Below are 57,671 nucleotides of genomic sequence, written 5' to 3' on the forward strand. Positions count from 1 at the left end.
ATGGCGCTCATGCCGGAGGCGCAGAGGCGGTTGACGGTGACGCCGGGGACGGTGTCGGGGAAGCCGGCGAGGAGCCAGGCCATGCGGGCGACGTTGCGGTTCTCCTCACCCGCACCGTTGGCGTTGCCGAAGATCACCTCGTCAACGACGGACGGGTCGATGCCGGCCCGCTCGACGGCGGCCCTGACCGTGAGCGCGGCCAGGTCATCCGGCCGGACGGAGCTCAGCGCTCCGCCGTAGCGCCCGACGGGGGTGCGTGCGCCACCGATGAGAAATGCTTCGGGCATGGAAAATCTCCTTTATCGTCAAAAAACTGTCTTGTTGGGCGGGATGGCTGGAGAGCCGCGTGCAACGGTTGTTGTGCGTTCCCGGTAGCTGTCAGCGGAAGGCCGATATGCCGGTGATATCGCGGCCGACGAGCAGTGCCTGGATCGAGTCCGTCCCCTCGTAGGTGGAAACGACCTCCATGTCCGTCAGGTGGCGGGCGACGTGGTTTTCGAGCAGCAGGCCGTTGCCGGCGAGCAGTTCGCGTGCCTCGTTGCAGATCCACTTGCCCTTCTGCGAGGTGGACATCTTGACCATGGAGGCCATGGCGTTGGTCAGCGTGCCCTTCTCGGCCAGTTCGGCCATGCGGTTGCACATCAGCTGCATAGTGGTCAGTTCGCTGAGCATGTTCGCGAGGCGCGACTGGACCAGCTGGTAGCCGGCGATCGGGTTGCCGAACTGCACCCGCTTGGCGGCGTAGTCGGCGGCGATCTCGAAGCAGGCCATGGCGTGGCCGACGGCCTCCCACGCCGCGCCGCCGCGGGTCGCCTGCAGGACTCGGGAGACATCGGCGAAGGACCGGCAGTTCTGGAGTCGGTTGGCCTCAGGGATCCGCATGCCTTGGATGACGATGTCGGCCTGCAAGATGGCGCGTTTGCCGATCTTGCCCTTGATGACCGTGGGGTCATAGCCGGCCGGGTGGTTGCCCTCAGCGTCCTTCTCGACGACGAAGGCATTGACCTTGCCGTCCTCCGTGTTGCGGGCAAACAGGACCACGACGTCGGCCGCGTGGCCGTTGCCGATCCAGCGCTTGTGGCCGTCGATGATCCAGGAGTCTCCCTCGCGGCGGGCGTTGGTTTCGAGCGCCACCGAGTCGGACCCGTGGTCCGGCTCGGTCAGGGCAAACGCGCCCGTCTTCTCCAGCCGGGCCATGGCGGGCAGCCAGCGCTGCCGCTGCTCGTCATTGCCCAGCATGTACAAGGCGCCCATGCAGAGGTTCGAGTGGACGCCCAGGAAGGTGTTGATGCTTCCATCGGCCCGGGCCATCTCGCGCGCGACCATTCCCGCGCCCTTGCGGCTCATCCCCGGGCATCCGTAGCCCTGGATGTAGGTTCCGATGATGCCGAGCTCGGCGAGTCCGGGCAGCAGTTCGTCCGGGAACTCGGCCCGCTCCCAGTAGTCGTTGATGATGGGAAGGACGCGCTGTTCGGCGAACTCGCGGACCTTGTCGCGGATCGCCAGCTCCTCCGGGGCCAGATCGTCGTCGAGATGGAAGTAATCGGACATCGCGGCGGCGCGGGTCGGTGTGGTGGTCATGATGCGTCCTATGGTCTCTCGGTATAGGGTTTTACTGGTCCAGGGGCGTTGGCTAGGTTCGTCGCGCCGCGGAGTGCACCCATTGAAGGATGTCGTCCCGGTCGGCGTCGATGCCGGGCGGCACGAGGTCGTAGCTGGCCGGCGTCGCCGAGAAGGTGATCGGGTTGCGGACCCCGCGCAGGGTGTCCTCGCCTTCTCCCACTTCCACGATCGGTTCCAGTCCAAGGCGCTGTGCGAATTCCATTCCGCCGCGGACATCATTGATCGGGGCACACGGCAACCGTGCCTCGGTGAAGATGTCGAACCATTCGGAAGCGGTACGGGCCGCCAGCTTGTCCTGCAGGATAGGGCGCAGCGCCGAGCGGTTGAGGCTGCGGTCCGGCGCTGCCGCAAACCTGGGGTCTGTAACCAGCTCAGGCACGCCAAGCACGCCGCACAGAGTCCGGAACTGGCGGTCGTTGCCGATGCCAAGGATGATCTCTCCCTTTGCGGTAGGGAACGGTTCATAAGGATAGATGCTGGGGTGCTCGTTGCCCATGCGGGTGGGCACGTTCCCGCTGAGCAGGAACCCGGCGGTCTGGTTCACCATTCCTGACAGCGCCGAGGACATGAGGTTCACCTCGATGCGCTGGCCCCGGCCACTCTTGCCGCGCTCATGCAGCGCGGACAGGACGCCGATGGCGGCATGGAGCCCGGTGATGACGTCGAAGACCGCGATTCCGGAGCGGTAGCCGGGGGTATGCGAATCTCCGGTAAGGCTCATCAGTCCGGACATCGCCTGGACCAGCAGGTCATAGCCCGGCAGTTCGGCTCCTCCGGCCGTGCCGAATCCGGTAATGGAGGCGTACACGACAGCGGGGTTGCGCTCGGCGATGGACGTGTAGTCCAGGCCGAAACGGTCCAATCCACCAGGCTTAAAATTCTCAATAACGACGTCGGCGCTCCCGGCAATGCAGCGAGCCGTCTCCAGATCATCGAGGTCGCCGAAGTCCAACGCGATAGACCTCTTGTTCCGGTTAATCGAGAGGTAGTACGTGGACTGGCCTTCGAAGACCGGGGGTTTCCACGCCCGTGTTTCATCACCCGACGGGCTTTCGACCTTAATGACAGTGGCGCCCAAGTCCGCCAGCAGCATCGTGCAGTAGGGTCCGGCCAAGACCCGGCCGAAGTCGGCCACAACTATCCCGGCCAAAGGCCCGCTTGCACTGCGGCCGAAGGCGTCCCGGTACGCGCCGCCTGGTTGCCTGTCACCGTCGTCAGTCTCCTGTGCAGAGGGGGCGGCGTTGGTCTGCAGAATCATGAGTCCTCTTCCAAGTGGGAATTCCTTCCCACCATCCCACCCGCCATTACCGCGCGTCCAATACTTATTAATGTTCTCAGTATTTCGGTTTATGAAAGAATGCCAACATGGAGATACAACAACTGCGGGTGTTCCTCGCCGTGGCCGAGGAGCTGCATTTCGGCCGGGCCGCCGAGCGGCTCCACCTGGCGCAGCCGCCGGTCAGCCGGATTGTTCGGCAGCTGGAGCGCGATCTCGGTACCGACCTTTTCATCCGGAGCACCCGGAGCGTGCGGTTGACCGCCGCCGGAGCAGCGCTGGTGTCGCCGGCACGGGAGGTCCTGACCGCTGCCCAGCGTGCCCGGACCACTGCGTTGGCCGCCGGGCGCGGGGATGCGGGGGTAGTAAGGCTGGCCTACGCCGGCGCGTCGACCCATGTGCTTGTGGGAGTGCTCGCCCGGGAGGTGCGGAAGGCCTACCCGGGGATCGAATTTCGCCTTAACAGCCAGGACTTCGCGCTCCCGGCCCTCGCCCGGGTGCTCCGGGGCGAGGTCGATATTAGCCTCGGCCGCTGGGATTTCGTGCCCGCCGGTGTCCAGTCCCGCATCATTGTCGAGGAACACCTCGTCATGGCCGTCCCGGCATCCCACCGGCTCGCCGCCAAAGACGAAGTACATCTGGCGGAGCTTGCCGGTGAACCGTTCGTGGCCCTGCCACCGCATGAAGGTTCTGTGCTAGGTGACCGGCTGCGCAGACTAGGTCTGTTAGCGGGATTTGATCCCGACGTAATTCAGAGGGTGCCAGATTCGTGGACTGCCATGTCTCTAGTGGGAGCCGAAGTCGGATGCTTCCTGACTGTTTCCTCCGTAGCAGAGAACGTGACCGACCCGCACGTACATTTCCTACGGGTGCTCGACGAAACTCTGCCGGTCCATCTCCGCATGGCATGGCGGGGCGCCTCAGACAACCCGGCACTTTCCCCGGTTCTTTCGCTCGCGGAACGTGTATGGCCCCGCCATCATTCCCTTGAAGGGGTCCCGGAAGCGTAAACGGCAGTCGGACGCCACATACATGATTCATGGTGGCAGGGCCGGGCTGTCAGACATCCATCATTGTGTTGAGGAATTTCGTCCCTTCCTTTGCTCATGAACAGGCGCACGCCGTAATGAGAGGACGGAATTACCTGTGGTCTGTGGCGGAGTGGAGGCCTCGGGGCGGGGCGTCGCCAGCGACATCGTCGAACTTGGAGCAGTTGGGCCAGCTAGCCGACCGAGGGTGGCTTCGTGCCGTGTCAGGTTGGCGGCGTAAAATTCGAACTACTTTTTGATGGGGACCAGCATGCCTGCAGGGTGGCCGCCCCCCCCTATGCCAGCACGGTCGAAGACAGCATTCAGCCCTATTCGCCGTTACTGGCGAGACGGAAAGGGGCTGGGTGGACCGTTGTTTTGAAGTTCGCGCCGGTTCCGGACGCCTTATAACAGTGCTGACGACCGCATAATTTCTGATTACGCATCAATTCAACCGCCAATAGGTATTGGACCGGTCATAGATTCAGTGGGAATCTGGGGAGATCGGACATTCGTCATGAGAGAACAGGCCTACTGTGAGCAATTACGCCAGCATCAATCCCGCGACCGGAGAACGTGTCGCCGAGTTCCCTGCCCTGACTGACCCCGAGGTTCAGGATGTCCTGGCACGATCCTCGGCTGCCTATTCGTCCTGGAGGCGGACGACTGTTCAAGAGAGGGCTTCCGTGCTTCAACGGGCAGCTGATCTCCACCGGGAGCGGGCGGAGGAACTGGCGGCGATCCTGACTTTGGAGATGGGTAAGCCAATTTCGGAAGCCAGGGGAGAGGTGGCCCTCGTCGCTGCGATCTACGAGTATTACGCCCACAACGGCGAGCTGTTCCTTGAGGACGAGACGCTTGACATCAAAGGCGAGGGAGAAGCGATCGTGCGGACCGAGCCGATCGGCCCGGTCGTGGGCATCATGCCGTGGAACTTCCCCTACTATCAGGTTGCCCGTTTCGCTGCACCGAACCTCGTGTTGGGGAACACCGTCATCGTTAAGCACGCCCGGAACTGCCCACAGTCGGCGCTGGCCATCCAGTCGGTGCTTCGCGATGCAGGGGTGCCGCGCGACGCGTACATCAACGCCTTCGCTTCCACCAGCCAGGTTGCGGACATGATTGCCGACCGCCGCACCCAGGGTGTATCACTGACCGGCTCCGAGAAAGCCGGGGCTGCCGTTGCCGAGGTGGCCGGGCGAAACCTGAAAAAATATGTTCTGGAGCTCGGTGGCGCCGATCCCTTTATCGTCCTGTCCGACGCTGATCTGGACAAGGCCGTGGCGGACGGGGTGCGGGGGCGGATGTTCAACGGCGGCCAGGCCTGCACCGCTTCCAAGCGCTTCATCGTTGTCGACGACGTATACGAGGAATTTACGCAGCGCTTTCTGCAGGCGATGTCCGAGCAGAAGCCCGGGGATCCCACCGACCCGAACACGACCTTCGGCCCCCTGTCCTCCCGTGCATCAGTCGAGGAGCTGCAGGAACTCGTCGATGACGCAGTCTCACAAGGAGCGATAGCGACGGCTGGCAGTGTCCCGTCCGGCAACACGGGCGCTTTCTTCCCCGCGACTGTGCTCACCGGCGTCAAGCCTGGGATGCGCGCCTATTCGGAGGAGCTCTTCGGTCCTGTTGCCGTCGTCTTCCAAGCGGCGTCGACGGACGAAGCCCTTGAGCTAGCGAATGACTCGCCCTTCGGGCTGGCGAGCTCGATTTACACCGCGGACGTTGCCCGGGCACGCGAGCTTGCCAAGCTGATTGAGGCGGGCATGGTCTGGATCAACAGCGTCAGCCGCAGCGCACCTGATCTGCCGTTCGGCGGGGTCAAGCGCTCCGGCGTTGGCCGGGAACTGGCACGGTACGGGCTGGGCGAGTTCGCAAACAAAAAACTCGTCCGCGTCCCCACCATCTAGCTGACCCCAGAAATGCAGTTGCCGTGCTGCCGGGGACAGGAGATGCATGCCCAATAGGAAAATAGGGTAAGTCCAGGCTGCTCCTGGCCGGGACCAAGATGACCTGGCAACTGCGTTCGTTAAGTCGTTTGATGGCATTCTTTCTGGCATGGTCCGGGGTGCTGGCGTTTGCAGTTGCCAGGAACCAGGGTCCTGGCAACCCTCTCCGAGGGTTTATACGAAAGGCGTGGTCGAAGGCCGCCATGGCCATGGGCTTGCCATGCCGGGCCAGAAGCCGTTTGGAGCGGGGGCCATATACGTACCCTTGCTCTGGGAAATGAACAGCCCAGCCATGCCTGGGTCAACTTTGAGATTCTTGTTCCCGGGCCTGGTCCCGGAGAACTTGACCCGGCCGGCGGATTCGTTGGGTCCGCGAGAGCCTCCAGCCCAGGAAGCGAGCAGGCCAGAGCGTTCCGCCCGACATGCCACCGACGGTTTCGGCGGCGACCACCATCCACGCCGGTGTAGGAGACGGGCGTGGATGGTGGTCAGAAGTCGCTTGCGGTACGAAAGGGCGCCATCGCTTCCTTGATCCGCGGTCAGCTCCGCCTTTGACTTGTGTCGATTTCCTCGGATAGAGCCGGACCATGAAGGCATGGGGGGGCGGCCTTGACCTTGACCTTGACCTTGACCTTGAGCAGCCTCACCGGCAGCGAGTCTTTGAATCCCTAATAGAACGGCTTCCGGTAGTCACTGGTCACATCCATCAATATGGTGCCCACCTGCTGTCCGAGCAGAAAATCGACCAGGGCAGCGCACCTAGAGTTGCCACCGTGTACGTGAAGGTCCACGTTTGCCCGGCAGCCGAAGGCAGACCTTGGCATCCTTGTTGGAGGTGTCGATTCCAGCCACGCGTTCCGGTGCGTGACCATCGGATCCTCCCTTGATCATGCTCGCTGAGTTCTTTTGCACCAGTCCTGCAATGGTGGGGTAGCGTGCGCTGCATCACGCATGTAATATGGGCCACACCGAATCTATATGAACATGTTTGTATAGGTTACGAGAGGAACTGGCCGGCCAGAGTAAACGGCAGACAGATCTTTCAATCCATCGTTCCAGCCAAAAAAGGACATGCGTGATTCTGAGAACAGCTGTTGTCGTTACCGGGGGATCAAGTGGTCTCGGCGCCGCTACCGCGCTGCGATTCGCTGCCTCCGGCCACACCGTCCATGTCTTCGACATGCACGCCGAATCGGCCGGAGTGCACAGGCCCGAGGGGGGCGGGCGAATCGTCTTCCACCAAGTGGACGTACGGGACGACGAGCATGTCCGTGACGCGTTTGAGACGATCGAGCAGGCCGGCGAGGAGCTCCGCGGCATCGTTCACTGTGCTGGCATCGCCGCCTTTGGCCCGAACAATCCGGGACAGCTCGTTGACGCAGACAATCATGTCCCGCTCGACAACCTGGGCATCGTTGAGAACGTTCTGAACACCAACGTTTTGGGCACGTTCTCCGTCGTCCGTCACGGTGCCTCCATGCTGGCTCGTAACGGCCGGCAGCCGGATGAGGAGAACGGATTCATCATCCTGACCTCTTCAGGGGCGGCGATCGACGGCAAGGCCGGCCAGTCCGCGTACTCGGCTTCCAAGGCCGCCATTATTGGCATGACGGTGCCGCTCGCACGGGAGTTCTCGGCCCTGGGCGTACGTGTGGTGACCATCGCCCCGGGTTTGTTCGACACTCCGATTCTTGACGACACGCCGAAGATCGAGCGCCATGTGCCGTACCCCGGTCGGGTGGGTGATCCGGACGAGTTCGCCCGGTTGGCCCTGCACATCGCCGAGAACCGCTACATCAATGCCGACGTCATCCGCATCGACGGCGGCATCCGCGGGGAATTCCGTTCCGCGTCTCCATTCATCCGATAACCCATCGAGTGGCCGTCGGCTCGTCGCTCCCGATGGTCACGACATCTCGAGGAAGTAGAAACGTCATGCTGAAACTCATCAGGAGACTGGAGTGGCTGCTCAGTGGACTCGCAGCCCTCGCCCTCCTGCTCATGATGCTCGTGAGCTTGGGCAATGCCCTGGGCCGTACCTGGTTCCAGACCCCCATCTATGGCGCAAATGAGATCGTCGCCCAATGGCTCCTGCCGGCGACCGTCCTGTTATCGATAGCCGGTGCCCAGGTCTGGAAAGAGCACATCGACGTGACTCTGGCGATCGAGGCTCTGAACCCGCGCAACCTCGCCTGGATCCGGCTGATCGTCAACGTACTCTCTGCCGCCCTATGCATCGCCTTCGCGTGGTACGGATTCGACGAGGCGCTGAAGCAGACCCGCATCGGTGCCACCGCTGGCATCACGTCGCTGCCCGTCTGGCCGTCCTACTACCTGGTACCCCTCGGATTCGCCGTGGCGACGATCGTCTTCGCGCTCGATGCGTGGATCGGCTTCAAGAAACCCGAGCACCCGTTGAACACGGGGACCGGCAAGCCCGCCTCTGACATCGACGCTTGAGAGCAATTAAGGGATAGACATCATGAAAGAAAATACAACTGCCGAGCGCCCGGTCCCCGGCCCGTCCCTGCTGGGAATGAGTTCCCCCGGGATGGAACCGGGAACCGTGAAGCACAAGAAAACCGCGGTGAGATTCTGGATCCTCATCGCAACCAATATCGTCTTGACCGTCGGGCTGTTCACCAGTCAGAGCAACCAGGCGACGGGACTCTGGAGTATCGGCCTCATGGTGGCCATGATGCTCCTCGGCCTCCCGATCGGCGTCGCGCTATCCCTAGCCAGTGTGGCCGGACTGCTGCACGTCAGCGGTTCGGCGGCCGTCATCAACGTGATGTCTTCGGCACCCTTCAGCGCGTCCAGCAACTGGTCGATGTCGGTGCTGCCCATGTTTATCCTCATGGGCTTCCTGCTGACCCAGTCGGGACTGACGCAGCGTCTGTACCGGGCGACGCACCTGTGGTTCGGCTGGCTGCCTGGTGGCTTGGCCATCGGCACCACGGCAGCGGGAGCAGGGCTATCTGCGGTGACTGGATCCACCATCGGGATGACCTACGCGCTCGGACAGGCCGGTATCCCGGAGATGCTTAAGGCCGGTTATGACAGGCGCGTCGCCGTCGGGTCGATCCTCATCAGTGGCCTGTCCGGCCATCTCATTCCGCCCAGTATCCTCCTCGTGGTCTATGCCGGCGTCGTTTCCGTGCCGGTCGGTCCGCAGCTGCTGGCGGGAGTCGTGCCGGGCCTGGCAATCAGCGCCTTGTTCGTCCTGGTGTTCCTTGTGATGGGCATCGCCATCCCGAAGACGATGGGCCGCGGCAAAGATGTCCAAAGAGTCCAGGAGGACATCACTTGGCGTGAACGGGTCATGTCACTGCTCGGTCTGTGGGGCCTGCCGCTGATCATGATCGTGCTGTTCGGTGGCTTGTTCACAGGGTACTTTACGCCGACTGAGGCCGGGGCCGCCGCGGCCTTCATGTCGCTGCTGCTTGCAATGTTCTACGCCCGCCGCCGCGGCCCGGTGAAGCAGATCGCGAATTCCCTCGTGCAGACCGCCCGGTCCACGGCCGGCATCTTCTTCATCCTGATCGGCGCCGAGATGCTCACGCGCATGATGGCGGTTACCGGCATTGCCGGCGGGGTGACCGACTTCATCCTGGAGCTGAACCTGTCTCGGTTCTGGTTCCTGATTGCCCTGATCGTGCTCTTCATCTTCATGGGTATGTTCTTCGACACCATGTCGATGATCCTGCTGACCGTTCCGCTGCTGATGCCCGCCCTCGAAACCTACGACATCAGCCTGCTCTGGTTCGGCGTGTTCCTCGTAATCCTGGGTGAGATCGGCATGATTACCCCACCTGTCGGCGTGCTGGCTTATGTCATATACAACCTGACAAAGCGCAAGGAGATTAACCAAGGGGTGAAGATCACCTTGAACGACGTGTTCATGTCGATCCTCTGGTTCCTGCCCTTCGCCATCGTGTTCCTGATCATCCTCATTTTCTGGCCTGAGATCGCCACGTGGCTGCCGTCCATCTCGTCTGCCTCCTGACCGGGCGAACTGCGGCTGACCTCTGGGCTCCCGGTCGTTCTCACACCGTCAACGTGGGCCGGAGCAACCGGGGTTTCCGGTTCAGGCACGCTGTGGCGGTCCGGCACCAGAGCAGGGTCGGTGCCGCACGAAGCGCTTCCAGTCATGGCAGAAGCCCCCAGGCCATTTCCGGTCCGGGGGCTTCTGCCATCGATGTCGCGAGGCGTCTTAACCCGTCCTGGAGTCCCGAGGGATCAGTGTGACACCGGCGAGCACGGTGTCGATGCCGATGTTACTGGCGATGGTCATCACGTCGATGACCTGCGCTGGGGTGGCCCCATATTCCAGGGCCTTCTTCGTATGGGTACGGACGCCGGTGGTGAAGAGATGGGTGGTCACGACGTCGATGGCGACGTAGATCAGTTCCTTGAACGAGTCACTGAGCGTCCCGTGGTTCCAGGGGATACTGGAGAGGTCGAGGTAGGCCTCGAAGTACTCCGGCGTGTACGCCAGGACAACGTCCCAATGCGGAGTCCAATATTTCCTGTGGGCGATGAACCGATCCTTGAGGCCACGGCGGTAGCCGTCCAGCTCCTCGTCGGAGACGACCGCGCTGACCCCCAGTTCCTCGAATACCTCGTGGGCGATGGGGACGCCGACGAGCATCGAGTGGACTCCCAGCGACGCGGCGAGCTGGAGGGTCTCGACGATCACCTCGTCGGAGGCCCCTAAGCGTTTTGCCTGCCGAATGTGAAGGGATGTGGCTGCCCGATTCAGATAGGTGACCTGGCTGCTGACGGCGACGCAGATGAGTTCGCGTTCCCTGGGCGTCAGGTTCCCACGGGTCGAGGTGACCCTGAGGAGACGGTCATAAGCTCTGAAATACGAGGGATCGGCGAGGAGCAGGTCTTCGAGATCGTTGCTCCAATAGCCGTGGGACGCTTCGAAATCACGCCGCAGCAGTGACGTCTGGTGTTCTGTGTCCATGGCAGGAGTGCACTCATCCTTTCTAGTTGTAGGGGGATCAATTGACCGGGCGGAGATTGTTCCCCGCGGTCTCTCCACCATCGATCGCGATCGCTGCACCGCTGACATACCGGGACTCATCGCTGACCAGGTACACGACCAACGGACTGATCTCCTCCGCTTCGGCAGCGCGGTCGAGGGGCACCTGCCCGAACCCGCGCTTCAAGTGGGCGGTGAGCGGTGTGTCCACCGAGCCCGGGTGGATGGAATTCACGCGGATCCCTTGCGGTCCCAGGTCCATGGCCGAGGTCTTCGTGAGTCCCTGCACACCCCACTTGGACGCCGAGTAACCTGCGCGTTGCTTGAACCCAACCAGGCCGGCGATCGACGAGACATTGACGATGGAGGACGTCGGGTTCTTGCTGAGCTCGGGGGTGGCCGCCTTCATCCCATAGAAGGTGCCCGTGAGGTTAATGCTGATCACCCGGTTCCAGTCATCGATGCTGGCGTCCGCGACGGAACCACGACTGCCGACTCCTGCGTTGTTAATGAGAGCGTCCAGGCGGCCGAAACGCCGGACCGTTTCCGCCACTGCCGCCTCCCAGGCCTGGAAATTTGCAACATCCAGACCGGCGAAGGCCGCCACCTCTTGGCCTATCTCGGCATTGATCTCGGCTACGAGGCGCAGGCCGGCCTCCCTCTGGATATCGCCCACTACGACGGAGGCACCCTCCCGGGCAAGAGTCCAGGCATGGGCAGCACCCATACCACTCGCTGCTCCGGAGATCAGAACGACCTTGTTACTGACGCGGCCTTCGGTGAATCGGGTCATGATCATCTCTCCTCATACGCCGGCTATCACTGGTGACCGGACTGTCCGGATCCTTAAGAGCTGTAGCCGCGGAACGCTGCGCCCACGGGGACGCGGACTGCGGTCTCGCGGGCGAAAATCTGCAGGAAAGGTACTCTGCAGGAAAGCTGCGAGACTCACCAATTATAGACACCAATGTATGGATTGTGCTTCAATGAATACTTGCAAATCTGTGAACTGGCTCACACGTCAGTCCGCCGGTGCGGCACGGAACAAACGGGAGTGCGTAATCGTCCCGACTGGATATTTTGTACCGGCAGGTGCATGAACTGCAGATCTGAGGCGGCAGCGTGATGCCCGCTGAATCGAATGGGAGCGGTACGGCGTTCGCGGCGATTAGCACCACCGCGCGCTCAGTCGATGCATGGCACTAATAGCGGTAAAGAAGGGAAAACACTTGGTGACTAGGAACAAGAAGTTTGCGGCGTCGTTGGCGTCCCTGGCGGTCCTGGCCTTGGGGCTAACCGCGTGTAGTGGCGATCGCAGCGGTGGTGCCAACCATGCCGGTGGCCCCGGTATTGAGCCGGGAGCGAGCAAGGAGGATTACATCGCGGCGTTCGAGGAGGTCGATCCGATCGAGCTGGACTTCCAGTATGCGAGTTTGAACCCGAAGTCGTTCTCCTCCCTCCGCGATATCGAATGGGCAGAGAATATCGAGGAGTGGTCCGGCGGGAAGAGTACCATCAACACCCACACGGCCGGTTCGATCGCAAGGCCGACGGAGGTCCCGGACGCGCTGGCCGACGGGCGATTGGACCTCGCCCATTACTACAGCTCCTATGAGCCCCAGGAGATGGCGGCCTTCGTGGACATGACAAAGTCCCTGGTACAGCTTCCCAGCAGCCCGCTGGTCGGCGAGCTGGTGTCCAACGCCGTCCTGATGGAGGTCGGTTTCAATACGCCCGAGGTCATCGCCGACTTCGAGGACCGGGGAATGCACGTCCTGCACCCAGCGAACCCCGTCGGGAACACTTCAATGGTTTGCCGCGAGGACAAGGACTCGCCGGCCGACTGGCAGGGTTCGCAGATTCGCGGCAATACCCAGGCCCATGAGATTCAGGCCAATGCTCTGGACGGCACCTTGACCTCTGTTGAGCTGGCCGAAGGCTATGAGGCTTTGGAGCGCGGGGTGTTGGACTGCTCGCTGCAGTCGACCGCGACCGCCTACAACGCCGGCTGGATGGAGGTGGCGCCCTTCCTGAAGTTCCCGAAGGAGGCCAGCTTCGCACCCGGCCCCGGCAGTCTGGTAGCAGGTTCCTCTTGGGAGACCCTGCCGCTGATCGCCCAGCAGTTGATGTTCGACGTCATGCCGGACTACCTCAGCGGGGAAGGTTTCAATGCCGTGACAAGCGTGCTGATCGCCGCTGAGGAGGCCAGGGAGAACGGCGGCAGCATGGAGTTCCTCGACAAGGAGAGCGAGAAGGCACTGACCGAGGCCAACAAGGAGATCCTGAAGCAGGTCGAGGAGTCCCCGAACGTGGGCGGCGCCGCGATGAACCGGAATGTCTCCGACGCGATCGAGAAGTGGACCGGCATCGCCGAGGAGCTCGGCTATGAGGAGAAGGGCGAGGTAACCGACTTCGCCGACTGGTACGAGGGGTCTTCGGACTTCAACGACCGCGAGTACCTGCAGCCCTTCGCCGACCGGCTCTACGACGAGGTCGTCGTGCCGAACCGCCCGAGCTGATGCTCGAAGCGGAGGTGGCCGCGGGCCTCAGGTGATGTCACGCAGTTCGGAGCGTGTCCCGAATTACGGGTCACGCCTTGCCGTGCGTCTCGGGGCATCACGGCAGCGCTGCGGTAGCGCTGCATTGAAAGAGCGGCAGATTCTAGACATACTTGTATGTATTGTGGTTGAATGTGATGAATAACGCTTCAGAGAGCTGGGTCACATCCGGCGAATTCCAAGGAAACGGAGAGCTATATGAGCCAGGACAACCTTCACTTCGGCATTTTCCTGCTGACCAACGTGCCTGAATGGAGCACTGAGCACGAGGCCATCCACAAGGGGATTGAGCAGATCAACCTTGCTGATGAGCTGGGCTTTGAAGAGGCCTGGGTCGCCGAGCACAATGCGCGCCGCTACGGCATCATCTCGTCGTCGCAGGTCATGCTCGCTGCGGTCGCGGGCACCACGAAGAACATCCGACTCGGATCCGGCGTCACCCGCCTGCCGATGAACCACCCGCTGAAGCTGGCGGAAGACTTCTCGCTGCTGGACAATATCAGCAACGGCCGGCTGAACTTCGGCATCGGCAAGGCCTACGACTTGCTCGAGTTCCAGGCGTACGATATCGATCCCGAGGAGCGCAATGAGCGCTACCAAGAGACCTTCGAGATCATCATGCAGGGTTGGCGGACCGGCAAGATCAATTACAAGGGTAAGCATTTCTCCGTGCCGGGCATTGGTGAGCAGGCCGAGGAGATCCAGCTGATGCCCATGCCGGTGCAGAAGCCCCACCCGCCGGTGTTCATCATGGTTTCCCAAACCGAGGAGTCCCTGCGTTACGCCGCCCGGGAGGGCTTCGCTTTCGTCCTGGGCCAGATGCCCACCTGGGAGCACATGGCCCACCTTGTCAGCGTGTACCGCGAGGAGGCGCGTAACGCCGGCTTCAGCTATGACGACATCGATGCGAACATTGCCCGCTCATCCCAGCTGAAGGCCATCCACGTCTCCGACGACCGTGCGACGGCCGAGCAGGAGTACGAGAAGGGCCTGATGTGGTATCTCAGCATCCTCAGCAACCGCGCCAAGGTCGGTCTGGGACTCACCGAGCTCAGCTTCCAGGACTACCTGGACAAGGGTGCGATCATCCTGGGTTCCTCGGACGACGTCGCCCAGCAACTTGAGGACTACCGGAAGGTCACCGGGATCGGCGGCCTGGTCGGTTGGTTCGATGCCGGTAGCCAGCCCCAGGAGCGGGTGCTGCGCTCGATGACGAAGTTCGCCCAGGAGGTCCGCCCGCAGCTCACCGTCAGCGTCTAGTCCCGGGCAGATATCAGCAGGCAACATCACAGGAAGCGAAGCACATGTCAGAGAACACCATCGAGGCCAGTGACTATCAGGAGATCATCGACGCCCTGATGTCCTTCATCGAGAAGGCCGTTGTCCCCATCGAGCAGGAGCACGCTGCGTTCCTCTCCGACGAGTACAACGTGTTTGACGGGCGCGGTCTGATGACCCAGAAGTACCAGGACATCAACCGCCAGGTCCGGGAACTGTCGGCGGAAGCCGGCTTCTACTCTCTCTACGGGGCTGAGTCTCTGGACGGCGGCGACCTGCCGGCGAGCGGCATCATCCAGGTCCAGGAAGCCCTGCACCACAGGTACGGACCGGAGCGGACGCTGATCCACGAATCAGTCATCCCGTCCCCGTTCACGAACGGCCTGAGCCCGTTGTTGCTGAAGCTGAAGGACGAGGTGCTCGCACCTCGTCTGAAAGACATTCAGTCGGGCAGGAGCACCCTGTGCTTCGCACTCTCGGAGCCTGATGCCGGCTCGGACGTTTTCAACCTCAAGACGAAGGCGACCCCGGAGGGAGACGGCTGGGTCATCAACGGCCAGAAGCAGTGGATTTCCAATGCCGCGCATGCTGCGCATGCATTCGTGTTCGCCATCACTGATCCCGAGGCGGTCAAGGCCCGGACAGGAGGCATCACCTGCTTCTTCGTGGACACATCTGACGAGGGCTTCTCCGTGGACGCGGGCATCCCGATGATGGGCAAGCGCGGGTCCAATGCGACGATCGTCTCGCTGACGAACCTGAAGGTGACGCGCGACCAGATCGTCGGTGAAGAGGGCCAGGGCCTGAACCTGGCGATGGGCGGCATCAGCCGTGGCCGGCTGACCATGTCCGCTACTTGTGTCGGTTTGGCACGCTGGGCGCTGGACCAGGCTGTTTCTTACGCCAACACGCGTAAGACCTTTGGGAAGACCATCGGACAGCACCAGATGATCCAGGCCAAGCTGGCTGAGATCGCCACGCAGATCTACCTCTGCAAGGCAGCGGTCGTCCGGACGGCAGCCATGGTGGACGCTGGCCTGCCGGCGGTCAAAGAGACCTCGATGATCAAGATGGCGTGCACCGAGATGGCCGGCCGGGTCTTGGACGAGGTCATGCAGATCCATGGCGGTCTGGGCCTGACCAACGAGCTAGGCCTGGAGGCCGGGTACCGTTTCGCACGCACTATGCGTGTCCCGGACGGGACTTCGGAGATTCAGCGCCGGACGGTGGCCAAGCGGCTCTTGGCGGGTGACACTCAGCTATGAGCGCCACATTGACATCCCTGGTCTCCGTCCGCCAAGCCGCTGGAGTGCGCACGGTCATCCTCAATCGACCCGAGGCACGGAACGCATTGAGTCCTGATCTCCGCACGGACCTGCGTGCCGCGCTGCTGGAGGCCGATGACGACAATGAGACCCGCTGCATCGTCCTGACGGGCGCTGGAGGGAACTTCAGCGCCGGCGGCGACGTCAAGGGCATGGGCAGGAACACGCCCTCGCACGGTTCTGCCAGACTTGCCTTGGGCAGAGAACTGGTCGAGCTGGTCCGTGGCGTCAAGAAGCCTACTATCGCAGCCGTCGAGGGACATGCCGTGGGTGCAGGATTCGGTCTGGCCCTCGCGACGGACCTCATCGTCGTCTCGGAGACGGCCCGGTTCCAGTTCGGTTTCATCAAGCGGGGCCTGGCACCGGACAGCGCGGTTCCCTATCTACTGTCACAGCAGATAGGGAACCGGCGGACCATGTTTTACGCCATGACCGGCGAGGTTATCTCGGCTGAGACCGCCGTTGAACTCGGCATCGCTGCCCACGTGTATCCCGCTGACAGGTTCGCCGAGAACGTGGCGTCGTTCGCCGAATCCCTGGCGAACGGACCGACTGCGGCACTCTTCGCCACGCGCAAGATCGTCCAGGCCTCCCACAATCTGACCATGGCCCAAGCATGGGACATGGAGGCCTTCGCCGCGGCAGTCACTACGACGACTGCGGACCACAAGAATTCCGTGGCGGCCTTTAAAGCGAAGACGCCCTACACGTTCAAAGGAGAATGACCTGTGTCTGACTTGATTACCCTAGAACGGGACGTGGAGCGCAAGTTCGCGGTCGTCTCATTCAATCGTGAAGACAAGATCAACGCGTTTAACGCGGACTTACTGGACGGTCTGATGGAAACGCTCGGCGCCCTGGCCGATGACGACTCGGTTTCGTCCGTCATCATCCGTGGCAATGGCAAGAATTTCAGCGCGGGCTATGACGTGGTCTCGGGCTACGCCAAGGGCAGCGCTTACGACGACTGGCGCCGGCTACAGAACGCGGTGGATTTGTGGGAGCGGGTTTACCGCTTTCCGAAGCCACTAATCGCAGCAGTCGAAGGTCACTGCCTCGGGGGGGCCACCATGCTCGTGGCCTGCTGCGACCTCGTCGTCGTCGCCGAGGACGCGAACATCGGCTGGCCGTCGATCCCCCTGGGCGGTGGCCTGCTGAGCCCGGTGTCCCTGTGGCACATCGGCATGCGCAAGGCCAAGGAACTGTCATTTATCGCCGGTAACAGCATGAGCGGCACCGAGGCCTTCCAGCTGGGCTGGGCGAACCGGGCAGTCGAATCGGGAAACGCACTGGAGAGCGCCAAGACGCTGGCTGCCCAAGTCGGCAAGACACCTCTGGACCTGCTGTACCTCAAGAAACTCGCACTCAACAAGGTCTACGACCGGCAGGGATTCGTCGAGTCTCTGCGCTCCGGTGCCGAGTGGGATGCCATCTCCCACACTGCAGCCTCCATCGACGACGTCAAGGCCCTGATGAAAGAGAAAGGCCTGAAGGGCGCCATCAAGCACTTCACCGGTTCCTGACACCATGTGCTCTCGAAAGGAAATCTCAATGATGAGAAACAAGAAGTTCGCGGGGCCGACCGCGTCCCTGGCGGTCCTGACCCTGGGACTGACAGCCTGTGGTGGTGGCGGCGGCGATGGGACCGCGCACGCCGGCGGCCCGGGCCTGGAGCCGGGGGCGACCAAAGAGGAGTACATCGCGGCGTTCGAGGAGGTCGAGCCGATCGAGCTGGACTTCCAGTACGCGGGTACAAGCCCGAAGGGCTTCGCCGCCCAGCGTGACCTCGAATGGGCCGAAGCCGTCAAGGAGTGGTCCGGTGGGAAGATCACCATCAACACTCACGCGACCGGAGCCATCGCTGGCCCCACGGAGGTCCCGGACGCGCTGGCCGACGGCCGCCTGGACCTCGCCAATTACTTCGGCACCTATGAGCCTCAGGAGATGGCGGCCTTCGTGGACATGACCAGCTCCGTGGTGCAGGTCCCGAGCAGTCCTCTGATCGCTGAACTCGTCTCGCATGCGGTCATGGCCGACGTCGGTTTCAAGACCCCCGAGGTGATGGCCAACTATGAGGACCAGGGCATGCACGTCCTGCACCCGGCGGTGCCCTCAGGCAACACCACAATGATTTGCCGTGAGGACAAGGACTCGCCGGCCGACTGGCAGGGTGCCCAGATCCGCGGCAACAGCCAGACCCACGAGATTCAGACCCGGGCACTCGGCGGGACCTTGACCTCTGTCCAGCTGGCCGAAGCCTATGAGGCTTTGGAGCGCGGCGTGCTGGACTGCTCGCTGCAGTCGACCGCGACCGCCTACAACGTCGACTGGCTGGAGGTAGCGCCATACATCAAAATGCCGCGGGAGGCCAGCTTCGCACCCGGCCCCGGCAGCATGGTGGCTGGCTCCTCCTGGGAGACCCTGCCGCTGATCGCCCAGCAGCTGATGTTCGACATGATGCCGAACTACCTCAGCGGGGAACACTTCAATGCCGTGAACAGCGTGCTGCTCTCAGCCGAGAAGGCCAGGGAGAACGGTGGCAGCATGGAGTTCCTCAACGCGGAGAGCGAGAAGGCACTAGTCGAGGCCAACAAGGAGATCCTGAAGCAGGTCGCGGAGTCCCCGAACGTGGACGGCGCCGCGATGAACCAGAATGTCTCCGACGCCATCGAGAAGTGGACCGGCATCGCCGAAGAGCTCGGGTATGAGGAGAAGGGCGAGGTGACCGACTTCGCCGACTGGTATGAAGGGTCTTCGGACTTCAATGACCGCGAGTACCTGCAGCCCTTCGCCGACCGGCTCTACGAGGAAGTTATCCTTCCGCATCGCCCGAGCTGACGGAACGGGTCGCCTGAGGGGAGTAGCCCTTCCCCCAGGCGTCCCGGCTCTCGGTCCGTGCGGGTGTCCGTCCTGACGGAAACACCATGCATGGAGAGCCCGAGCATCGACCGCACGACCAGATCCACGCGAAAAGGAGCAGCATGATTCCCACACTGACAGGCGGGCTGGATCCCTCTGAGCTGGGTGTGACGCTGACGCATGAACACATCCTTGTGCTCAATGCGGAGTTGATGGTTAACTTTCCGAGCCGCTTCCCTGCCGCCGAGCTTGTCGACCGCGCAGTCCGTTATCTGGAAGAGGTGAAGGCCAGTGGCGTGGACACAATCGTCGATCTTACGGTGATGGGTACCGGGCGGAACATCCCCTTGGTCAAGCGGGTCGCCGAGAGAACGAATGTCAACGTCATTGTGGCGACCGGCTGGTACACCTATCACGAGGCACCGGCCTTCGCCAACCTGAATGGTCCGGGACGTTTGCTGGGCGGATCGGACCCGCTGACCGAGATCTTCGTAAGAGACATCGTCGAGGGCATCGATGACACCGGAGTCAAGGCCGGCGTGCTGAAATTCGCCGCCGACCGCTACGGGATCACCGACGGAGTGTTCTACATCATGCAGGCCGTCGCGGACGCCCATCTGGAAACCGGGGCTCCCATCTTCACACACTCCGATCCGAACCAGCGGAACGGCCTGGACCAGCAGGACTACCTGGAGAAGCGTGGTGTCGACCTCTCGCGGGTGGTGATCGGACACTCCGGCGACACCGATGACATCGACTACCTGCGCCGCATCGCAGACCGGGGATCCTTTCTGGGCATGGACCGCTTCGGTCTGGAGGCACGCCTGCCCTATGACCAGCGGATCCAGACGGTAGCCAAACTTTGCGAGCTGGGCTATGCACCGCAGATGGTTCTCGCGACCGATTCATCGGCCTACAGCATGAACTTCCCGGACGAGGCGCGGCAGGAGAGACTGCCGAGGTGGCGGGCCCCGGAGGTCATGAACTCGGTGGTGCCGGACCTGCGGAAGTGTGGTGTGCCGGACGATGACATCGACACCATGATGACCGCAAACCCCGGCCGGATTCTCGATACCGCACATCGTTCAAAGGAGTGACAGCAGTGGGACAGTTCAAAGAAGTAACAGCAGTGGAACAGTTTGACATGTACGAATTCCGCCGGGTGATGGGGACATTCCCGACCGGCGTCGTGATCATTACCGCCATGGACGCTTCCGGGCAGGCGCTGGCGATGACCGTGGGCTCTTTCGTGTCCGTTTCGCTGGAACCCCCATTGATCGGGTTCCTGCCGACCAAGACGTCGTCGTCCTGGGCCGCGCTTCGCAACAGCGGCACGACGAAATTCGGTGTCAACGTCCTGGGAAACCATCAGGAGGACGTCTGCCGCGCAGTCGCCAGCCGCAAGACGAACAAGCTGGAGGGCTTCGAATGGACCTTGTCGGAGCACGGCAGCCCCGTGCTTCAGGATGCCGTGGCGTTCATCGACTGCGACACCCACTCCATCTCGGATGCCGGCGACCACGACTGGGTGATGGGCAGTGTCCTCGATCTCTACACGATGAGCACCAACCTGCCGTTGTTGTTCTTCCGGGGCGGCTACGGTTCCTTCGCACCCGGCTCGATGGCCATCAATACTGAGATCTCCGTCGACGTGCTGCGGCAACTGGACCTGGTCCGTCCGCACATGGAACGCCTCGCAGCAGACCTCGTCACCGAGATCAGCCTGATGACCCTCGTCGACGGAGAGTTGATCAACGTCGCCGCCGTGGGGATCCCGCAACGTCGCCGCTCCTCCTCCCGGGTGGGCATCCACGTGCCCTTCATGCCGCCGATCGGCGGTGTCTTCGCAGCATTCGGTGGACCGGAGGCCGAGGAGCTCTGGTTCTCGAGGATCCATGAGGACACGGATCCCGAAGTCCGCGCCGATTTTGAGACCGGCTTGGAGAATGTCCGCCGCCGCGGGTGCGCTTACGGCATCGGTCATGCCGCCGGCGAAGCAATCGAACTGCAGGCGCACGGTGCCTATGTCTCCAAGGACCCCGAGGAACGCAAACACCTTGAGACGGTGGTAAACGACGCAGCAGAGACGTTCAACATCGTTGACGTCGAGCGCGACCAGGACTACGAATTCCATTCGGCGACGGCCCCGGTCTTTGACCGGGACGGGGCCTGCATCTTCTCCATGACCGCATGGGGTTCTGACGGCCTCACCTCAGGTGGCGACGTGCTCGCCATCCTCGAGAGGCTGAAGCGCACCGCCGACACAGCCACCCAGAACCTCAAGTTCCGCAGTCTCTGAGCGTACGAACAGGAACGGAAGCCACAGTGCTCAAGTCATTCTCAGACCTGGTCATCATCGAGATGGCCCATATCTACAACGGACCATACTGTGGTCTGCTCTTCGCCCACCTCGGGGCCGAGGTCATCAAGGTGGAACCGCTCACCGGTGAACGCCTCCGGAGCCGTGCCCGCGGGGACAAGGATCCCCACGAGTTCGTGATGCTCAACTCCAACAAAAAGAGCGTCGCACTGGATCTCAAGAGCCAGGAGGGCAAGGACGTCCTCCTGCGCCTGATCGAGAAAGCCGACGTGCTCATCGAAAACTACGCCCCGGGCACCCTTGAACGCCTCGGACTCGCGCCGGAAACCCTCCTGGAGCACAATCCGCGCCTCGTCGTCGCGTCAGGCAAAGGCTATGGCACCACTGGCCCCTACGCAGCCATGCCGGCCATGGACCTCACCGTCCAGGCGATGTCGGGGGCCATCTCCACCACGGGATTCTCCGACAGCGCCCCGGTCAAGACGGGGCCCGCGTTCACTGACTTCTCCGGCGGCATCCACCTGTTCGGCGGGGCCATGGCCGCCCTCTATGACAGGGAGAAGACCGGCAAGGGGCAAGTGGTCGAGGTGTCGATGCACGATACTATCTATCCCATGCTGACCTCTGCCCTGAGCATGCTGTACAACTACCCGGACACGGAGCTTCCGGAGCGCACAGGGAACCGGCACTCGGGTCTCGGCATCGCCCCCTACAACGTGTACCGCGCCAGCGATGGTTGGCTCGCCATCATCTGTGCCTCAGACAGGCATTGGACACGCATGGCTGAGGCGCTGGGGCTTCACGAGGCCGCAGATAACCCCCTGTTCGCTGACTCGGTGCTTCGGGCACAGAATATGGATGCTCTGGACGCGATGATCACGGCGGTGACCTCCGAGCTGACCCGGGACGAGATCTCCGGGAAGCTGAGCATCGCCGGGGTGCCCTTCGCTCCGGTGAAGACGCTGCGCGAGGTGGACACCGACCCGCACCTCATCGAGCGGGGGATGATCCAGTATGTGGAGCACCCGGAGAACGGCCGGGTGCCGGTTGTGGGGAATCCCCTTCGGATGTCCCGTGCCGGCGAGAGCCGCCCATTCACGCCTGCCCCGAAGGTCGCTGCTGACCAGGCAGAGGTCCTCGGTCGTCTGCTATCGATTCCGCTGGATGAGGCGGAGTCCCTTCTCGGAGGAAGAAGAAATGACTATGGGACACAAAGCCTGCTCGAAAAGAACATTTAGGCAGAGGGGTCAACGACACAATGGCGACGAACATCATGCCTTCTGAGGTGATGGCAGAACAGGACCTTTCAGCGGTTACGGTCAGACGAAACGCTGACCTGAACGCCTTCTTCGACGCGCTGTACCGCTGGAGCGAGGCTAAGCCTCGGTCGGCTCCGGTTTACCAGCGCGGGCTCGAGACACGGAAGCACATCATCGCGTCTGCGCGGACTGCCTTCGTCCGCCTGGGTTACATCGACTGCACCGTGGAGGACATCCTGAAGGAGGCCTCAATCTCCCGCGGAACCTTCTACTCGCATTTCCGAAGCAAGAAAGCGGTCTTCGCGGCGGTCGTTGAGCAACATATCATCGCACGCATCAACGAGACAGGAGTCACCGACCTGGGGGACTTCGATTATCGGGACCGGGTGCGGGCGACGATCCGCAGATTTCTCGAGAATGTGGCAGATACCCAGGACTTCGGGATGGTCATCGAACAGGCTGCTTATTACGACCCGGGATTTCGTACCATTCGGCTCGTGATCCGCGACATCTTTGTTCGCCGGATCACCCGCGGGATCGAACGCCAGCAGAGACTCGGGGCGGCCAGTACCGAATACAGCGCGGAGCTGTCGGCGGAGACCATCCTTTCGATGATGACAAATGTGGCACAGGTGGAGATCGGCTGGCGGGGAAAGAAACCGAACGAGGACATGGTCGAGACCATGACGAACTTTTGGTGTGCGGGTATCGGCCTGAAATAGCAGGCCGTGAGAAACCCCTCCCCGCGACCTGAGTCGGCAAGGGTGGCGGAGGTCCGCGAGGATACCGTACGGCAGGCTAACGCTGACGGAACAGCAACTGCCGCCGCCAGGAAGCTTCCCGGTAGGCCTGGCGCCAGCCCAGTTGCGGGCGATTCCAATTCCGCTGGTTATTTAGGAGAGAACATGAAATTTGTCGTCTTAGTCAAGCAGGTGCCGGACACCGGTGAAGTCCGGAAACTGGACCTGCAGACGGGTCTTTTGGACCGCGCCGCCTCAGATTTGATCCCTGACGAGATCACGGAGCGTGCCTTAGAGTGCGCCCTGCGGGTCAAGGATGCAGACAATTCCACGGAGGTGGTCGCGCTCTCTGTGGGTCCTGAGGAGTCGGAGAAGTCGGTTCGAAGGTTGCTGGCAATGGGTGCTGATCGCGGCGTCCACATTGTCGACGGTTCCCTAGCCGGTGCTGACATGCTTCAGACGGCGAAGGTCATCGCTGCCGCTATCCAGCATGAAGGCTTCGACATAGTTCTTGCCGGCAACCAATCGACCGACGGTCGCGGCGGCATGATCCCATCCATGGTCGCCGAGCTACTCGGAGTGCCCGGCATGCCGGATCTGGATGCATTTGAGGTTTCGGACGGCACTGTCCTGGGTTCGCTGCGGACGACGGAGGGAGATGTCCGGCTGGCGGCCCCGGTACCGGCGGTGGCTGCGGTCACAGAGCGAGCGGCTGAAGCCCGGTTCCCGACCTTCAAGGGCATCATGTCGGCCAAGAAGAAAACTGTCGACAAGCTGAGCCTCGCTGATCTCGGTATTCAAGCGGGGCCCGCCTACGCACCGGTCCGTTCAGTCATGGTCTCAGCGGTTACGGCGCCCCCGAAACAGACCGGGATCACGGTGGTCGACGACGGCTCTGCGGCTGCCCAATTGGCTGAGTTCCTTGAGTCGAAACACCTGCTGTGATTCACATCGCATCGGTGGTTGACTACACGTTTCAAAGTTGAGGATATGCGATGTCGAACATACTTGTTTTTACTGAAACCACCAACGACGGGGCTCCCGCCGGGAGCACGGCGGCACTGATCGGGGCTGCCGCATCCGTGGGAACGCCCATCGTGTTGGCGGTGACCACCGCAGACCATTCGCCCCCGCTGATAGAGGCCCTCAGCCAGTGCGGCGCCGCGCGGGTAGTCCTTGTGGAGCTCAATGAACAGAGCGCCAAACTGGGCGCTGCCGAGGTAGCGTCCTTGGAAAAAGCAGTCCAGGAATTCTCGCCGCTCGCAGTGCTCCTGGACCATTCCCCGATCGGACGCATGGTAGCTGGGCGGCTAGCTGCCCGGACCGGGGCAGCCATTGCCGCGGACGCAGTCGGACTGTCCTTGGAAGCCGACGAGATCATCGCCACACATTCGGTATTCGGAGGTGACTACGTCACCGAATCGACCGTCGAGGGGGGATTGATGATCATCACCCTGCGATCCGGTGCGATCTCCGCCCGGGCAAGCAGCGCCCAACCCGAAGTCTCTCACCTGACTGTCCCCGATGCTGCTTCGCCGAGTGCAACCATCATCGGCACGGATGCCCTCGTCATGGAGAGCGACCGGCCGGATCTCGCGGCAGCCTCCATTGTCGTCTCCGGCGGCCGGGGGATCGGTTCCAAGGAGAACTTCTCGCTGGTAGAGCAACTGGCGGACAGCCTGGGAGCAGCCGTCGGAGCCTCACGGGCCGCAGTGGACGCCGGATACGCACCGCAGAATTTCCAAGTCGGCCAGACCGGTATCGCCGTTTCGCCGGACCTCTACGTTGCTCTGGGGATCTCAGGCGCGATCCAACACAAGGCGGGCATGCAGACCGCGAAGACCATCGTTGCGATCGACAAGAACGAAGAAGCTCCGATCCTCGAAGTCGCAGACTTTGGAATCGTAGGAGACCTCTTCTCGGTCGTTCCGCAACTTGTCAAGGAGATTAACCGGCGACGCGGGTGAGCGCCCCCACGTTCATCGCAGCGCCACTGCGCAAATCGCCGGACGCTCGGCAGAGACAATCATGGAGTACAACATCGTGGTAGACGAATCTTTCAACGGCAGACGCCGGCGGATGAGCGGCATTCCTCCGTTGCCCGTGGATGCCGCAGTGGCCCCACCGAAGGACCAGCCCCAGAGGGCGGAAGCCGGCTATGTACCGGAGCACGCCTCTGGGGCACCCGTTGAGCAGTCCCGTCAGGAGAACGGTCTGAGGGACAGCGTATCGAACGCCCAGGGGCAGCCTGTGACGCAGCCGCAGCCGGGGCCGAGCCGTCGCCGGATGGGCGGGCCCTCTGCCGCACCGCTGTTGATGGAAACGGCTGCACGACCGGTCGAGCCGGACGCAGCGGACAAACCCGCCACCAACACCCCGCCCGGACCAACACCGGCTGCCGAGCAGGCTTCCACCGCACCGGCCACACGACGTCGAATGGGTGCTCCAGATCCTTCGACTGCATCCGCAGTGTCAGCGGAACCACGTCGGATGGAAACCGTTGAGCCTGCGAAGGCACTTGCATCACCGCGACAAACCCAGGTGGAGGAACAGGCGCCACCTGCTCCTGCCGCCGGTACGCGTCCGGTTTCAACGACGGAGCAGCGTTCGCCTGCTCCATCGGAAAAGAAGGCGGCCGCAGAAGGACCGACTCTCTCCGGCGCGCGGCCCGGCGCGGTCAAGGGTGCCCTTATCGTTGCAGGGCTTGTCCTGGTTTTCCTCGCGGTGGTGCTGCTCGCACGATGGCTGCGGACCCTGTCGGGGGTGGAGGCCTTCATCGCCGACTACTCCGGCCACGCCTCCCAGCCGGCCTCCGCACCGGTGGGCCTTCCCGGATGGCTCGGATGGCAACACTTCCTCAACATATTCTTCCTGGTGCTGATAGTACGAACAGGTCTCCAGGTGCGGTGGGAGCGTCGGCCCCCGGGGTACTGGACCCCTAGGAAGGGCTCCTTCTTCTCACCGGGGCGGCAAACTCCCAAAAAGATCTCGCTCTCGCAGTGGCTCCACCAGTCCCTGGATGTCCTGTGGGTGGTGAACGGTCTCGTCTTCATCATCCTGCTGTTCGCCTCGGGCCACTGGATGCGAATCGTACCTACCAGCTGGGACGTCTTCCCGCACATGCTCTCTGCGGGTCTGCAATACGCCTCGCTGGATTGGCCGGCCGAGAACGGATGGGTACACTACAACGCCCTTCAGGTTATGGCGTACTTCGTGACAGTGATGATCGCCGCACCATTGGCGATCCTCTCCGGCATCCGGCTGTCGACGTGGTGGCCGACGGACAATGAGAAGCTATCGAGGCTATATCCGGTGGAGGTCGCTCGGGCCATCCACATCCCGGTCATGATCTACTTCGTGGCGTTTACCATCGTCCACGTGTTCCTGGTGTTCTTCACCGGGGCCCTGCGTAACCTCAACCACATGTACACCTCCCGGGACGTTGTCGACTTCTGGGGCCTGGCGGTGTTCCTAGGCTCGCTGGTCGTAGTTGCCGTCGGCTGGCTTTTGACCAGTCAGATGTTCATTGGGTCAGCGGCTGGCAAGATGGGCAAGGTCACCAAGAACTGACTCCGGACGCGGTCATTGGCATCAGGGCGTTTAGAAGCGCAGGCAACTTGAGATCAAGTTGCCTGCGGGTTAGAGGGGGTGGGTGACATGACGACGCATTCTTTTTCTGTGACGCTGCATCGGCTGCTACGGCGGCTGAATGCCGAACAAAGGCTGTCTTCGGGCAAGCGGGGCGTGCGCCATGTGACGGGACATGGGCGCGCGACCACATCGGATCTGGCTGCAGTCGTCCATGTCGCCCCGGCCCCCAAGCCACTTCGCTTGCTGCCAGTGCACTCACGGCTCGGGTTTGTGTGCCGGTTGTTCGCTGGCGCGGATAGTCGCCGGTCATGATCGGACTTACCGACACGCGCGGGCAAAAGCTTGCGCGGCAGTTATCCGCCGGTCACGACCGGCTCGACCGGGCAGCTCCGGAGCGGTTGATGCCGGGGGAAGCGGAAGCCCCTCGAGGCGTTCATCCCCATCCTCGGAAGCTTGCGATCGGAGCATCCGTTGATTGAACCTGCGGCACGCTCGCGCTTGGTGCCGGCACTAATCTACGCGGCGCTGTCCACGGCGATCGTGAGTTCGCTGGGCATGCTGTTGGTGCCGTCGATTGCCAGTGGCATGGACGTATCGGTCAGTGCGGCTCAATGGATGCTGACCCTCAACCTTCTGGTCGGCGCTATTGCGACGCCTGTCATGGGCCGGCTAAGTGACGGACCGCACAAGAAGCGGCTCCTGCTGTGGTCATTGTTGATCATCCTCGTCGGATCCATCGTCGCCGCTGTGGCGCCTAACTTCGCGGTGTTCCTGATCGGACGTTCGCTTCAGGGCCTGACCTATGGAATCGTGCCGGTAACGATCGCCCTTGCCCGCCGCTACGCCGCGGCGGATAAGGTGCAAGTCTCTATCTCAAGCTTGTCCGTGACGGTGGCAGCCGGCCTGGGGATAGGCTACCCCCTGACCGGCGTCATTGCAGGGCTCGTCGACTTTCGGTTCGCTTTCTGGGCCGCCGCCTTGTTCGTAGTTACGGCCATCGTTGTTGTCTTCCGCGCCGTGCCGGCGGGACCCGATGAGCAGGCCGCGCGGGTGCCGTTCGACTACACAGGCACAGGTCTGCTCGGTCTCGGACTGGGCTCCTTGCTCCTGGGAGTCAGTGAAGGACCAAATTGGGGGTGGGAATCTCCCTGGACCATCGGCACTTTCATCGTCGCGGCAGTGGTTCTGACAGCCTGGGTCAGGGCCGGACTGCGGATGCGGCATCCGCTGGTCAACCTTCGGGTTCTCCGGAACGGCGAAGTGCTGTTGGCCAATTGCACTGCCATGGGTCTGGGAGCCGCCCTGTACATCGGCCTGTCGACGTCCAGCCTTGTCGTGCAGGCACCTGCTTCTACTGGCTACGGCATCGCGCTGCCCGTGTTCTGGGCCGGTCTCGTGATGCTCCCGCTCTCGGTGGGCAGCTTCAGCGCGAATCGTCTCGTGCGCCGGCTCTCGCGCCGGATTCGCCTGACTGCGCTCCTGCCGATCGGCGCCGGTATCGTGATGGCATCCGGAATGATGCTCTGGGTTGCCCATACTGAACTCTGGGAGATCCTGATCGGGATGCTGGTGTTCGGGCTGGGGATAGGCGCCAGTTATGCCGCTATGCCGGGGCTGATCGTCCGCAGCGTGGCCGCCGAAGAGTTGGGTAGTTCAGTGAGCTTCAATCAGGTCCTACGTACCGTGGGAAGCTCTTTCGGCGCGGCGACCGCTGGAGCGGTGCTCGCGGCAAACATGGCAGCGGATCTGCGCCCCACCGGGGCCGGAATCAGTGCGACATTCGCGATTGGAGCACTCCTCTGCGCGGCGGTGTTCGTTGCCCTGCTCATCCACACCCTTGTGACACAGACCAAACGAACAGTCGACAGGCGCACTGATGCCCGCATAGGTTGAGGGCCGCAAATGGAGTCAAAAGATGAGTGTTCGTCGACGCAGCAAACGAAACAGTAGGCATTCGCGATTAGCCTCGGTCTATGAGCACCAACCGCTCATTCATTCCCCGGCTCTGCAGATCAGTTATCTGCTAATGGTCCGGCTTTAGGTCACGCATGTGTCCCACGAGCACCGCGTGCTACGGGAACTGGGACGGGCAAATGTTACTCGCAGGGATAAATGGCGGTTGGCAGCTATCTGAAAGCCCTCCGCACGGCGACACCTTGGGCGTCTGGAAACTCGATGGGCTCGGCTGTCAAGGGCCAGTATTTCCTGCCCACGGGCGGCCAGGATTAGTGCCCGCCGGTGGCCAGTTAAACTGCCCGGTGGTGGCCAGCAAATCTGCCCACGTCGTGTTCTGCGGGGCTGGCCGTCCACCGGTTCGGGTTAGTTCAGGGCGTTGACTCCTTTCCGGCGAGGGCCTGGGTCAGGCGGATAGATTTACCGCTGGTCTGGCAGACGTGGGCGTGGTGCAGCAGCCGGTCCACGGTCGCGGTGGCGAGGGTCTTGGGCATGAGCTCGTCGAAGCCTGCCGGGTGCAGGTTCGAGGAGACCGCGACGGAGCGTTTCTCGTAGGCGGCGTCCACGACACGGTAGAGGCCTTCGGCGGCGTCCGCGGCGACCGGGAGCAGGCCGATGTCATCGATCACGACGAGTTCGGCGCGCAGGATCCGGGTGACGGCTTTGGTGACGCTGTCATCGGCGCGGTGCGCGCGGATCAGCGTGCCGAGGTCTTCGAGGGTGAACCACGCGACGCGCATCCCGGCTTCGACGGCCTGCTGGCCCAGGGCTTCGAGGAAGAAGGTTTTCCCGGTCCCGGAAGGCCCGCAAACGACGAGGTTCTCGCGCCGGGTGATCCATTCCAGGGTACGCAGGGACTGCTGCGTCGGTGCCGGGATCGAGGACGCCTCGGAATCCCAGGCGTCGAAGGTTTTCCCGGTCGGGAAGCCGGCGGCCTTACGCCGGGTGGCAAGCATGGAGCGGGCGCGGCCTGCTGTTTCCTCGGTGAAGAGGGCTTTGACGATTTCGGCCGGTTCCCAGCGCTGGGCGCGGGCGGTGGCCAGCAGTTCCGGGGCCAGCGCGCGGGCGTGGGGCATTTTCAGTTGCCGCATCAGCTGCTCGAGGTCTGCCGGCAGCGGCGGGGCGGTGGTTGTGGGCACGGGGTTCATTCGGTGTCTTCCTTCGCGGTGGTGGCGCCCAGGGCGGACCAGGCGGCGGTGCCCTGGGTCAGGGAGCGGGTTTCGCCGGCGGCGTGGGTGGTGGTCCGGCGGGCGCCGGCGTTGAGGATGGAGGCCAGGTCGCCGTGGGCGAAGCGCCCGTTGACGGCGGCGTTGCCCAGGGCCCGGTCGACCGCGGCGGTGTCGGCGATTTTGGCCAGGGTCACGGCCTCGGCCATTTTCACGTTCATCCGGGCCGTTCCGGCCGCGGCGGCTTCGAGGAGCCAGGTCCGGGCGCCGTCGCCGATCGCGAGGAACTCGGCCTCGCCGGCGGTGCGGGCCGTGACCGTGTAGTCGCCGGGGATTTTCTCGCCGCTGCCGGGGAAATGCTCGTCAATGATGGCCGGACTGCCAGGGCGGGCACGCCGGTGGCGGGCGACCTCGGCCGGTCCCGCCGGGCCGTGGTGGACGATGATGACCTGCTCATCGGCGCCGGTGCCGTGGGTGCGCACGAACACGCGGGCGCCGAGCAGGTGCGCCGGCACGGAGTACTGCGCGTTTTCGAACGTGACCATCGGCGTGTTCTGGGGAACCGTGCGGGAGAGCCCGAACGCGACCGTATGCGCGGCGTCCGGGATCCGGTGGAGCCGGGGCTGTTCCTCGGCGAGCATCGCCGCGGGCTTGCGCCGGGTCACCCGGTGCTCACGGTGGTTGACCTCGTCCATGAACGCCTCGCACGCCGCTTCCAGCCCGGCGAACGTGGCGTACTCGGCCAGGAGGTTGGTGTCGGTGGGCACGATGTCGGCCTTGGCCAGCTTCACCGAGGCTTCGACGCCGCCCTTCGTCGCCGGATCGGCCGGCTGGCAGGTCAGCACGCTCACCCCGTAATGCCGGGCGAACTCCAGGGTCTGCTGGTTGCGTACCGGCACCCCGGCAACATGCATCGTGGTGACGGTTTTCTCGTTATCGGTCAGCACATACGTCGGGGCGCGCCGAGGATGCGGAAGCACCGGTCCAGGGCGGCGAACACGCTCGGCGCGGTCCGGTCCCGCAGGGGGATCACGATCCGGAACCGGGACCAGGCCAGCCACGCGACGAACAGGATCGTTTTGACCCCGCCGATCCGGGGACCGTCGCCGAAATCGTACTGAAGCCATTATGCCGACCCCGCGGTTATGCAGACGCCGGCCCGCGATCGCAGCAGCGGTGTGTTCCATGAGGATCATTTATCTGCATAATTACAGGCCTTCGAGGAAGGCGAGCAGATCGTCGGGTGGCTGGTATCGGCCTGGCTGGCTGTGTAGCGGCGCTGTCCTGTCGAGCGCTCGTTGTTTGAGGGCGAGGTCCGCGTGGAGGTAGATCTGCGTGGTACGGATGTTCTCGTGGCCGAGCCAGAGTGCGATGGTGGCGATATCGACGCCGGACTGTAAGAGCCGCATCGCGCAGGTATGTCTGAGCGTGTGCGGTGAGGCCGAGCGCAACGCCAGGGATGGACAACTTGCTGAAGCTGTCGCCGTGTGGCGCGCAATGATCTTCGCGATGCCATCCCGGGTCAGTTTCCGGCCCTTGGATCCGGGAAAGAGCGGGGCATTCGGCAACGGCCGCTGCTCGTTCATCCAAGCCTTCAACTGGGCGCGGACCTCCTTATTCAGAGGTGTGATGCGTTCCTTGCGGCCTTTGCCCTGACAAGACAGATAGGCTCCCACGCCCAGGTGGACGTCGGCAGCGGTGAGGTTGGCCAACTCGCTGACGCGAAGCCCTGTCGTGACGGCAACCAATAATAGGGCCCTGTCCCTGCGTCCCCTCCAGGTTGTTGCATCCGGGGTGGAGAGCAGGACATTCGTTTCCGTCTCCGTCAGGAAGTTCACGATGGCTTTGTCAGAACTTTTGGTCGGAATCGCGAGCACGCGTTGGATGAGTTCGGCATGTTCGGGATACTCGAATGAGGCGTACCGGAACAGCGCACGGATGGCCGCCAAACGCGCGTTCCTGGTCTGAATGCTGGAGCCCCTGCTACTTTCCAACCACGAAAGGTAGCCGCCGATAAGGACCGCATCGAGATCTTCAAGATCCAGGTTCTGCGGGACTTGCCCGGTTTCCTTATGCGCGTATTGCAGGAGCAGCCGGAACGCATCGCGGTATGCCGCGACGGTGTTTGGGCTCACCCGACGCTGGTCGATAAGGCGCCGGGTGAAGAACGCTTCCAGGATTGGAGCGAGAGAGGTCATTGCTCCTCCTGCAGGTAGGATCGCACCCTGCCGGAAACCAGGGCCATCAGTTCCGGTGTCGCGCTGAGGTACCAGTACGTCGCCGCAGGGTCTTGGTGACCTAGATACGTTGACAGCAAGGGCAGCAGCGGTCCGGTATCGGCGCCGGAGCGGTACCATCCGAGCAACGTCTTTACCGCGAAAGTGTGGCGCAAGTCGTGCAGGTGGGGCTGGTGGTGACGGTCAAGGACCGCCATCCCTGACCGGCGTATCAGGAGGGTGAACGCTTGGCTGGCGTTATCGGCCAGGAGCCGGGTCCCTCGGGTAGAGAGGAAGAACGCCGGGTGCTTTGGGCGCGGAAATGCCAGATCCCGCCGATTTGCGTAGCCGCGTAGGGCGTCAACAGTGCTGGAGTGCAGGGGGAAGTTGCCGTTGCTTATGGAATTTCGCTTCCCGAATCGATAAGACCCCTTGGCCCCAATCGACGTCGATGCGATCGAGGCCCGTAGCTTCGCCGCGGCGCATCCCCGTCACCGCGACCAACGAAATGTAGGTTCGGTAGGTCAGTGCCCGGAATCCCGGCGTGAGTTGATCGGCAGCTTGGAGTAACCGGCCGAGTTCCTGATCGGAAAAAATGTAAGGCTTGGCCCGATGGTTCCCGTCCGGCAGAAGAGATGCTTCCGGCACCTGGGTTTGCGGATCGAAGACCTGCAGGTACCGGGCGAAGGCCCGGACGACGCCCAGCCGCGCGTACCACCAGACCGGATCAGCCCTTCCCGGCAGCATTGCCCATGCCAGCGCGTGCGCGTTGGTCAGATGCCCGGCCCCGGTACCGTTGAAATACCGAAAGAAATCCAGCAGCAGCTGCCCTTGCTGACGCAGTTTGTATCCCATGCTGCGGCCATCTGCAGGTACTGGTCAGCCAGCAATGCAATATCGACCCCGGGGCAGTTCATAGTCCGCTCCCGGGCCAGGGTAGCGCCAGCGTTCGCAGGGCGGCGTAGTCAACCTTTGCATAAAGGGCCGTACTGGCCGGATTGCGATGCCGTAGAACCTGCCCGACTTCACCCAGGGAACCGCCGGCGCGCAGGAGTTGCGTTGCCGCAGTGTGCCTGAGCCGGTGCGCGTGGATTCTCTCAAGGCCGGCACGTCTGCCGGCGGCAAAGACGATTTCGGCAATGCCCGCTGATGCGAGCCCGCCCAGCGGCGCATGGACCCGCAGGAATAATGAATTATCACCGGTCCTCGGCCGGTTCCGGCGCAGGTAGTCGGCCAGCGCCGTTCCGACTTCACGGGGCAGCGGAAGCTTCTCCTGGCAACGGCCCTTGCCGTGCAGGGTGAGTTCCCCTGCCCGCCAGTTCACATCCTTCAGCGTCAACGACGCCACTTCCTGGCACCGTAGCCCCAGCCGGCTCATCAAGACCAGGACCGCGTAGTCCCGCAGCCCGGTCAGCATCTGCCGGTCGCATGACGCCAGCAGCGCATCCATTTCCGTTCCGCTCAGACCTCTTGGAAGGTTGCTGCCATGGGCGGCAGCTGACGGCACGACCTCTGCTAACGCCTGCCCGCTCAGCCCTTCCAGATGCACCCAACCGAGGAAAGACCTCAAACCGGTGATCACATATTTCGCGTTGCTGCAGGCCTGCATCCGGTAGATGTCGGTGGCGAAGGTGATGACGTCCGTCCCGTTCATGGTGCCCAGCGTCGCCTGGCCCTTGGCCAGCCATTCCATGAATGAGGCGGCGCTTCGCAGGTAGTTACGTGCCGTGCCTGGGTTCAGCCCCCGCTCGTGGAGCAGATACCGCTCAAAGCGTTCCCGAAGGATTTGCTCCGGAGAAACGGTATCCGGCGGCAGCTCAGGAACCGGGACAACACCAAGCCCCCGCAAATAGGAAAGCAGCAGCCCAAATGTTGCCGGAGTGGGATGCAACCACTTAGCTTCCGCAGCCAGCTCCTCCACGAACCGCTGCAGCACTACATCCGTCAGAGCCCGCGCTTCCAGCTCCTGCTGGTCCAGCCAACGGCTCAAACGCCCGAGCAGCGATACCAACTGCTGTGAGGTGTTCTTCGCATAGCCGTGCTCGGCCAACACTGCCTGGTATCCCGCCGCATAGGGGGCCATCGGTCCAGTCATCGGTCTTGGAGAATTCTTCACCATCATGCTCACCTTCCCGTATTGAGAAAACAAGCATGCTCCCACCGCAATTATGCAGAAACACTCCGGCCCAAGCGCCCGGCCTCACCGGGATCCGCCGGCTGCGTCTGCATAACCGCGGGGTCGGCATAATGGCTTTTATGTCGAATTCGACATAAAAGCCACATCCCTGGCTCCGTGATCCAGGGCCGGTGGACGCGGGTATGGCCCAGCCGCCAGGCCGTCTTGACCTGATGGACGGCGCGGCGGGTGGAACGCTCGGAGCCCTCGTAGCCGAGCAGGCGCAGGGTCCGGTGGACCTTGTCCGCCCGGACCCGGCTATGGGAGCGGTCGACCATTTCTTCGATCTTCGGCATGAACGCGTCCGTGACCCGGTCCCGGACCGCGCGTTCGGCGATCGGACGCCCGGCATCACGGGCAGCCACATGCTTGGCCACCGTGTGGTGCGAACAGCCGGCCAGCTCGGCCGCGGCACGGAACGAGCCGGTCAGTTCGTAGGCAGCAAGAATTTCCATGATTTCTCCGTCAGACTTCATACAGGGCCTCTTCCTGGTTCGGTTTCGATGCGCTTAGACACCGTCATCAAACCCCAGGGAGAGGCCCGCGCCGCTTAAGACGCGGTCGGTTCAGTAAGAAAGTGGGCAGATTTCATGGCCGCGAATGGGCAGTTTTACTGGCCGCCAGCGGGCACTTTCGTGGCCATTTATGGGCAGTTTTTCATGGCCGCTGACACTCGGCCGGGACCTTCGCCATTTGGTCGCCAGATCCATTACCCGCCGGTTGGCCGAGCTGGATTGACAGCGCGCTGGAAGCCTACTCTGACCGCGTTCGCCATCACATTCAGCGACCGGTTTACGACCGCTGAAAGCTACCAATTGAAACCGCCGGCACACCGTTAGTAGGACGTCCCCAACCGGATCTACCTGATGGAGGACGTGCATCGGGCCTGCGACATGCCCGCCATGCTCAGCGAACTGCAGCGCGGAGGACTCCTCAACGAAACGTGAACTCCAATCCTTGCCGCCTCGCTCAAGGAATTGCTGCCCACTGGCACATCCGCTCCGCAAACCCGTCAGCGGAAGCCGTCGAACTCGTCCAACGCAGCACCGGGCGGCGTCCGTTCATCCTCTGCTTTCTCCCAGTCCGAACATTGGCACACCTGAACGTCGATGCCGAAATGGCTGCGTCCGCGACATCGACCACGCCTACCCCAATGTTGGCGGCTTGGTCATCCTCCGCACAAGCGCGTCCGGGCATGCGACGTTGTCGTGGTCCGCTACGAAGGCGCCGTGGCGGCCCCGGAATACAGGAAATGCTCTACCCCGCTTCGTTCCTCGAAGGCCGCGGTCTTGGCGCCAAAGGCACCCTGATCATCGACGGGCGCTTCTCAGGCCGAACCTCCGGACTCTCCATCGGCCACGTTTCCCCCGAAGCAGCTGCCGGTGGAACCATCGCCCTGGTCGAAAACGGCGACACCATCACCGTCGATATCGGCAAGCGCCGGATCCACCTCAACGTCGAAGATAATTCCCTTCCCACCCGCGCCGCTGCATCTCAGGAGTCAGGAGATTCGGGCTCCGGCAGCAAGGACGATGCGCCCTGGGACGCCCCCGCTGCCGAGCTTGTCGAGGGCGGTATCGATTTCGGAGGCGTTCAGCTGGCCCTCGATGATCGGGATCCGTGGAAGTGCTCCGGTCTTCGCGAGGGCGACGAGTTCGCTGAGCTCGTTCAGAGAGCCGACGAAGCTTCCCTGAATGGTGACGGACTTGAGGGTGAGGAGCACTGTGGGCACCGTAAGCTCGCCGCCGAAGAGTCCGACCTGTATCATGCGGCCACCCTTTTGGAGGACGTCAAAGGCGGTCGACGCGGTTTTGCCCGTGTTCACGAAGTCGATGACGGCCCCGGCGGCCCCCCCCAACTTGCCGGTAATGACCGAAGAGAGGTTGTCCTGGTCTGCGTGGACCAGCGTATTTGCACCGAGCTGGCGGGCGAGTTCGAGGTTGCGTTCTTGGAGGTCCACTGCACAGATCGCACGGTGCCCGAGAGCCGCGAGGGCAGCAATGGCCGTCAGGCCGACACCACCGGCTCCAATCACGACGACGGGCACGGTGGGCGTGCTGGGAAGCGCCTTACGCGCGGCGCTGTAGGCGGTCAGACCTGAGCAGGAAAGTGTCGCTGCCCAGCTCTGGTCGAGACCCTCGATGTCGAGCAGGTATCGGGGATGCGGAACGGAGATGTACTCCGCGTAGCCGCCGTGACGCGCGATGCCGAGGTTGCGGGGGCTCGGGCATAGGTTCTCATGCCCGTCACGGCAGGTGGCGCAGGAACCGCAGCCGATCCAAGGGAACACGAGTCGGGTTACACCGGTCTCGAGCCCGGATACGTCCGGGCCGACTTCGTCGACGACGCCGACCACTTCGTGACCCATTACCAAGGGGTAAGATACGCCGCGGTCTGTGAGGCTGAGCTTGCCGCGGCTTCCGAGATCGTAGTGGCCCTCGCGCAGATGGGCGTCGGTGTGGCAAATCCCCGATCGCACCACACGGAGCCGAACTTCCGTTCCGATCGGTTCGGGTGTGGGCAGCTCGATGTCCATGATGGTGTGGTCTGTTGTGCTGGGTACGGCATAAGCGTGCATGATTTCCTCGAGTCAGGGTTCAACGATCGCGAAGTCGGCAGTGAAGGTGTCCAGTAGATCGACGAGTGCAGAGAACACGGCAGGGTCTCCGCTCATCTCCGCGGCGAGATCAGTCGTCGCGTCTTCCACCGGTATTAGGCCGAGCAAGGTCTCTTCGAATAGTTTCCTGGGCATCACCAGCCGTAGCTGGGCATCGGGATCCGGCTCGGGCCAGCAGTGGATGGTCGCGTTGCAGATGCCCACGCTCCAGCACTCGTCGCGCTCGGGGAAGGTCAGTTCGAGGCGGAGGTCTTTCCCCTCGGCGCGTGGACCGTTGACTCGAACTCCGAGCCAGTTCAGAAGTTCTCGGGTTGGCAATGCGTGAAGGATCGGGGCTTGTTTTCGCGCTGTCTGAGTTGTTCCGGGGGGAGTGGGGTCCCGCAGCTCGGCTGCTCCGGTCAGGTAGACGTTCCGCCAGCTCGCGGATTCGGCCTGGTATCCCAGCTGATCGTAGGTTTCGGCGAGCAGATGCCTGGCCTCAAAGTGTTTGGGCTCGGCGAACAAAGCACGGTTGAGGATTTCGGCGACCCAACGGTATTCGCCCGCGGCGAAGTCGTCTCGGGCGCGGGCCACGATGGCGTCGATACCACCCATGTAACGCATGGCCCGTTGTGCAGACTCCTCGGGGGGCAGCGGATTGAGTCCTGCTGGGTTACCTTCAAACCAGCCAAGATAGCGCTGATATACGGCTTTGGCGTTGTGGCTGACCGTGCCGTAGTAGCCCCGGCAGGAGAAGTCGTTGGCCAGGCTGGAGGGCAGCTGCAGCTCTTGGGCAATCTCGGATGAGGTATACCCATGATTGGCCAGGCGCATCGTCTGGTCGTGCAGATAGCGATAGAGATCTCGTTGGTTGGCCAGGAATGCGCGGACGGCAGGGCCCCCATATGTCGGCCAGTTGTGGCTGCCGAAACACACTTCCGCGTCGTCTCCGAATAGGTGCAGGGCTTCCTGAATGTAGTCGCTCCAGGCCAGCGCGTCGCGGACCTGCGCTCCGCGCAGGGTGTAAAGGTTGTGCATGGTGGAGTTGCAGTTCTCCGCGACGCAGAGAGCCTTCAAGTCAGGAAACCAGAACATCATTTCAGCCGGAGCCTCAGCGTCTGGCGTCATCTGAAAGATGATACGCACGCCATCGAGCACGATTTCCTGACCCGTGTGCGTGACGTCGACAGTAGGAGCGATAAGTGCTGAGCTTCCCAGACCGGTGCTGATGCCGATTCCGTTGTTGACGTGTCCGCGGGGCCCCTTCTCCAAGCCGGTCCCGAAGTGGAAGCTTCTGCGTCGAGACATTGCGGGGCCGGCAATAACCGTCTCGGAGACAATTTCTTCGATGAAGCCGGCAGGCGCGATCACCGGGACATCGCGTGCGGCGGCATCCTCCTGGGACAAGACGCCGGCGGCACCTCCATAGTGATCGATATGGCTGTGGGTGTAGATCACTCCGGTGACCGGACGTTGGCCGAGGACATCGGTTACCAACGCGAATGCTGCGCGCGCGCTCTCGATGGTGGTGAGCGGGTCGATGATGATCCAACCGCTCTCACCTCGGACTATAGTCATTGTGGCCAGGTCAAACCCGCGGACTTGATACAGTCCATCACGCAGTTCGTAAAGGCCGGGCGAGTTATCCAGCTGCGCATGGCGCCAAAGACTCGGGTTGACTGACGGGGGTGCCTCGCCGTTGAGGAAATCGTAGTGCGCGCTGTCCCAGAGCGTACCGTCTCGATCGTCAGTGATGAGCACCCGCTCAGGGCGCGCCAGTAAGCCTCGATCGACATTCTCACGATCGGTGGTGTCGTCGAGCGGAAGGACCGCCGCAACCTCGGCGTTCAGGGCTGCGGTGATTTTTGAGGGCGAGGAAGGCTTGGCCGGAAGCGGCGTAGAAGTTGTCTCCGTGAGGGGGAGACCCTCAATAGGAGTGGTCGGACTGGGCATGGGAGACTTCCTCCGGGATCGGTTGGCTCACTTCCGGGGAGCGGTTGTGAGAGTCTTTTATCTGGGCTGAGACGGTTCAAATTTGACCGGCTCCACTCGGTCGATGTCACTGCGCAAGTCACTCATGACAGGAATGCGCGACGGTGAGCTGGGAACTTGCCCAAACTCATCCTGTCGTTGTGGCCAGTCAGTTTATGCCGACTTAGCGGATGGCGGCCTGCGTTATAAGGGGGATGCCTTCGAATGCCGGGGCCCGTGTGTGGAGGGCAGAGCAGCGCACGACCAGATAATGAGTTACAGCACCTCAGCACATGCTCTGTCCTCGCTGCTGACACCACTTGACTCCTTCGCATCTGACCGAAGCTACGCACGTTGTGTGTAGCCTGCTCACCAGTCAACGCCGTGGCGTCCTAGTTCGTCAAAGACATTTATGGAGTCAGACCGACTGCAAAATCCTATGAATTGGGGGGACCGAGTCCCGACTGGCGAGCCGCCAGGGTTCCCTCACGAAGGTCGTTAAGATGCCGTTCGCGAACCGCTGCGTGGGATAGCGCCGCGGCCTCGATTCGTCCGCGGCCCTCGCTCATGTGCCGTTCTATGTCCCGCTCCCATGAGCTCACATTCGAGTAAGCGTTGTTGAGAAAGGCATCCGCGGTCTCCGTAAGGGTGCCCGGCCGGTGGAATACCCCAATATCACGTCGGAGAGGAGGGTCGACTTGCCGTATCACAGCGCCTTGTTCATGCGCTTCTAGAGCTATCCGAAGCGGCACGATCGCGATGCCCGCTCCGTTGAGCACCAATGGCAGTACCGCCCCGCGTTGTGAAGTCTCGACCGAAATCCATGGTTCGGCTCCACAGGACGCGATTTCGGATGCAATCCAGTCTCGGGTAGTGGTGTTCTGCTCTCCGGTGACGAAGGGAATACCGTCCAGGGCTGCCAGCGGCACGACATCGTCAAAATCGTCATCAGTGGTCGGGGGCGCGATGAGCACGAAGTGCTGAGCAACAAGGTGTTCGCTGACCAGGCCCACGTGGGGACTGGGGAGCACTCCGAACCCGATTTCGCACTGTCCGGACCGGACCAGCTCGGCGACTTCAGCAACTTTTCCCCGGTCCTCGACCCGCACGGACAGGCGTGGATTCTTCACCCGGAAATGAGCAACCCACCTCGACACCGGATCAGTGGATAAGTCAGCCAAGGATGCGATGTCGACACGGCCGCCGCGCACGTCACGAACCTCTTTAACGGCGTCATAGGCGGCGTTGAGCGTGCGTAACATCTGTCGAGCCGGCCCGATCAGCGCTTCACCCGCAGGCGCGAGTACCAAACCTCGACCCACTCTTTGGAACAGCTCGGTCTGAAGGTCTCTCTCCAATCGGCGAATCGCTTGACTCAAGGAAGGCTGCGCTACGTGCAGGGCCAAGGCGGCACGATTGACACCCCCATGTTCAACCACGGCGAGAAAATAGCGGAGCTGGAGAAGATCCATCAAGTCGACCTTAGGTTCGCGAGAACGAGGCGCTCTCTCGACAGTTACTCTTTCAACCAAGTCTTATCGATATACAAACTCCTGCGCCAAGTCTTTGACGCATCGAGCCCGCACTTATTACCAGTCGGACTGGACGCTTTAGGTACTCGCTTCCCCCGCAAACGTTGAAATCAGCGTTGCGAGAATTCAGGGTTAGCCAACTTCGCACGTTGCGCCTTTGATGATCGGGCGGACGCAATTGAGTAGAAGGTCGCCACTGCGGCGACCACGATGATGATGACCAGCGACACTGGGCGAGTCACGAACACGCTCAAGTCGCCGTGCGAAATGAGCATCGTGGTGCGGAACTCGCCTTCCAGGATCGGGGCCAGCACAAAGGCCAAAATGAACGGTGCGACGGGCACCGACAGCTTCTTGAAGATGTAACCCATCAGCCCGGCTAGAGCCATTACCAGCAAGTCGACCCAGTTGTTCCGGACGCTGTACACGCCGGCGATGGACACGGCGAGGATGACCGACAGTAAGATGTACGGCGGAATCTCCAGGATCTTGGTGAACACTCCGATGAGCGGCAGGTTGAGCACCAGCAGCATGATGCTGCCGATGTACATCGAGGCGATGACGCCCCAGAAGATGTCTGGTTCGTTTACAATTAGGCGCGGTCCCGGTGACACCCCCTGCATCATGAGCGCACCGGCGATGACAGCCAGCACCGAGTTCGGCGGAATACCCAGCGTCAGCAGTGGGATGAACGACGCATTCGCCGACGCGTTGTCGGCGGTTTCAGTTGCAGCGATCCCATCGACGGCTCCCTTACCGAACTTTTCCGGATGTTTGGAGAACCGCTTCTCGACGCCATAGGCCAGAACTGAGGACAGCGTTCCGCCACCACCCGGCAGGATGCCGATGATAAAGCCAATGATCGAGGCTCGAACAATCGCCATTCGGGTCTGTAGCCATTCTGCCTTCGAGGGCCGGAGTGATCCGATGTTGCCCACCTTCGATGGTGCGAATCGGCGTTCGGCTTCTAGCATCAGTTCGGAGAGTCCGAAAAGCCCGACGGCCAGCGGGACGATGCTGATCCCGTCCATAAGTGAGAACGACCCGAATGTGAATCGAGGTGCACCTGTGACAGAGTCAGTACCGACAGCTGCCAGCAACACACCGATTCCGGCTGCGGAGAATGCGGCAATGCGGCGCTGTTCCGCCAGCAGAGCAATCATCATGAGTCCCGCGAATGCGAGCAGGAACATCTCGGGCGGGCCAATGTTTAGCGCCCACTTGCTGATCATAGGTGCCAGGAGAGTGAGACCCAGGATGGCGATCGTTCCGCCAATGAAAGATCCGACCGCGGTAATCGTCAGAGCGATGCCCGCCTTGCCCTGCTGGCGCAAGGGGAAGCCGTCGAAGGTCGTGACCACGCTGGACGAATCGCCCGGTAGGTTCATCAGGATCGCGGGGATGCGACCACCGAACATGCTGCCATAGTAGATCCCGGCCAACAGGATGATCGCCGAGGCTGGCTCGAGCGAGAACGTAAAGGGCAGCAGGATGGAGATTGCCGCTGTTGGTCCTAGCCCAGGCAACAGCCCGACGACGGTTCCCACCAGGACGCCGATGAAGACGTAAAAGACGTTCTGAAGGGAGAGTGCGACTTCAAAGCCGCTGAGTAAGGATTCCACGAGTGCTCCATCGCAGTCTGGTACGGGGGATGAGTAAAGGCTTGGTGCGGTGAGAACCGGGAAGTCAGGAGAGTAAGAACGGGGGCCATCCTGGCAGCGGGATACCTAGGAACGACGAGAACACCAAATACACCAGCCCAGTTGACACCAACGCAGTGATGAGGGCCCGCCACCAGCGGGCCTGTGCGACAAAAATAGCGGCGCAGATAATCAACGCAACCGTCAGCAGCAGGTAGCCCACGTAGGGGAGTAGCAGCGCATAGACCAAGACCATGCCACCCAGCAGAAGTGCTTCTGCTCTGGGCTTCTGCCCGGCCCCCGATCGCTCTGCATCAGCCGGCGCCTCGGCCCCAGCATGAGGTATATCCGGCAGAATCGCCTGCACAACTGCGAGCACGATTGTGACAATTGCGATCACGAACGGCCACAGCCCTGCGCCTGGATTCTGCAACGTTCCAAGGCCCAGCAGGATGGACTTGAACAAGAACACAACGCACAGCGCAACGGCCACCACGGGGAACACGTAACGGCCCAATCTTCGGACCGAGTGTGCGCCGGGGACTGCTGCCGACTCTACGGAAGGAATATCCACAGAACCTGGCTCCCGAGAATTCGAAGTCATGGTTTAGCTCGCGGCCTCATCGCCAACCAGACCCTCGTATGCCTCCATCTGGTTCTGGAAGAACTCCGTCATTCCATCACTGTCGAGGTAGGGATCGATGACCTTTTCTTCTCCCATGGTTTCGCCGAACGCGGGATCGGCAACGACGTCGCTTAAGATATCGGAGAATGCGTCGACGGTGGCATCGGGGGTATCAGCCGGCACGAGAATCCCGCACGCACTCTTGCCATTGACCATGTCGGGGTAACCAGACTCAACGAGTGTTGGGACGTCCGAGAGCTCCTCGGCCGTACTCCGCTCGGCAGATGCGACAGCGAGCATCCGCAGAGTGCCGTCTTCCATGTATTGCGGAATGTCGTCACCGACGGAAATGAACGCGACGTCGATGTCACCTGCGAGGAGGGCAGTAGTGGCCGCCGAGTTACCTTCGAGCGGCACCTCGGTGAAGGTGGGGCCATAGAGCTTGGATAGGCGCTTCAGCTCCAGGGAGTTGTGTGAGTTCGCGCCACTCGTGCCGACCGTCAGCGTATCAGGTGAGTCCTTTGCCGCGTTGAGCAGGTCCTCAATGGTTTGATACTCGGAGTCGGCGTTGACGATGAACGCGATGGGGCCGGCGGTCACCGAACCTATCATGCGGTAGTCGTCTGTTGTGTACGGGGGGTTCTCCTGTGTCACCGGCACAACCACCGTACTACTGGTGCAGGCAATTGCGGACGTGAGTCCGTCCGGGTTCGAGTTGATCACGTAGTTCATTCCGATGGTGCCAGTCGCGCCGGGTTTGTTCTCCGTGACGACTGTCTGCCCCGTGCGTTCTTTGATGAGCGGCGCCATCGCGCGCACTGCCAGGTCAGTCGGGCCCCCGGCGGAGAACGGGACAATCATCGTCATCGTGCCGCTCGGGAAATCGCCGGAGCCCTCTCCGGAATCGGTCGAGGCGGCGGAACTGCTGCATCCGGCCGCTAAGATAGCGGCCGACCCAATGGCAAGGGTGGTGAGAATTCGTGACGTCATGTAGCGATCCTTCTTCATAGCGATATGGGATCCTGCCTAAGCCAGTCGGAATTTGGACATCAGTAATTCCCTTTGTGCTTGAGACTGGGTAGTCCTCAGACTGCAGCAGACTCTATGAACAGTCCAATACCTATTTCCGACCGTACTAATACATATTCGAAATCAATCAGGGGAAGCAGTCCTACGAGGGGTCCGACCAACTGGTGATTATGGAGGCCTTACACGCACTTGTTAGTGCCGTCATGGCGGGCAACGAGCTCCGTGGTTCCCACCGGGAAAAGGTCTGAAGCTCACCGGTGAAGGGTTGGCTGGCCTCGATGGTGGCGCTGCATGTTGAAGGTGGCGTTGAAGGCGACTAGGGGAGTCCTCGCCTAGGAAGCGGATGGCTTCGCGCGATTCGGCTCAAGTGTTCGCGTTGCTGGCGAGATCGGGAGTAATGCCGTGGACAGCGATCCCTAGGCCATCCAGCAGGCAGATGAAGCCGCGGCGGCCCTTGGCCGTTTCGACGTCGATCGTCGTTCCTTCGAAACCGGCCAGTTCTCCGATCGGCAGCGCCACGCCGATGATTACCAGCATTGAAGGCAGCGGTTTCGGTCGTGCCGCTGCCTGCCTAGGGTGTAAGCAACAGCGTCCCGCCTGGCCGCCGCGGCAGCCCTGCCGCTGCTGCGCGAAACAGTTCGGGTGCGGGCGGAGACCCCTTCGCTGCGGACCTGCAGAGAAATATCAGTTCCTTAACGGACGGGAGTTTCCGCAGCTACTTCTACTTCCGTAAGTGAAGAGCCGATATTGTCGGTTACGTCAGCTCGGCCTTCGCCAAGGGCGCTGTCTGGACGTACTTGGCCAGCAGCACAAACCGATTCTAAACTCCTGGGACCCCGGGACCAGGCGCTCCGATTTCGCCGGCCGTCGTAACCGCTCGACCGGTCGTGGCGGCGTCGAAGACTTCGGGATCGAAGGGCTTGTCGGTGCCCGTCATGTACACCGCCCATTTCTTGGCCTCGGCATGGTCGGGATCCGCGGGATCGGCCAGGGCGTCGAGCAGTTCCTCGTAGCCCGGCATGCCGCCGCAATCCTCCGGGGGACCATGGCGTGCGCCGTCGACCAGCGATGCAGCTGGTCCGCCATTCGATGCTGGCCAGGCCTTCAGCAGTTCGAGGCGGTGTAGCCAGCTGTCGCCAAAGTCGTACTCGTAGAACGCCGTTCCCGAGCCACGGCCCAGCAGCTGTCCCAGCGCCATGTCCTCTTCGGGCATGTCAATGGGATCCTCCACGAGGTCCCGGGGCAGCCACTGGAGGGGCCAGTCGATTTCGCCGTCCACCGGCCGCAGGCGTTCGAAAGGGTGCAGGTCGGTGAACCGGTGCAGATGTGTATCCTGCCAGCCGAAGGCCGCCTGCAGGACACGATGCACACCGTCCAGTGTCATGGATGCCTGCAGGTCCAGAACCCGCCATATCGGTGGCCTGCTGTCCTCCAATACAACATGCACCCGCATGAGCCCTGAGTCCGGTGGCGGAGCTATCCCTTCCATGCGGTCCATGGTTTCAGAAGTGTGCGGCCGGAAGCCGGGATATCGTTTGTGGCCTGGGGGACCGGTGTGCACCTGGCTGGCCGTTGGCGAAGACGGTTCATCGGGCGGCGGGACTGCCGCCGTATCGTTCGCGATGGAGTAAATAGTTACCGACCTGCCGGTGATGTGGTCGATATTTTCCATCGTGATGTTGACGGCGGTCGAGCGGTTTTTGAGGTGTTGCACCAGCTCAAGTTGCGGCCACATGAGTTCTTCCATGAAGGAGCGGAAGTTCCTGCCGCTGGCGCGGGTGTAGGCGCTGATTGTTTTGTGGTCCCTGGTGCGCATGCCGAAGGACAGCTCGACGTCGACATCACCAAGGGGGTCCATGTGAGGATCCAGGTAGCTGCCGAAAATCCGGAGCCGTTCCACGTAGAGCGGCTTGTTAGGGTCGCTGTTGTACTCGCCGGCACGTTGCACCATCCCGGCGACCAGCCGGTCGGCGGTTCGTCTTCTGATCGGCTTTCCAAAGCTGGCCATGGCGAGGGCGTTACCGAGGGTTGTCGCCTTCCACCACGCGTAGCCGTCATCTCCGAGGTCGACCTTGGCCAGGTAGCCGGCCTCTTCCATGCGCGCGAAGGCGGCATCCGTGTCTTCGACGCCGTTCCTGCGGAGCAGGCTGTCGGCGGTTTCCTGCGCGAATGTTCCGCCGCGGAACAGGCGGACGAGGCTCCGGGCCGCCGGTGCCGGCAAACCGGCTATCGTATCGGTTTTGGCTACCCTCATGGGAGAGCGTCCGTTGGGTCGTGCTCGAGCGCGGCGGTGATGGCGGCGGGGGAAGGCAGAGTAGCCTGCTCATCTGCCGGAAGGGCATCGTAGGTGTAGGACGTCACGGCCAGGGGCTGGGCGGAGCCGTCGAGGGCGTAGCGGACGGTGCGCTCGTTCCTGGACCCGCACACAAGGATTCCGACCGTCGGGGCCTGCCGGGGGAGCCGGAGCATGTCGTTGACGGCTGCGACGTAGAAGTTCAGCTGTCCCAGATGTTCGGGTTTGAATTTGCCGGCTTTCAGTTCCACGACAACGATCGATCGGAAGGGACGTGGTAGAGCAGGAGGTCGATGAAGAAATCGTCTCCGTCGACGTCGAGGTGGTACTGGCGTCCGACGAAAGCGAAGCCGGGCCCGAACTCTGCCAGCGTCTGGGCCATGCGCAGCGTCATGGCTTCTTCCATGGCGTGTTCCTGGGCTTCCTCGGTCAGCCCCAGGAAGTCGAGGACCAGAGGGTCCTTGGCAACTTCCCGTGCCAGGTCGGTGCCTTCGCCGGGCAGTCTGGCCTCGAGGTTGTTGGGGGCGGCGCCGCTGCGGGTGTGGAGCCTGGTGAGGATCTGGTGTTCCAGTGCGGCCACGGACCAGCCGTGCCGGACGGCCCGTGCGGCGTACCAGTGGCGCAGCTCGTGGTCGTCCAGCTTGTTCAGGAGCGCGACGTTGTGGCTCCAGCTCAATTGTCCAGACGGTGTCTGGACAATTGGTTCCGGGCCGTTCCATGCCGCGGCGAAGGTGCGCATGTTGTACAGGTTGGTCCGGGAGAATCCCTTCATATGCGGGAACTCGGCCCGCAGGTCGCGGGCGAGCCGGTCCAGGACCTTGCTTCCCCAGGGCTCGTTCCGCTGCCGGTCCAGGGTCGTCCGGCCGATGTTCCAGTACAGCTCGATCATCGCTGTGTTGACTACGCGCTGCGCCTGGTGCTGGGCATCCCGTACGAGGCTTTTCAGCACCGCCAGTGCCGCGGCGTAGTCTCCGGGCAGGTCCGGTTCGAGCTGGGTCATGGTTCCACCCTAATGGGATGCCCCCTGCGCTTCATTCCAATTGTCCAGACAGTGTCTGGACAATTGGAACGGGGAACGGCCGGGTCCGGTGATGGGGGTCGGCAGCATCCGGCCAGAAGCACCAAGGATGCCAGTAGAACCCGGCGAGTCGCATTGCGTGCGGATTCGAAGCACCGATGGACGCTTTCCCGTGACATCGTGGTCCAGTGTTATCTGGTTGCCTGCCGCTGTGCGGTTCATGCGGGATCAGGCGAGGTTCCGGAGGGTTATTTTTGCGCAATTCGCTTCGGTGTGGACGGTTCCGTTCGCCAAAATGCTTCCTGCCCTGTCGGCTCTGACCAGGACTATGCGTATGAATTGCGAAGATTTTGCGTCTTACGCGAAATGCGCTTACAGGCCGATCAGAGAGTCCTTGCGGGACAGCCAGTGGCGCGCACCATTCAAGGTGCGCGCCACCGTCTCTTGAGCAATTCACGGTTTAGGCGAGGTGGCCAGCCTAGCTTCGGGCCTGATCCATCTGCGGCGACAGGCCTGTCGCGTCCAGTTGACGCCAAAATTCCAACATGCGCTGTTTTCGATAAGCTTCCACGTCGACCGTATCGTAGTCATAGAATCCGGCGCCGTCCCGGAGCCCGGTCCGCTGCTGCTCCATATTAGTTCGTACCAGCTCCGGGGCTGCGAAGCGGTCACCGAAGTGTCGGCTCATTGTCGCGGATGCGTGGTAAAGGATATCTCCGCCGCCCCAGTCGATGAATTCTAAAGGCCCCAGGACGGCGAAACGGAAGCCGAAACCAACCCGAACTGCTTGGTCAATATCTTCAGCGGAGGCAACGCCCTCCGCCACCATCCTGGCAGCCTCGTTCATCACCAGCGTCTGCAACCTCGGGACGATGTATCCTGCCGAGTCGGAGCAGACAACCGGAACCTTGCCGACTGCCCTCAAAATGGTGACAACCGCCTCCACTGTCGCTTCCGTCGTGGATACGCAGGTTCCTATTTCCACCAAGGGAACCATGTCCGCCGGATTAAGCCAGTGCGCATTCACCACTCGCGCCGGATTGGTAACCATCTCAGCGATGACGGTGACGGGAAAGCTGGACGACGTGGAAGCTATCAAGCAATCGTCCGGAACCACCGATGACAACCAGCCCAAGGCTTCCGCCTTGATCTCCTGTACTTCGGGCACTCCCTCGAAGACCAACCGCGCTTCCCGAAGCGTGTCAATAGCATCATGCCTGTCCAGGATCCGGATACGTCCGAGAACGGTGGCTGCCTGATCTGCAGTCAATCGGCCGAGCTGGACCTTGCCGTCCAGATCGGCCATTAGATTGACGCGCACACGATCAAGGTACGCCGCAGCATTCTCGGGAGAGCGGTCCCGGGCATCGACTATGACCGCGTCAACACCCGCGAAGGCGAAAGCGCGGGCAATTCCTTCGCCCATCCGCCCGGCGCCCACGACATGTACCGTCTCCGGAATCCGGATCGACGCCATGGCAGGTCCAGACTTGGTCAGGTCAGACTGGTTCATTTGGGGCCAGCCTGCAGGATGTCCTGCATTTCCTCGAGGCTCAGCTCAGCCAACCCCAATGATTCCAAGGTGCGGCCCTCACCATAGAGGTCACGTTTGCTGACTGCGGTGGCGATGTTCAGGAGGCCCTGGGCCACGGGCGTTGGTACACTGGCCCAGCGGCCGACGGAGACCAGGAAGGACAGTCCCAGCCGAGTGTCTTCGAGCATGTAGCGGTGGCTTTGCAGGTCGATTTTTTCGCGCCAGTCGCCGCTGTCAGTCAGCTTCCCGTGAGCTCCGCGCCCGTACATCCACTCCTCGCCCTCGGCAGCGTAGTGGTCGCTGAGCGGAAAGTGCGGGGCGCGGTAGCCCAGCGCCTCGCGGACCGCGATGCGCTCCTGGTCCAACGCGGTGGTGACCCGGCGGATGGACGGCTGGGTTCCCTCGTTGTGAATGTCCCAGGCCTCAAAGTGCTCCAGCGGACCGGCGTTCATGAGGATGAGCGGCGGATGGATGACCGGCCCAGCGTTCATGAGTGCCCCGGAGAGTGCATCATCGAGCGGTTCTATCGACGGATACGCCTCCTTGAGGACACCGAAGGCATGTTCGCTCAAGGTCGCGGGCAGCACCCCGGTGGGGAGGCGGGTGGCGTAGCAGGAGATGGTTACCTCCGCCGTGCCGTGCTTGCGCGCCAGATACGGCAAGGTGCCGGTCTCCGCGAATGCCACGTTGGCCGTGTTTCCGGAGGCCTTCAACGCCTGGGCGAAAACATAGCTCCCGAACGTTCCAGGTGGGAGGAACACGACCTGGCCGTCCTGCAGATGCGGGGCCAGCGCTGTTGCAAGCTCGGCGTGCGAAGTCGACGGCAGCGGGACTACCAGCAGGTCGACACCGTCGACTGCATTAGCAAGCACTTGTTCGACATGCAGGCCGGGCTGTCCAGGTTCCGCCAAGGGGATGCTCCTGCTCCCTCGGTAGTCTGTGACCTTCAGGCCGCCGGCAGCGCGGATCTCGTCCAGGGCTGCATCGTCGCGGCGCCACAGCGTGACGTGGTGGCCGGCTTCGCTCAACTCAACAGCTGCCGCGTAGCAGCCGTGGCCGCCTCCAAGTACTGAAATCTTCATACGTTACTCCCTAATTTTCGATGCTAAATGGGCTAGTTGGCGTTAGTGGTGGCGAGGGCTTGTTCACGGGCGAGGCTGGCGCGGAAGTATTTGCAGCCCCGGCCCAGCAGCAGAACAGTCACGACGGAACCGATTCCCAGCACGATCGACATCGAGTGACCGACCATTGCCGGGTCTTTGAAGACCGAGTCGGTCACGACAGCGATCAGCCAGGTGCCCAGGGCCACGCCGGCGAGGTTGGAGACCAGCAGGAAGACTGCCGAAATCTGGGCACGCATCTGGTTGGGGCTCAGGATCTGCATGGCAGCGGTCGAGGAAGGCATCGGGAAGGATGCGAAGAACATGGCGACGGCGAGCAGCGCGATGGTTCCGGTTTTGCTGTCGATGAAGCTGAAGGCGAAGACCGGGATGATCATCGCGGCCGCGCCGATCACGCCTTGGCGCATAGGGGCATCCGAGTAGCCCTTTTTGGACAGGTAGTCCAGGAACCAACCCCCGAAGAGGACACCGGCACCGTTGGCCACGAGGATGATGATGCCCAGAGTGTAACCCGTCTCCGTGGGGCTCATGCCGAACTTGCGCTGGAAGAAGGCCGGGGACCAGCTCATCAGGCACAGCAGGGTCATGGCGTAGAAGGAAAACCCGAACATGTGGGTAAGGAACGTCTTCGGGTGGCTTGCCATGAACGCGAAGGCCTTGCGCATGGAAACCTTCTGTGCGGTACCGTCCGCGCCCAGCTTGAGGCCCTTGCGGCCCGGATCGCGGACGGTGAGCAGCATCAGGATGCTGATAAAGAGGCCGGGCAAGCCCACCAGAATGAAAGTCAACTGCCATCCGGAGAGTTCGCCCAGGACGGGCAGTTCCAGATTATCCATCTGGCTGACCGCGCCGATGACATAACCGCCCACCAAGAAGGCCAGGGCGGCGCCAATGAAGCTGCCCAGTGAGTACAAGCCCACGGCCCGGCCGAGCTTACTCTTGGGGAACATGTCCGCGAACATCGAATATGCCGCGGGGGAGAGCGCCGCTTCACCGGCGCCGACGCCTACACGGGCCAGGAAGATGTGGAAGAAATTTTTTGCCAATCCGGTGGCGGTGGTGGCGATGCACCAGACCGCGATGCCGATGGAGATGATCACGGGGCGGGACCGGCGGTCGGCGAGGGCAGCAATCGGCAGGCCCATGATTGCGTAGAACAGGGAGAACGCGAGCCCGGTCAACAACGAGAACTGCGTATCGGTGATCCCCAGATCGGCCTTGATGGGCTCGATCATGAGGTTGAGGACCTGGCGGTCGATGAACGAGAAAATGTACGCGATCATGCAGACAATGACGACGTACCAGGCGTAGCGGTAGGATTTTTTCTCGCTGGCTGACGGTGTGGGGACGTCAGGCGTGACGGACATTTTTGTGGACACGGCGAATCGCTTCCATAAGTGAACGGGTTTTGTTTGAACCGGCATTTCGATTCGTGGTGTATGACACACTATTGCGGATCATGGCAGCCTAGCCATTGGCAGAAGGCGGCGACATCTCGGGGATCGCACCTATCTTTCGTAAAGATTCCTTTAGCTCCCTGGCGCGTTCCCGGAATGAACAACGGGTGCCCGGCCACATTGGGAAAATCGCACGCCCATACGGAGGCCCGGACCCTGTCTTCGAGGGCCGTTCCGAGGTAAAGGAATTTCGGATACCGGTGTTGCCTCCTTGTTCATAGCATGCAGCAAAAGCCGATTTTCAGGAGGACACTATGGCGTATCCGAGCAATCACCATCGGATGTTTCTGACCTGCTACACCGACACCTTCAACTACGGCTGGCACCATGTGGATCTGTTTGTCCACGATGAGCAGGACCGTGAGGTCAACTGGGTGCATTGGGGCGTCACCGCGGATGGTCCCGATGCCGCCGATGCATCCATTCCGGGAGTGGAACCTAAGCTTGAGAGGACCTCCGAGTGGAGGCACGGGATCAGTGAAGGCGGTCTTGAATACTGGACCGCTGACGCTGCCTGGGTGGACTGACCCACCAGACTACCGACACGCTGCCGGCAGAGGCGTGCGGCGCATGGAAGGGGACCCTCCCGGGTGCAACAACACCGGGAGGGTCCCCTACTTACGTATACGAATCAGGCGAACTTAGCCTCAAGCCATTCGGCCACGTCGAACAGCCGCTGTTCGTTGCCAGGGAGGCCTATCAGCTGCAGGCCCAACGGCAGGCCTGCTCCGTCACGTAACCCCGGCACAGTGACAACCGGCAAGCCCAGCGCCTGCCACGGCCGGCTCAGCACGGGGTCGCCGGTGGCCAGCAGCCCTGCCGGCGCCGCGCCAGGTGCTGCCGGGCCGAGAATAACGTCGAACGGCTGGAGTCGTTCTGTCAGATCCCGGCGGGCTGCAGCAATCCCCGCTGCGCTCTGACGGTAGTCGGCGTCGCCGATGGACCGGCCGCGGGCGAGCAGCTCGACCAGCGGAGGACTGAGCTGGTCGTCCTTGTCGGCGAGCTCGAGCCGCATCCGGGCGGCCTCGTAAGCCATGACGTTGGCCTGGAGAACCGGCAGATCTGCTACCGCCCCACCCCGCGCCAAGGATTCCACGCTCGCGCCGCCGGCACGGGCCATGCCCAAGGCCGCCTGCAACGCGGCCTGCATGTCGTCGGAGACCACTGCGGTTTCATGGCCGTGCCAGACCAATATCCGGGGCTCGCGGACGGGCCGTGCGGAGTTCTCGATGCCGGCGACAGCAGCCCAGGCGGCACGCACATCCGTAACACCCGCAGCGAGGAAGCCAAGGGAGTCCAGGCTGTGGCTTAGGCCGGTGATGCCGTCGGTTGGCAAGGAGCCGCGCGCTGCGACGAAGCCTGCCACACCGCAGTACGACGCGGGCCGGGTCAGGGAGCCTGCGGTCTGGGTGCCGAAGGCGAAGGGAACCATTCCGGCAGCGACGGCAGCGGCCGAACCGCTTGAGGAGCCGCCCGGAGTGCGAAGGGGATCGTGGGGGTTCCGGGTGGGGCCCGGCGCGAAGTAGCCATACTCGGTGGTCACGGTCTTCCCCAGGACAACGCCGCCGTTGGACCTGAGAGCCGCGACACAGGAGGCGTCGGCGCGCGCAGCCGCGGCATCTTGCCGGACCTTGGAGCCGCAGCCGGTGCGGGTGCCGGCGACGTCGATAATGTCCTTCACTCCAACGGGAATGCCCCACAGCCGACCGCGCTTATCGGCCGGCACGTTGGCCAGGCCGGCCGCGGCTTCCAGCGCGGCCTCGGCGTCGACGGACACCCAGGCCTGTACCTCGGGCTCAAGGCCGCGGATCCGTCCCAGTGACTCAGTGACCACGTCGACAGGAGTTGCGCTTCCTGTTTGCAGGCGTCGCACGGTCTCCACCAGGGACACAGGGGCGGCAATGCTTGTAGTTGTCATCTCGGTTCCCTTTCAGCGGATGGTGTGGATCGTCGTCGTACGCTGGAAAATCAGACGGCCACCGGGACCATGGCGTTGACGCTGAGGAAGCTGCGGTTGAAGTAGATCAGGCCGTCGCTGTCCGGGTTCACATTCACCCGGTCCACCTGCACGAACAGGACCGAGTGTGAACCCTGCTCGTAGACTGCCTCGACGGTGCCAATGACTTGCACGTGGGCGTCGGCGAGTACCGGAACGTCCTGCCCGTCCTCCCAGACGTCCCAGGCGAAGCGCTGTTCCATCGGCACGCGGGTGGCCCCGGAGAAGTGCCGGGCCATTTCCTCGCCCTCGCCGCTGAGGACATTGATGCAGACTTTACCGTTGTTGCGGAAAATGTCGTGGGCCGCACTGGACTTGTTAATGCAGACCAGGACGGTGGGCGGCGCGTCAGTCACGGAGCAGACCGCGCTGACGGTGATGCCGACGCGTCCGTGCGGGCCGTCGGTGGTGATGATGCTGACTGCTGCCGGCAGATGGGCCATGGCAGTGCGGAAGTCTCGTTGGATCGGGGTCAGCTCGGTCATGATGCTCTCCTGGTCGGTCGGAACGTCTTGCGGATCCGGGTCACAATCCGATGTGACGGTGACAACTATGAATCTACGAAGGCAGGAACTTCTGCAACATCCCAAGTTGCCCTAGTGCCCGGCGGACATCGCCCTATCCGGGTAGGTACTTCCCTTAGCCGTCGCGGTTTGACCGGGTGATCAGCCTCACTTACGGTCTATTGAAAAGGTTTTGGAGAACATATGGAGAAGAAGAATAAGCAGGCAGGCGACCCCGTTGTCTATATTGTCGACGACGACGAAGAACTGTGCACCTCGTTAGCGTGGCTGTTGGAGTCGGTCTGCATCCCGTCGCAGAGCTTCAACGACGTGGCCTCGTTCCTTGAAGCGTATGACCCTGGCCGCCCCTCCTGCCTGGTCCTCGACGTGCGGATGCCGCGCACCGGTGGGTTCCAATTACAGGAGACGCTGAACCAGATGGACGCTCCGATTCCGATCATCTTCGTTTCCGCCCACGGGGACGTACGGATGTCCGTGCGCGCGCTGCAGCAGGGCGCGGTCAACTTTCTGGAGAAGCCTTACGACCCGCAGCAGATGCTCGATGTCGTACAGGAGACGCTGGAACTGGCCGTCGTCCGGTTCGCGGAGGCTGCTGAACGCCGCACCGTACAGGCACGGCTGGCCACCCTTACGCCGCGCGAGCGGGAGATCCTGGCGCTGGTAATCGATGGGATGCCCAGCCAGAACATCGCACGAAAACTGGGCACCAGCGTCAAGACCATCGACGTCCACCGCGCCAGGATCAAGGCGAAGACCCAGGCGGAGAGCATCTCCACCCTGGTTCGCGACGTACTCACGCACAAGGTCGATTTCACAAGGTAGCAGCGGGGCTTGATTTTTCCGGGCCACAACTGTTGACTGGACGTCCGCTTCCAGCTCAGGAGATGGACTCGCCCACCATGATGCTCTGAGTCGTGCATTGCCGGAATGAATAGTTGGTGATGAGCATATTTGAGTACCGCTGGTGACAGCTGGCAGTGGGCACGGAACCTAGGTTCCGTGCCCACGTTCTTTTTCTCTCGGGTTAGTTTTTGACGCCGTAGCGGGCGAGGTAGCGTCCGGTTGATAACCGAAGGATCCGGTCGAACAGGAAGCCCAGTAACCCGAGCACGATGATCCCGACGAAGGTCCAGTCGATCCGCCCGTAATTCCGGGCCTGCCAGATCAAGGCGCCGAGGCCCGCCTGCGCCGCCACGATTTCCGCGGAGACGATGGTCAGGAAGCTGTTACCCATCGCCAGCCGGGCTCCGGTAATGATGCCGGGGATCGAAGAGGGCAGCACTATGGAGGTCATGATTTGCACTGGTCCCGCGCCGAGGTTGGCGGCGGCGTGGAGCTTGTTCTCGGGTATGGACAGGACCGCCGCAATGGTGCTCACGGTGACGATGAAGACCGAGGTGTAGAAGATCAGCACCACTTTGGAGGCTTCGCCGATGCCGAACCAGATGACGGCGAGCGTGACGAAGGCGATCGGTGGGATGAAGCGGAAGAACTCGATGTAGGGGTCCAGCAGTTGCCGGACCACGTTCAACCGGCCCATTAGTATGCCCACCGGCGCGCCCACCGCGACGCCGAGCAGCCAGCCGATGAGGATACGCTGCGCGGAGGCGCCCACGCTGGTCCAGAGGGTGCCGTCAGCGGCGAGCTCCACGGCGGCGGAAGCGACTTCGGTCGGCGACGCGATGGTGGTGGGACCGTACCACCAAGCCAGCGCGCTCCAGGCGCCTAGCCCGATGGCGGCGGAGCCGGCCCACCACAACAACTGGCTCGAGGCTTTGGATCGGCCAGCGGTCCTGGTGGCGGCCCGTTTGCCCGCAGCCGGCGGAACGGCGGTGGGGGTTCGTATGGTCATTCTTCGTCCTCCAGTCCTTGGGCACGCAGCGAGGCGGCGACTTCTTCACGTATATCGGCACGCAGGAGTTCGTAGATCTCCATGACCTCGGGCGAGCTGCGTAAACGCGGCCGCGGCAAGTCCAGTTCGTAGCTGTTCTTGATGCCGGCGCTGGGGCCCGCGGTCATGACGACGACGCGGTCGGCCAGGGCGATGGCCTCATCGATGTCGTGGGTTACGAACACTACTGTGCAGCCGGTCTCTTCCCAGATGCGTGCCAGCTCGATTTGCATCACGGCTCGGGTTTGCGCGTCGAGGGCACCGAAGGGTTCATCCATCAGGATGAGGGGCGGTTCGTTAGCGAGGACCCGCGCGATCTGCACACGCTGCCGCATACCGCCGGAAAGCTGGCTCGGAAACTTGCTGCCGGCCTTCCGGAGACCGACCAAGGACAGGAACTTGTTGGCGATCCGTTCCTGCTCGCTCTTCGAGGCACCGTGCATTTTCGGCCCGTAGGCGACGTTGGCGGCGACGGTCAGCCAGTCGAAGAGGGCGTCGGACTGCTGGAAGACCATGCCCGCGTGGCGGTTGTGGCCCTGCACAGCCTCTCCTGCGGATTCGATCCTGCCGGCCGACAGTGGCACGAAGCCTGCGATGGAGGTCAGCAGCGTCGACTTGCCGCAGCCGGAGGGGCCCAGCAGACAGACGAACTCACCGGGGTTGATCTGCAGGTCGATGTTCCGGACAATCTCGGCCGGGCCGAAGCTGATGCCGAGGTCCTGGAGCAGTACGCTGGTGCCCGCCGACAGGACCGTCTTCCCCTGCAGGGCCGTACTCTGGGGTGCACTCATGACGGTGCCCCTACTTCGCTTCGGTCCAGCCGAGCAGGATGCGCTCGTCCAGTGCGGGCTTCTCCTTGAGTACACCGGTGCCGACGAAGTAGTCGGCCATGGTGTCGCTGACAGCCAGGTCCTTTTCGGTGAAAGAGCGCACGCCGTAGTCGATCTGTTCGATTGCCTGCAGGATCTGCTCTTCGGGGACCTTGGTATGCGCCAGCGTGGCCTTCACCGCGCGCCCGGGCTCTGCCTCCACGATTTCCGCGGCGTCTGCCAGGACATCGGCAACCTTCTGCGCATCCTCGGACTGGTTTGTAACGACGTCGGTGCGGCTGATGATCCAGTGGTTGTAGAACCAGCCATAGTCCCCGGTGGTCTCTGCGATCTCGCCGGCGCCTTCAGCGACGGCGGCGCTCGGCCACGGCTCCCACATTACGAAGCCGTCGGCCTCGCCGCGCTTGAGCAGCGGCGCTGCGTCGTTCGGGGTAGCGGTGATGAACTCTACCTCTGCCGGATCTATGCCCTTGGACTCAAGGTACTTGGCCGTGGCGATTTCGCTCAGGCCCGGCACGACCAGCATCTTTTTCACCGCAGCGGGCTCCACACCTTCACGCAGCACCACCTTGACATACTCTCCTGAGCTTTGCGTGGCGTAGAGGGCAACCAGATCCGGATTCTGCTGGAACTGGGTGACAGTGGTCGCGTCGGAACTGCCGGCCAATGCCACCTGCCCGGCGGACAAGGCATCAACGGCCTCGCTGCCGCGGCCGAACTGGACGAGCTCGACGTCCACGCCCGCCTTGTCAAACATGCCCTCTTCTTGGGCGACGAAATAGGGGGCATACGTGGTGTCGATGCCGACGGCGATCTTCATCGGCCCGTCCGCGGCCGCCGGTTCAGCAGAATCAGCGGGGCGGGTGCATGCCGCCGTCGTCAGCAGGGCCACAACCGCGGCAGCGGCCGTCACTGCCTTGGTGTACTGGGGGTGCTTCATGGTTCTGGTTCCTTTTCAGAAAGATGGCAAAGGCCGGTCCGTGGAACGGACCGGCCTTTGCACCGGTACGGGTGGTGTTTGGTGTTAAAACAGCTCCAGCAGCAGACGCTTGGAGCAGGCCCGGGATACGCATGTGGCGATCTGGTCGTTGGCGGCCTTCTCGCTGGCAGACAGGCAGTTATCGCGGTGCTCGGGTTCGCCTTCGATCACCCCCATGACGCAGGTGCCGCAGATTCCTTCCTTGCAGGAAGTGTCGACTTCCACGCCCTTTTCCTGCAGCACCTCTACGATGGAACGGTCCGCGGGAATATGGAACACCTCGCCGTCCAGTTCTACCTCGAAGGCTGAATCGTTGGAGGTATCG

At 62.4% G+C, this 57,671-nt stretch carries 50 protein-coding genes and 3 pseudogenes (1 of these 53 running past the window's edge); 22 read left to right on the forward strand and 31 right to left on the reverse strand.

The window, feature by feature from the left end; genetic code table 11:
• The 3 genes from AC3A4M_RS20580 to AC3A4M_RS20590 form a co-directional block, all read right to left on the reverse strand.
• A partial coding sequence (locus tag AC3A4M_RS20580; RefSeq protein ID WP_498738201.1) for a thiolase family protein occupies positions 1-287 on the reverse strand: 287 nt, incomplete at its 3' end.
• A 91-nt stretch (positions 288-378) separates the two neighbouring features.
• Positions 379-1,581, reverse strand: coding sequence for an acyl-CoA dehydrogenase family protein (locus AC3A4M_RS20585; protein WP_498738203.1), 1,203 nt, complete (start codon positions 1,579-1,581; stop codon positions 379-381).
• A gap of 52 nt (positions 1,582-1,633) precedes the next feature.
• Entirely contained in the window at positions 1,634-2,881 is a 1,248-nt protein-coding gene (locus AC3A4M_RS20590; protein ID WP_498738205.1) for a CaiB/BaiF CoA transferase family protein, read from the reverse strand.
• Positions 2,882-2,988: 107 nt separating this feature from the next.
• Between AC3A4M_RS20590 and AC3A4M_RS20595 the strand changes: the two genes are divergently transcribed.
• From AC3A4M_RS20595 to AC3A4M_RS20615, 5 genes are all read left to right on the forward strand, one after another.
• A complete protein-coding gene (locus AC3A4M_RS20595) occupies positions 2,989-3,909 on the forward strand; it encodes a LysR substrate-binding domain-containing protein (protein ID WP_498738207.1) in 921 nt (306 codons plus the stop codon).
• A 554-nt stretch (positions 3,910-4,463) separates the two neighbouring features.
• On the forward strand, positions 4,464-5,840 hold the full coding sequence (locus AC3A4M_RS20600; protein ID WP_498738208.1) for an NAD-dependent succinate-semialdehyde dehydrogenase: 1,377 nt from the start codon (positions 4,464-4,466) through the stop codon (positions 5,838-5,840).
• 1,114 nt (positions 5,841-6,954) lie between these two features.
• A complete protein-coding gene (locus tag AC3A4M_RS20605) occupies positions 6,955-7,749 on the forward strand; it encodes an SDR family NAD(P)-dependent oxidoreductase (protein WP_498738209.1) in 795 nt (264 codons plus the stop codon).
• Positions 7,750-7,814: 65 nt separating this feature from the next.
• Positions 7,815-8,339: a TRAP transporter small permease gene (locus AC3A4M_RS20610; protein WP_498738211.1), complete on the forward strand. Its 525-nt coding sequence runs from the start codon at positions 7,815-7,817 to the stop codon at positions 8,337-8,339.
• 22 nt (positions 8,340-8,361) lie between these two features.
• A complete protein-coding gene (locus tag AC3A4M_RS20615; protein ID WP_498738212.1) occupies positions 8,362-9,885 on the forward strand; it encodes a TRAP transporter large permease in 1,524 nt (507 codons plus the stop codon).
• 207 nt (positions 9,886-10,092) lie between these two features.
• On the opposite strand, the gene AC3A4M_RS20620 is transcribed toward AC3A4M_RS20615, so the two are convergent.
• Both AC3A4M_RS20620 and chcB1 read right to left on the reverse strand, forming a co-directional pair.
• Complete coding sequence (locus tag AC3A4M_RS20620) at positions 10,093-10,851, reverse strand: carboxymuconolactone decarboxylase family protein (protein WP_498738214.1); 759 nt, start codon at positions 10,849-10,851, stop codon at positions 10,093-10,095.
• A 37-nt stretch (positions 10,852-10,888) separates the two neighbouring features.
• Positions 10,889-11,662 (reverse strand): trans-4-hydroxycyclohexanecarboxylate dehydrogenase, encoded by a 774-nt coding sequence (gene chcB1, locus AC3A4M_RS20625; RefSeq protein ID WP_498738216.1) that lies wholly within the window; start codon positions 11,660-11,662, stop codon positions 10,889-10,891.
• Between the two features lie 439 nt (positions 11,663-12,101).
• On the opposite strand from chcB1, the gene AC3A4M_RS20630 reads away from it, so the two are divergent.
• From AC3A4M_RS20630 to AC3A4M_RS20695, 14 genes are all read left to right on the forward strand, one after another.
• Positions 12,102-13,388 (forward strand): type 2 periplasmic-binding domain-containing protein, encoded by a 1,287-nt coding sequence (locus AC3A4M_RS20630; protein WP_498738217.1) that lies wholly within the window; start codon positions 12,102-12,104, stop codon positions 13,386-13,388.
• Positions 13,389-13,625: 237 nt separating this feature from the next.
• Complete coding sequence (locus tag AC3A4M_RS20635; RefSeq protein ID WP_498738219.1) at positions 13,626-14,687, forward strand: LLM class flavin-dependent oxidoreductase; 1,062 nt, start codon at positions 13,626-13,628, stop codon at positions 14,685-14,687.
• A 44-nt stretch (positions 14,688-14,731) separates the two neighbouring features.
• Positions 14,732-15,970 carry an acyl-CoA dehydrogenase family protein gene (locus AC3A4M_RS20640; protein WP_498738221.1) on the forward strand — a complete coding sequence of 413 codons (1,239 nt, stop codon included), beginning with the start codon at positions 14,732-14,734 and terminating at the stop codon, positions 15,968-15,970.
• Entirely contained in the window at positions 15,967-16,755 is a 789-nt protein-coding gene (locus AC3A4M_RS20645) for an enoyl-CoA hydratase/isomerase family protein (RefSeq protein ID WP_498738223.1), read from the forward strand. Before AC3A4M_RS20640 ends, AC3A4M_RS20645 begins: the two co-directional genes overlap by 4 nt.
• 3 nt (positions 16,756-16,758) lie before the next feature.
• A complete protein-coding gene (locus AC3A4M_RS20650; protein WP_498738225.1) occupies positions 16,759-17,553 on the forward strand; it encodes an enoyl-CoA hydratase/isomerase family protein in 795 nt (264 codons plus the stop codon).
• A gap of 28 nt (positions 17,554-17,581) precedes the next feature.
• A complete protein-coding gene (gene dctP, locus AC3A4M_RS20655; protein WP_498738227.1) occupies positions 17,582-18,868 on the forward strand; it encodes a TRAP transporter substrate-binding protein DctP in 1,287 nt (428 codons plus the stop codon).
• Positions 18,869-19,011: 143 nt separating this feature from the next.
• Positions 19,012-19,986, forward strand: a complete 975-nt coding sequence (locus tag AC3A4M_RS20660; protein ID WP_498738229.1) for a phosphotriesterase family protein — start codon at positions 19,012-19,014, stop codon at positions 19,984-19,986.
• Positions 19,987-19,991: 5 nt separating this feature from the next.
• Positions 19,992-21,188 carry a flavin reductase gene (locus AC3A4M_RS20665; RefSeq protein ID WP_498738231.1) on the forward strand — a complete coding sequence of 399 codons (1,197 nt, stop codon included), beginning with the start codon at positions 19,992-19,994 and terminating at the stop codon, positions 21,186-21,188.
• 26 nt (positions 21,189-21,214) lie between these two features.
• Entirely contained in the window at positions 21,215-22,447 is a 1,233-nt protein-coding gene (locus tag AC3A4M_RS20670) for a CaiB/BaiF CoA transferase family protein (protein WP_498738233.1), read from the forward strand.
• Positions 22,448-22,467: 20 nt separating this feature from the next.
• Entirely contained in the window at positions 22,468-23,190 is a 723-nt protein-coding gene (locus AC3A4M_RS20675) for a TetR/AcrR family transcriptional regulator (protein ID WP_498738234.1), read from the forward strand.
• Positions 23,191-23,373: 183 nt separating this feature from the next.
• On the forward strand, positions 23,374-24,153 hold the full coding sequence (locus tag AC3A4M_RS20680; RefSeq protein ID WP_498738235.1) for an electron transfer flavoprotein subunit beta/FixA family protein: 780 nt from the start codon (positions 23,374-23,376) through the stop codon (positions 24,151-24,153).
• Positions 24,154-24,203: 50 nt separating this feature from the next.
• Positions 24,204-25,175 carry an electron transfer flavoprotein subunit alpha/FixB family protein gene (locus AC3A4M_RS20685; RefSeq protein ID WP_498738236.1) on the forward strand — a complete coding sequence of 324 codons (972 nt, stop codon included), beginning with the start codon at positions 24,204-24,206 and terminating at the stop codon, positions 25,173-25,175.
• Positions 25,176-25,698: 523 nt separating this feature from the next.
• Positions 25,699-26,778 carry a cytochrome b/b6 domain-containing protein gene (locus tag AC3A4M_RS20690; RefSeq protein ID WP_498738238.1) on the forward strand — a complete coding sequence of 360 codons (1,080 nt, stop codon included), beginning with the start codon at positions 25,699-25,701 and terminating at the stop codon, positions 26,776-26,778.
• Positions 26,779-27,300: 522 nt separating this feature from the next.
• Positions 27,301-28,692, forward strand: a complete 1,392-nt coding sequence (locus AC3A4M_RS20695; protein ID WP_498738240.1) for an MFS transporter — start codon at positions 27,301-27,303, stop codon at positions 28,690-28,692.
• 431 nt (positions 28,693-29,123) lie between these two features.
• Here AC3A4M_RS20695 and istB read toward each other — a convergent pair whose 3' ends face one another.
• The 7 genes and pseudogenes from istB to AC3A4M_RS20730 all read right to left on the reverse strand — a co-directional run.
• Positions 29,124-29,900, reverse strand: coding sequence for an IS21-like element helper ATPase IstB (istB, locus tag AC3A4M_RS20700; RefSeq protein WP_498738241.1), 777 nt, complete (start codon positions 29,898-29,900; stop codon positions 29,124-29,126).
• Positions 29,897-31,044 (reverse strand): annotated as a pseudogene (locus AC3A4M_RS20705) (DDE-type integrase/transposase/recombinase); the annotation flags it as partial. The pseudogene AC3A4M_RS20705 and the gene istB, both read right to left, overlap by 4 nt.
• An 82-nt stretch (positions 31,045-31,126) precedes the next feature.
• The gene (locus AC3A4M_RS20710; RefSeq protein ID WP_498738243.1) at positions 31,127-32,116 is read right to left on the reverse strand and encodes a tyrosine-type recombinase/integrase; all 990 of its coding nucleotides are present in this window, start codon (positions 32,114-32,116) and stop codon (positions 31,127-31,129) included.
• Positions 32,113-32,592 (reverse strand): tyrosine-type recombinase/integrase, encoded by a 480-nt coding sequence (locus AC3A4M_RS20715; protein WP_498738337.1) that lies wholly within the window; start codon positions 32,590-32,592, stop codon positions 32,113-32,115. Before AC3A4M_RS20715 ends, AC3A4M_RS20710 begins: the two co-directional genes overlap by 4 nt.
• The gene (locus tag AC3A4M_RS20720) at positions 32,495-32,989 is read right to left on the reverse strand and encodes a tyrosine-type recombinase/integrase (protein WP_498738245.1); all 495 of its coding nucleotides are present in this window, start codon (positions 32,987-32,989) and stop codon (positions 32,495-32,497) included. Before AC3A4M_RS20720 ends, AC3A4M_RS20715 begins: the two co-directional genes overlap by 98 nt.
• A 58-nt stretch (positions 32,990-33,047) precedes the next feature.
• A complete protein-coding gene (locus AC3A4M_RS20725; RefSeq protein ID WP_498738247.1) occupies positions 33,048-34,229 on the reverse strand; it encodes a tyrosine-type recombinase/integrase in 1,182 nt (393 codons plus the stop codon).
• Positions 34,230-34,408: 179 nt separating this feature from the next.
• Positions 34,409-34,786, reverse strand: a pseudogene (locus tag AC3A4M_RS20730) (IS21 family transposase); the annotation flags it as partial.
• Between the two features lie 719 nt (positions 34,787-35,505).
• Here AC3A4M_RS20730 and AC3A4M_RS20735 point away from each other — a divergent pair.
• Positions 35,506-35,799, forward strand: a pseudogene (locus tag AC3A4M_RS20735) (dihydroxy-acid dehydratase); the annotation flags it as partial.
• Between the two features lie 12 nt (positions 35,800-35,811).
• Here AC3A4M_RS20735 and AC3A4M_RS20740 read toward each other — a convergent pair.
• From AC3A4M_RS20740 to AC3A4M_RS20800, 13 genes are all read right to left on the reverse strand, one after another.
• The gene (locus AC3A4M_RS20740; RefSeq protein ID WP_498738249.1) at positions 35,812-36,888 is read right to left on the reverse strand and encodes an alcohol dehydrogenase catalytic domain-containing protein; all 1,077 of its coding nucleotides are present in this window, start codon (positions 36,886-36,888) and stop codon (positions 35,812-35,814) included.
• Positions 36,889-36,900: 12 nt separating this feature from the next.
• A complete protein-coding gene (locus tag AC3A4M_RS20745; protein ID WP_498738251.1) occupies positions 36,901-38,859 on the reverse strand; it encodes an alkyl/aryl-sulfatase in 1,959 nt (652 codons plus the stop codon).
• 455 nt (positions 38,860-39,314) lie between these two features.
• Entirely contained in the window at positions 39,315-40,349 is a 1,035-nt protein-coding gene (locus tag AC3A4M_RS20750) for a LysR family transcriptional regulator (protein WP_498738253.1), read from the reverse strand.
• Positions 40,350-40,519: 170 nt separating this feature from the next.
• Positions 40,520-42,031: a tripartite tricarboxylate transporter permease gene (locus AC3A4M_RS20755; protein WP_498738255.1), complete on the reverse strand. Its 1,512-nt coding sequence runs from the start codon at positions 42,029-42,031 to the stop codon at positions 40,520-40,522.
• A gap of 64 nt (positions 42,032-42,095) precedes the next feature.
• Entirely contained in the window at positions 42,096-42,545 is a 450-nt protein-coding gene (locus AC3A4M_RS20760; protein WP_498738257.1) for a tripartite tricarboxylate transporter TctB family protein, read from the reverse strand.
• Between the two features lie 111 nt (positions 42,546-42,656).
• On the reverse strand, positions 42,657-43,682 hold the full coding sequence (locus AC3A4M_RS20765) for a tripartite tricarboxylate transporter substrate binding protein (protein WP_498738259.1): 1,026 nt from the start codon (positions 43,680-43,682) through the stop codon (positions 42,657-42,659).
• 384 nt (positions 43,683-44,066) lie between these two features.
• A complete protein-coding gene (locus AC3A4M_RS20770) occupies positions 44,067-44,240 on the reverse strand; it encodes a hypothetical protein (RefSeq protein ID WP_498738261.1) in 174 nt (57 codons plus the stop codon).
• A 283-nt stretch (positions 44,241-44,523) separates the two neighbouring features.
• Positions 44,524-45,957, reverse strand: a complete 1,434-nt coding sequence (locus AC3A4M_RS20775) for a plasmid pRiA4b ORF-3 family protein (protein WP_498738263.1) — start codon at positions 45,955-45,957, stop codon at positions 44,524-44,526.
• Positions 45,954-46,247, reverse strand: coding sequence for a PDDEXK nuclease domain-containing protein (locus AC3A4M_RS20780; protein ID WP_498738265.1), 294 nt, complete (start codon positions 46,245-46,247; stop codon positions 45,954-45,956). Before AC3A4M_RS20780 ends, AC3A4M_RS20775 begins: the two co-directional genes overlap by 4 nt.
• On the reverse strand, positions 46,238-46,996 hold the full coding sequence (locus tag AC3A4M_RS20785; protein WP_498738266.1) for a PDDEXK nuclease domain-containing protein: 759 nt from the start codon (positions 46,994-46,996) through the stop codon (positions 46,238-46,240). The genes AC3A4M_RS20780 and AC3A4M_RS20785 overlap by 10 nt, the downstream gene beginning before the upstream one ends.
• 496 nt (positions 46,997-47,492) lie before the next feature.
• Positions 47,493-48,527, reverse strand: a complete 1,035-nt coding sequence (locus AC3A4M_RS20790) for a 3-hydroxybutyryl-CoA dehydrogenase (protein WP_498738268.1) — start codon at positions 48,525-48,527, stop codon at positions 47,493-47,495.
• Positions 48,524-49,630 (reverse strand): NAD/NADP octopine/nopaline dehydrogenase family protein, encoded by a 1,107-nt coding sequence (locus AC3A4M_RS20795; RefSeq protein ID WP_498738270.1) that lies wholly within the window; start codon positions 49,628-49,630, stop codon positions 48,524-48,526. Before AC3A4M_RS20795 ends, AC3A4M_RS20790 begins: the two co-directional genes overlap by 4 nt.
• 32 nt (positions 49,631-49,662) lie before the next feature.
• Entirely contained in the window at positions 49,663-51,048 is a 1,386-nt protein-coding gene (locus tag AC3A4M_RS20800) for a spinster family MFS transporter (RefSeq protein ID WP_498738272.1), read from the reverse strand.
• Between the two features lie 332 nt (positions 51,049-51,380).
• Between AC3A4M_RS20800 and AC3A4M_RS20805 the strand changes: the two genes are divergently transcribed.
• Positions 51,381-51,653 (forward strand): hypothetical protein, encoded by a 273-nt coding sequence (locus tag AC3A4M_RS20805; protein ID WP_498738274.1) that lies wholly within the window; start codon positions 51,381-51,383, stop codon positions 51,651-51,653.
• A gap of 104 nt (positions 51,654-51,757) precedes the next feature.
• Here the strand turns inward: AC3A4M_RS20805 and AC3A4M_RS20810 are convergent, their stop codons facing one another.
• Entirely contained in the window at positions 51,758-53,044 is a 1,287-nt protein-coding gene (locus AC3A4M_RS20810) for an amidase (protein WP_498738276.1), read from the reverse strand.
• Positions 53,045-53,094: 50 nt separating this feature from the next.
• Complete coding sequence (locus AC3A4M_RS20815; protein ID WP_498738278.1) at positions 53,095-53,607, reverse strand: flavin reductase; 513 nt, start codon at positions 53,605-53,607, stop codon at positions 53,095-53,097.
• A gap of 222 nt (positions 53,608-53,829) precedes the next feature.
• On the opposite strand from AC3A4M_RS20815, the gene AC3A4M_RS20820 reads away from it, so the two are divergent.
• Entirely contained in the window at positions 53,830-54,468 is a 639-nt protein-coding gene (locus AC3A4M_RS20820) for a response regulator transcription factor (protein ID WP_498738279.1), read from the forward strand.
• Positions 54,469-54,670: 202 nt separating this feature from the next.
• Here AC3A4M_RS20820 and AC3A4M_RS20825 read toward each other — a convergent pair whose 3' ends face one another.
• From AC3A4M_RS20825 to AC3A4M_RS20840, 4 genes are all read right to left on the reverse strand, one after another.
• Positions 54,671-55,498, reverse strand: a complete 828-nt coding sequence (locus tag AC3A4M_RS20825; protein ID WP_498738281.1) for an ABC transporter permease — start codon at positions 55,496-55,498, stop codon at positions 54,671-54,673.
• A complete protein-coding gene (locus AC3A4M_RS20830; protein WP_498738283.1) occupies positions 55,495-56,328 on the reverse strand; it encodes an ABC transporter ATP-binding protein in 834 nt (277 codons plus the stop codon). The genes AC3A4M_RS20825 and AC3A4M_RS20830 overlap by 4 nt, the downstream gene beginning before the upstream one ends.
• A gap of 10 nt (positions 56,329-56,338) precedes the next feature.
• Positions 56,339-57,307: an ABC transporter substrate-binding protein gene (locus tag AC3A4M_RS20835; RefSeq protein ID WP_498738285.1), complete on the reverse strand. Its 969-nt coding sequence runs from the start codon at positions 57,305-57,307 to the stop codon at positions 56,339-56,341.
• A gap of 84 nt (positions 57,308-57,391) precedes the next feature.
• Positions 57,392-57,671 carry the 3' end of a PDR/VanB family oxidoreductase gene (locus AC3A4M_RS20840; protein ID WP_498738287.1) on the reverse strand. It continues 674 nt past the right edge of the window, so 280 of the gene's 954 nt are visible here — the last part of the coding sequence; the start codon falls outside the window, past its right edge — the gene reads right to left on this strand; its stop codon occupies positions 57,392-57,394.

The organism is Arthrobacter sp. Soil_C_60 (genome assembly GCF_057656375.1).

What these genes read in the sequence shown, in the direction of transcription:
- AC3A4M_RS20810 (WP_498738276.1), bottom strand. Translation starts at nt 53,044, where the DNA reads ATGACAACTACAAGCATTGCCGCCCCTGTGTCCCTGGTGGAGACCGTG.
- AC3A4M_RS20685 (WP_498738236.1), top strand. Translation starts at nt 24,204, where the DNA reads ATGTCGAACATACTTGTTTTTACTGAAACCACCAACGACGGGGCTCCC.
- AC3A4M_RS20820 (WP_498738279.1), top strand. Translation starts at nt 53,830, where the DNA reads ATGGAGAAGAAGAATAAGCAGGCAGGCGACCCCGTTGTCTATATTGTC.
- AC3A4M_RS20710 (WP_498738243.1), bottom strand. Translation starts at nt 32,116, where the DNA reads ATGACCTCTCTCGCTCCAATCCTGGAAGCGTTCTTCACCCGGCGCCTT.
- AC3A4M_RS20785 (WP_498738266.1), bottom strand. Translation starts at nt 46,996, where the DNA reads ATGACCCAGCTCGAACCGGACCTGCCCGGAGACTACGCCGCGGCACTG.
- AC3A4M_RS20750 (WP_498738253.1), bottom strand. Translation starts at nt 40,349, where the DNA reads ATGGATCTTCTCCAGCTCCGCTATTTTCTCGCCGTGGTTGAACATGGG.
- AC3A4M_RS20720 (WP_498738245.1), bottom strand. Translation starts at nt 32,989, where the DNA reads ATGGGATACAAACTGCGTCAGCAAGGGCAGCTGCTGCTGGATTTCTTT.
- AC3A4M_RS20675 (WP_498738234.1), top strand. Translation starts at nt 22,468, where the DNA reads ATGGCGACGAACATCATGCCTTCTGAGGTGATGGCAGAACAGGACCTT.
- AC3A4M_RS20620 (WP_498738214.1), bottom strand. Translation starts at nt 10,851, where the DNA reads ATGGACACAGAACACCAGACGTCACTGCTGCGGCGTGATTTCGAAGCG.
- AC3A4M_RS20585 (WP_498738203.1), bottom strand. Translation starts at nt 1,581, where the DNA reads ATGACCACCACACCGACCCGCGCCGCCGCGATGTCCGATTACTTCCAT.
- AC3A4M_RS20835 (WP_498738285.1), bottom strand. Translation starts at nt 57,307, where the DNA reads ATGAAGCACCCCCAGTACACCAAGGCAGTGACGGCCGCTGCCGCGGTT.
- AC3A4M_RS20765 (WP_498738259.1), bottom strand. Translation starts at nt 43,682, where the DNA reads ATGAAGAAGGATCGCTACATGACGTCACGAATTCTCACCACCCTTGCC.
- AC3A4M_RS20680 (WP_498738235.1), top strand. Translation starts at nt 23,374, where the DNA reads ATGAAATTTGTCGTCTTAGTCAAGCAGGTGCCGGACACCGGTGAAGTC.
- AC3A4M_RS20790 (WP_498738268.1), bottom strand. Translation starts at nt 48,527, where the DNA reads ATGAACCAGTCTGACCTGACCAAGTCTGGACCTGCCATGGCGTCGATC.
- AC3A4M_RS20745 (WP_498738251.1), bottom strand. Translation starts at nt 38,859, where the DNA reads ATGCCCAGTCCGACCACTCCTATTGAGGGTCTCCCCCTCACGGAGACA.
- AC3A4M_RS20635 (WP_498738219.1), top strand. Translation starts at nt 13,626, where the DNA reads ATGAGCCAGGACAACCTTCACTTCGGCATTTTCCTGCTGACCAACGTG.
- AC3A4M_RS20590 (WP_498738205.1), bottom strand. Translation starts at nt 2,881, where the DNA reads ATGATTCTGCAGACCAACGCCGCCCCCTCTGCACAGGAGACTGACGAC.
- AC3A4M_RS20610 (WP_498738211.1), top strand. Translation starts at nt 7,815, where the DNA reads ATGCTGAAACTCATCAGGAGACTGGAGTGGCTGCTCAGTGGACTCGCA.
- AC3A4M_RS20690 (WP_498738238.1), top strand. Translation starts at nt 25,699, where the DNA reads ATGGAAACCGTTGAGCCTGCGAAGGCACTTGCATCACCGCGACAAACC.
- chcB1 (WP_498738216.1), bottom strand. Translation starts at nt 11,662, where the DNA reads ATGACCCGATTCACCGAAGGCCGCGTCAGTAACAAGGTCGTTCTGATC.
- AC3A4M_RS20645 (WP_498738223.1), top strand. Translation starts at nt 15,967, where the DNA reads ATGAGCGCCACATTGACATCCCTGGTCTCCGTCCGCCAAGCCGCTGGA.
- AC3A4M_RS20795 (WP_498738270.1), bottom strand. Translation starts at nt 49,630, where the DNA reads ATGAAGATTTCAGTACTTGGAGGCGGCCACGGCTGCTACGCGGCAGCT.
- AC3A4M_RS20595 (WP_498738207.1), top strand. Translation starts at nt 2,989, where the DNA reads ATGGAGATACAACAACTGCGGGTGTTCCTCGCCGTGGCCGAGGAGCTG.
- AC3A4M_RS20770 (WP_498738261.1), bottom strand. Translation starts at nt 44,240, where the DNA reads ATGCTGGTAATCATCGGCGTGGCGCTGCCGATCGGAGAACTGGCCGGT.
- AC3A4M_RS20805 (WP_498738274.1), top strand. Translation starts at nt 51,381, where the DNA reads ATGGCGTATCCGAGCAATCACCATCGGATGTTTCTGACCTGCTACACC.
- AC3A4M_RS20725 (WP_498738247.1), bottom strand. Translation starts at nt 34,229, where the DNA reads ATGACTGGACCGATGGCCCCCTATGCGGCGGGATACCAGGCAGTGTTG.
- AC3A4M_RS20830 (WP_498738283.1), bottom strand. Translation starts at nt 56,328, where the DNA reads ATGAGTGCACCCCAGAGTACGGCCCTGCAGGGGAAGACGGTCCTGTCG.
- istB (WP_498738241.1), bottom strand. Translation starts at nt 29,900, where the DNA reads ATGAACCCCGTGCCCACAACCACCGCCCCGCCGCTGCCGGCAGACCTC.
- AC3A4M_RS20660 (WP_498738229.1), top strand. Translation starts at nt 19,012, where the DNA reads ATGATTCCCACACTGACAGGCGGGCTGGATCCCTCTGAGCTGGGTGTG.
- AC3A4M_RS20640 (WP_498738221.1), top strand. Translation starts at nt 14,732, where the DNA reads ATGTCAGAGAACACCATCGAGGCCAGTGACTATCAGGAGATCATCGAC.
- AC3A4M_RS20775 (WP_498738263.1), bottom strand. Translation starts at nt 45,957, where the DNA reads ATGAGGGTAGCCAAAACCGATACGATAGCCGGTTTGCCGGCACCGGCG.
- AC3A4M_RS20740 (WP_498738249.1), bottom strand. Translation starts at nt 36,888, where the DNA reads ATGCACGCTTATGCCGTACCCAGCACAACAGACCACACCATCATGGAC.
- AC3A4M_RS20615 (WP_498738212.1), top strand. Translation starts at nt 8,362, where the DNA reads ATGAAAGAAAATACAACTGCCGAGCGCCCGGTCCCCGGCCCGTCCCTG.
- AC3A4M_RS20825 (WP_498738281.1), bottom strand. Translation starts at nt 55,498, where the DNA reads ATGACCATACGAACCCCCACCGCCGTTCCGCCGGCTGCGGGCAAACGG.
- dctP (WP_498738227.1), top strand. Translation starts at nt 17,582, where the DNA reads ATGATGAGAAACAAGAAGTTCGCGGGGCCGACCGCGTCCCTGGCGGTC.
- AC3A4M_RS20815 (WP_498738278.1), bottom strand. Translation starts at nt 53,607, where the DNA reads ATGACCGAGCTGACCCCGATCCAACGAGACTTCCGCACTGCCATGGCC.